The 55,435-nt window shown below is 63.8% G+C and carries 53 protein-coding genes (2 of these 53 cut by a window edge); 30 read left to right on the top strand and 23 right to left on the bottom strand.

Annotated features, from left to right (window positions below):
* A protein-coding gene (locus AC5QPF_RS10455; protein ID WP_494963143.1) for a patatin-like phospholipase family protein crosses the window boundary here: on the bottom strand, positions 1-647 show its 5' portion. 412 nt of this gene lie to the left of the window's left edge; only the first 647 of its 1,059 coding nucleotides appear in the window; the start codon lies at positions 645-647; its stop codon lies off the left edge, out of view.
* 153 nt (positions 648-800) lie between these two features.
* Here AC5QPF_RS10455 and AC5QPF_RS10460 point away from each other — a divergent pair, with 153 nt between their 5' ends.
* The 3 genes from AC5QPF_RS10460 to AC5QPF_RS10470 all read left to right on the top strand — a co-directional run bounded on the left by AC5QPF_RS10460 (position 801) and on the right by AC5QPF_RS10470 (position 2,766).
* Complete coding sequence (locus tag AC5QPF_RS10460; RefSeq protein ID WP_494963144.1) at positions 801-1,079, top strand: hypothetical protein; 279 nt, start codon at positions 801-803, stop codon at positions 1,077-1,079.
* 16 nt (positions 1,080-1,095) lie between these two features.
* Entirely contained in the window at positions 1,096-1,863 is a 768-nt protein-coding gene (locus tag AC5QPF_RS10465) for a CHAD domain-containing protein (RefSeq protein ID WP_494963145.1), read from the top strand.
* A gap of 105 nt (positions 1,864-1,968) precedes the next feature.
* Positions 1,969-2,766 carry an acyl-CoA thioesterase domain-containing protein gene (locus tag AC5QPF_RS10470; protein WP_494963146.1) on the top strand — a complete coding sequence of 266 codons (798 nt, stop codon included), beginning with the start codon at positions 1,969-1,971 and terminating at the stop codon, positions 2,764-2,766.
* 3 nt (positions 2,767-2,769) lie between these two features.
* Here AC5QPF_RS10470 and AC5QPF_RS10475 read toward each other — a convergent pair whose 3' ends face one another.
* The 3 genes from AC5QPF_RS10475 to AC5QPF_RS10485 all read right to left on the bottom strand — a co-directional run bounded on the left by AC5QPF_RS10475 (position 2,770) and on the right by AC5QPF_RS10485 (position 5,720).
* The gene (locus AC5QPF_RS10475) at positions 2,770-3,135 is read right to left on the bottom strand and encodes an Mpo1-like protein (RefSeq protein ID WP_494963147.1); all 366 of its coding nucleotides are present in this window, start codon (positions 3,133-3,135) and stop codon (positions 2,770-2,772) included.
* Positions 3,136-3,339: 204 nt separating this feature from the next.
* On the bottom strand, positions 3,340-4,818 hold the full coding sequence (locus tag AC5QPF_RS10480; RefSeq protein WP_494963148.1) for a methyl-accepting chemotaxis protein: 1,479 nt from the start codon (positions 4,816-4,818) through the stop codon (positions 3,340-3,342).
* 95 nt (positions 4,819-4,913) lie between these two features.
* Positions 4,914-5,720, bottom strand: coding sequence for a TatD family hydrolase (locus AC5QPF_RS10485; protein WP_494963149.1), 807 nt, complete (start codon positions 5,718-5,720; stop codon positions 4,914-4,916).
* A gap of 165 nt (positions 5,721-5,885) precedes the next feature.
* Here AC5QPF_RS10485 and AC5QPF_RS10490 point away from each other — a divergent pair, with 165 nt between their 5' ends.
* From AC5QPF_RS10490 to AC5QPF_RS10500, 3 genes are all read left to right on the top strand, one after another.
* Positions 5,886-7,310 carry a transglycosylase SLT domain-containing protein gene (locus AC5QPF_RS10490; protein ID WP_494963150.1) on the top strand — a complete coding sequence of 475 codons (1,425 nt, stop codon included), beginning with the start codon at positions 5,886-5,888 and terminating at the stop codon, positions 7,308-7,310.
* Positions 7,311-7,413: 103 nt separating this feature from the next.
* A complete protein-coding gene (locus tag AC5QPF_RS10495) occupies positions 7,414-7,848 on the top strand; it encodes a DoxX family membrane protein (RefSeq protein WP_494963151.1) in 435 nt (144 codons plus the stop codon).
* 217 nt (positions 7,849-8,065) lie between these two features.
* Positions 8,066-8,374, top strand: coding sequence for a hypothetical protein (locus AC5QPF_RS10500; protein WP_494963152.1), 309 nt, complete (start codon positions 8,066-8,068; stop codon positions 8,372-8,374).
* A 43-nt stretch (positions 8,375-8,417) separates the two neighbouring features.
* Here AC5QPF_RS10500 and greB read toward each other — a convergent pair whose 3' ends face one another.
* From greB to AC5QPF_RS10515, 3 genes are read right to left on the bottom strand one after another with little or no spacing between them, the layout of a single operon-like run.
* Positions 8,418-8,891 (bottom strand): transcription elongation factor GreB, encoded by a 474-nt coding sequence (gene greB / locus AC5QPF_RS10505; RefSeq protein WP_494963153.1) that lies wholly within the window; start codon positions 8,889-8,891, stop codon positions 8,418-8,420.
* A 50-nt stretch (positions 8,892-8,941) separates the two neighbouring features.
* A complete protein-coding gene (locus AC5QPF_RS10510; protein ID WP_494963154.1) occupies positions 8,942-11,449 on the bottom strand; it encodes an FtsX-like permease family protein in 2,508 nt (835 codons plus the stop codon).
* On the bottom strand, positions 11,450-12,133 hold the full coding sequence (locus tag AC5QPF_RS10515) for an ATP-binding cassette domain-containing protein (RefSeq protein ID WP_494963155.1): 684 nt from the start codon (positions 12,131-12,133) through the stop codon (positions 11,450-11,452).
* A gap of 10 nt (positions 12,134-12,143) precedes the next feature.
* On the opposite strand from AC5QPF_RS10515, the gene AC5QPF_RS10520 reads away from it, so the two are divergent.
* The 3 genes from AC5QPF_RS10520 (at position 12,144) to AC5QPF_RS10530 (ending at position 14,161) form a co-directional block, all read left to right on the top strand.
* Positions 12,144-12,749 carry a GDSL-type esterase/lipase family protein gene (locus AC5QPF_RS10520; RefSeq protein WP_494963156.1) on the top strand — a complete coding sequence of 202 codons (606 nt, stop codon included), beginning with the start codon at positions 12,144-12,146 and terminating at the stop codon, positions 12,747-12,749.
* A 56-nt stretch (positions 12,750-12,805) separates the two neighbouring features.
* Positions 12,806-13,087, top strand: a complete 282-nt coding sequence (locus AC5QPF_RS10525; RefSeq protein WP_330074699.1) for a hypothetical protein — start codon at positions 12,806-12,808, stop codon at positions 13,085-13,087.
* Positions 13,088-13,180: 93 nt separating this feature from the next.
* Positions 13,181-14,161, top strand: coding sequence for a L,D-transpeptidase family protein (locus AC5QPF_RS10530; RefSeq protein WP_494963157.1), 981 nt, complete (start codon positions 13,181-13,183; stop codon positions 14,159-14,161).
* 174 nt (positions 14,162-14,335) lie between these two features.
* Here AC5QPF_RS10530 and oprI read toward each other — a convergent pair whose 3' ends face one another.
* Positions 14,336-14,587, bottom strand: coding sequence for an outer membrane lipoprotei OprI (oprI, locus tag AC5QPF_RS10535; protein WP_037058464.1), 252 nt, complete (start codon positions 14,585-14,587; stop codon positions 14,336-14,338).
* A 509-nt stretch (positions 14,588-15,096) separates the two neighbouring features.
* On the opposite strand from oprI, the gene AC5QPF_RS10540 reads away from it, so the two are divergent.
* Entirely contained in the window at positions 15,097-15,378 is a 282-nt protein-coding gene (locus tag AC5QPF_RS10540) for a GNAT family N-acetyltransferase (protein WP_494963158.1), read from the top strand.
* Between the two features lie 90 nt (positions 15,379-15,468).
* Here the strand turns inward: AC5QPF_RS10540 and AC5QPF_RS10545 are convergent, their stop codons facing one another.
* Entirely contained in the window at positions 15,469-16,545 is a 1,077-nt protein-coding gene (locus AC5QPF_RS10545; RefSeq protein ID WP_494963159.1) for a 3-deoxy-7-phosphoheptulonate synthase, read from the bottom strand.
* A gap of 291 nt (positions 16,546-16,836) precedes the next feature.
* Here AC5QPF_RS10545 and AC5QPF_RS10550 point away from each other — a divergent pair, with 291 nt between their 5' ends.
* The 3 genes from AC5QPF_RS10550 (at position 16,837) to cysB (ending at position 19,423) form a co-directional block, all read left to right on the top strand.
* Positions 16,837-17,745, top strand: coding sequence for a 5'-nucleotidase (locus tag AC5QPF_RS10550; RefSeq protein WP_494963160.1), 909 nt, complete (start codon positions 16,837-16,839; stop codon positions 17,743-17,745).
* 83 nt (positions 17,746-17,828) lie between these two features.
* Complete coding sequence (locus tag AC5QPF_RS10555; protein WP_330074703.1) at positions 17,829-18,326, top strand: universal stress protein; 498 nt, start codon at positions 17,829-17,831, stop codon at positions 18,324-18,326.
* A 122-nt stretch (positions 18,327-18,448) separates the two neighbouring features.
* On the top strand, positions 18,449-19,423 hold the full coding sequence (gene cysB, locus AC5QPF_RS10560; protein WP_494963161.1) for an HTH-type transcriptional regulator CysB: 975 nt from the start codon (positions 18,449-18,451) through the stop codon (positions 19,421-19,423).
* A 56-nt stretch (positions 19,424-19,479) separates the two neighbouring features.
* Here the strand turns inward: cysB and AC5QPF_RS10565 are convergent, their stop codons facing one another.
* Complete coding sequence (locus AC5QPF_RS10565; protein WP_494963162.1) at positions 19,480-20,214, bottom strand: phosphoadenylyl-sulfate reductase; 735 nt, start codon at positions 20,212-20,214, stop codon at positions 19,480-19,482.
* Positions 20,215-20,350: 136 nt separating this feature from the next.
* Here AC5QPF_RS10565 and thrH point away from each other — a divergent pair, with 136 nt between their 5' ends.
* A complete protein-coding gene (gene thrH, locus AC5QPF_RS10570) occupies positions 20,351-20,968 on the top strand; it encodes a bifunctional phosphoserine phosphatase/homoserine phosphotransferase ThrH (protein WP_494963163.1) in 618 nt (205 codons plus the stop codon).
* 85 nt (positions 20,969-21,053) lie between these two features.
* On the opposite strand, the gene pabB is transcribed toward thrH, so the two are convergent.
* From pabB to rloA, 4 genes are all read right to left on the bottom strand, one after another.
* A complete protein-coding gene (gene pabB, locus AC5QPF_RS10575) occupies positions 21,054-22,400 on the bottom strand; it encodes an aminodeoxychorismate synthase component I (protein WP_494963164.1) in 1,347 nt (448 codons plus the stop codon).
* A 98-nt stretch (positions 22,401-22,498) separates the two neighbouring features.
* A complete protein-coding gene (locus tag AC5QPF_RS10580) occupies positions 22,499-23,482 on the bottom strand; it encodes an alpha-L-glutamate ligase-like protein (protein WP_494963165.1) in 984 nt (327 codons plus the stop codon).
* Positions 23,482-25,014, bottom strand: coding sequence for an osmotic stress tolerance membrane protein RloB (gene rloB, locus AC5QPF_RS10585; RefSeq protein ID WP_494963166.1), 1,533 nt, complete (start codon positions 25,012-25,014; stop codon positions 23,482-23,484). Before rloB ends, AC5QPF_RS10580 begins: the two co-directional genes overlap by 1 nt.
* Positions 25,015-25,019: 5 nt before the next feature.
* The gene (gene rloA / locus AC5QPF_RS10590; RefSeq protein ID WP_494963167.1) at positions 25,020-25,556 is read right to left on the bottom strand and encodes a retropepsin-like aspartic peptidase RloA; all 537 of its coding nucleotides are present in this window, start codon (positions 25,554-25,556) and stop codon (positions 25,020-25,022) included.
* A gap of 290 nt (positions 25,557-25,846) precedes the next feature.
* On the opposite strand from rloA, the gene AC5QPF_RS10595 reads away from it, so the two are divergent.
* The 5 genes from AC5QPF_RS10595 (at position 25,847) to prpF (ending at position 32,717) form a co-directional block, all read left to right on the top strand.
* A complete protein-coding gene (locus AC5QPF_RS10595) occupies positions 25,847-26,557 on the top strand; it encodes an FCD domain-containing protein (protein WP_494963168.1) in 711 nt (236 codons plus the stop codon).
* Positions 26,554-27,444 (top strand): methylisocitrate lyase, encoded by an 891-nt coding sequence (prpB, locus tag AC5QPF_RS10600; protein ID WP_330074710.1) that lies wholly within the window; start codon positions 26,554-26,556, stop codon positions 27,442-27,444. Before AC5QPF_RS10595 ends, prpB begins: the two co-directional genes overlap by 4 nt.
* A 58-nt stretch (positions 27,445-27,502) precedes the next feature.
* Complete coding sequence (gene prpC, locus AC5QPF_RS10605) at positions 27,503-28,630, top strand: bifunctional 2-methylcitrate synthase/citrate synthase (RefSeq protein WP_494963169.1); 1,128 nt, start codon at positions 27,503-27,505, stop codon at positions 28,628-28,630.
* 155 nt (positions 28,631-28,785) lie between these two features.
* Positions 28,786-31,371, top strand: coding sequence for a Fe/S-dependent 2-methylisocitrate dehydratase AcnD (gene acnD, locus AC5QPF_RS10610; protein WP_494963170.1), 2,586 nt, complete (start codon positions 28,786-28,788; stop codon positions 31,369-31,371).
* Between the two features lie 155 nt (positions 31,372-31,526).
* The gene (prpF, locus tag AC5QPF_RS10615; protein WP_494963171.1) at positions 31,527-32,717 is read left to right on the top strand and encodes a 2-methylaconitate cis-trans isomerase PrpF; all 1,191 of its coding nucleotides are present in this window, start codon (positions 31,527-31,529) and stop codon (positions 32,715-32,717) included.
* Between the two features lie 251 nt (positions 32,718-32,968).
* Here the strand turns inward: prpF and acnB are convergent, their stop codons facing one another.
* On the bottom strand, positions 32,969-35,569 hold the full coding sequence (gene acnB / locus AC5QPF_RS10620; RefSeq protein ID WP_494964154.1) for a bifunctional aconitate hydratase 2/2-methylisocitrate dehydratase: 2,601 nt from the start codon (positions 35,567-35,569) through the stop codon (positions 32,969-32,971).
* 405 nt (positions 35,570-35,974) lie between these two features.
* Between acnB and AC5QPF_RS10625 the strand changes: the two genes are divergently transcribed.
* Entirely contained in the window at positions 35,975-36,442 is a 468-nt protein-coding gene (locus AC5QPF_RS10625; protein ID WP_494963172.1) for a DUF1289 domain-containing protein, read from the top strand.
* A 55-nt stretch (positions 36,443-36,497) separates the two neighbouring features.
* Here AC5QPF_RS10625 and AC5QPF_RS10630 read toward each other — a convergent pair whose 3' ends face one another.
* A complete protein-coding gene (locus tag AC5QPF_RS10630; protein ID WP_494963173.1) occupies positions 36,498-37,361 on the bottom strand; it encodes a universal stress protein in 864 nt (287 codons plus the stop codon).
* 157 nt (positions 37,362-37,518) lie between these two features.
* Here AC5QPF_RS10630 and AC5QPF_RS10635 point away from each other — a divergent pair, with 157 nt between their 5' ends.
* The gene (locus AC5QPF_RS10635; RefSeq protein ID WP_494963174.1) at positions 37,519-38,124 is read left to right on the top strand and encodes a tRNA isopentenyl-2-thiomethyl-A-37 hydroxylase MiaE; all 606 of its coding nucleotides are present in this window, start codon (positions 37,519-37,521) and stop codon (positions 38,122-38,124) included.
* A gap of 33 nt (positions 38,125-38,157) precedes the next feature.
* Here AC5QPF_RS10635 and AC5QPF_RS10640 read toward each other — a convergent pair whose 3' ends face one another.
* The 3 genes from AC5QPF_RS10640 to AC5QPF_RS10650 form a co-directional block, all read right to left on the bottom strand.
* The gene (locus AC5QPF_RS10640) at positions 38,158-39,384 is read right to left on the bottom strand and encodes an MFS transporter (RefSeq protein ID WP_494963175.1); all 1,227 of its coding nucleotides are present in this window, start codon (positions 39,382-39,384) and stop codon (positions 38,158-38,160) included.
* 435 nt (positions 39,385-39,819) lie between these two features.
* Positions 39,820-40,122: a hypothetical protein gene (locus AC5QPF_RS10645; RefSeq protein ID WP_494963176.1), complete on the bottom strand. Its 303-nt coding sequence runs from the start codon at positions 40,120-40,122 to the stop codon at positions 39,820-39,822.
* A gap of 431 nt (positions 40,123-40,553) precedes the next feature.
* Entirely contained in the window at positions 40,554-41,216 is a 663-nt protein-coding gene (locus tag AC5QPF_RS10650) for an alpha/beta fold hydrolase (protein WP_494963177.1), read from the bottom strand.
* Positions 41,217-41,314: 98 nt separating this feature from the next.
* Here AC5QPF_RS10650 and AC5QPF_RS10655 point away from each other — a divergent pair, with 98 nt between their 5' ends.
* On the top strand, positions 41,315-41,620 hold the full coding sequence (locus AC5QPF_RS10655; protein ID WP_494963178.1) for a chorismate mutase: 306 nt from the start codon (positions 41,315-41,317) through the stop codon (positions 41,618-41,620).
* A 135-nt stretch (positions 41,621-41,755) separates the two neighbouring features.
* On the opposite strand, the gene AC5QPF_RS10660 is transcribed toward AC5QPF_RS10655, so the two are convergent.
* The 3 genes from AC5QPF_RS10660 to AC5QPF_RS10670 all read right to left on the bottom strand — a co-directional run bounded on the left by AC5QPF_RS10660 (position 41,756) and on the right by AC5QPF_RS10670 (position 45,864).
* Entirely contained in the window at positions 41,756-44,167 is a 2,412-nt protein-coding gene (locus AC5QPF_RS10660; protein WP_494963179.1) for a TonB-dependent siderophore receptor, read from the bottom strand.
* 223 nt (positions 44,168-44,390) lie between these two features.
* Positions 44,391-45,362, bottom strand: coding sequence for a FecR domain-containing protein (locus AC5QPF_RS10665; RefSeq protein WP_494963180.1), 972 nt, complete (start codon positions 45,360-45,362; stop codon positions 44,391-44,393).
* A complete protein-coding gene (locus tag AC5QPF_RS10670; protein WP_458980297.1) occupies positions 45,349-45,864 on the bottom strand; it encodes a sigma-70 family RNA polymerase sigma factor in 516 nt (171 codons plus the stop codon). Before AC5QPF_RS10670 ends, AC5QPF_RS10665 begins: the two co-directional genes overlap by 14 nt.
* Before the next feature lie 348 nt (positions 45,865-46,212).
* Here AC5QPF_RS10670 and AC5QPF_RS10675 point away from each other — a divergent pair, with 348 nt between their 5' ends.
* From AC5QPF_RS10675 to AC5QPF_RS10695, 5 genes are all read left to right on the top strand, one after another.
* Positions 46,213-46,500: a hypothetical protein gene (locus tag AC5QPF_RS10675; protein WP_494963181.1), complete on the top strand. Its 288-nt coding sequence runs from the start codon at positions 46,213-46,215 to the stop codon at positions 46,498-46,500.
* 239 nt (positions 46,501-46,739) lie between these two features.
* Positions 46,740-47,213 (top strand): MarR family transcriptional regulator, encoded by a 474-nt coding sequence (locus tag AC5QPF_RS10680; RefSeq protein ID WP_494963182.1) that lies wholly within the window; start codon positions 46,740-46,742, stop codon positions 47,211-47,213.
* On the top strand, positions 47,210-48,679 hold the full coding sequence (locus tag AC5QPF_RS10685; RefSeq protein WP_494963183.1) for an efflux transporter outer membrane subunit: 1,470 nt from the start codon (positions 47,210-47,212) through the stop codon (positions 48,677-48,679). Before AC5QPF_RS10680 ends, AC5QPF_RS10685 begins: the two co-directional genes overlap by 4 nt.
* Before the next feature lie 16 nt (positions 48,680-48,695).
* The gene (locus tag AC5QPF_RS10690) at positions 48,696-49,889 is read left to right on the top strand and encodes an HlyD family secretion protein (RefSeq protein WP_494963184.1); all 1,194 of its coding nucleotides are present in this window, start codon (positions 48,696-48,698) and stop codon (positions 49,887-49,889) included.
* Positions 49,886-51,415 (top strand): DHA2 family efflux MFS transporter permease subunit, encoded by a 1,530-nt coding sequence (locus AC5QPF_RS10695; protein WP_494963185.1) that lies wholly within the window; start codon positions 49,886-49,888, stop codon positions 51,413-51,415. Before AC5QPF_RS10690 ends, AC5QPF_RS10695 begins: the two co-directional genes overlap by 4 nt.
* Positions 51,416-51,469: 54 nt before the next feature.
* Here AC5QPF_RS10695 and AC5QPF_RS10700 read toward each other — a convergent pair whose 3' ends face one another.
* Entirely contained in the window at positions 51,470-51,739 is a 270-nt protein-coding gene (locus AC5QPF_RS10700; protein WP_494963186.1) for a hypothetical protein, read from the bottom strand.
* 1,026 nt (positions 51,740-52,765) lie between these two features.
* On the opposite strand from AC5QPF_RS10700, the gene benA reads away from it, so the two are divergent.
* From benA to benC, 3 genes are all read left to right on the top strand, one after another.
* Positions 52,766-54,124, top strand: a complete 1,359-nt coding sequence (gene benA, locus AC5QPF_RS10705) for a benzoate 1,2-dioxygenase large subunit (protein ID WP_494963187.1) — start codon at positions 52,766-52,768, stop codon at positions 54,122-54,124.
* Positions 54,121-54,606, top strand: coding sequence for a benzoate 1,2-dioxygenase small subunit (benB, locus tag AC5QPF_RS10710; RefSeq protein ID WP_494963188.1), 486 nt, complete (start codon positions 54,121-54,123; stop codon positions 54,604-54,606). The genes benA and benB overlap by 4 nt, the downstream gene beginning before the upstream one ends.
* Before the next feature lie 69 nt (positions 54,607-54,675).
* Positions 54,676-55,435 carry the 5' portion of a benzoate 1,2-dioxygenase electron transfer component BenC gene (gene benC / locus AC5QPF_RS10715; RefSeq protein ID WP_494963189.1) on the top strand. 251 nt of this gene lie beyond the right edge of the window, so the window shows 760 of its 1,011 coding nt (coding positions 1-760); the start codon lies at positions 54,676-54,678; the stop codon falls past the right edge of the window.

A 55,435-nucleotide genomic window follows, 5' to 3' on the forward strand; every position in this document is an offset into this window, starting at 1 on the left:
CGCCGGAACGGCAGATGCGAACCCAGCGAACTGATCAGGTTATCGAAGCGCAGCTTGAACGCCGCCGGCCGTTCGATCACCGGCAGCACGTATTGTTTCTGGTTGGTAGCGTTGAGGTTGACCGCGATGATCAGGTCGCAGTGACTGGACACCACCGGGATGATCGGCAGCGGATTGAGGATGCCGCCATCCACCAGGGTGCGGTTGCCCTGGACCACCGGGGTGAACAGGCTGGGGATCGCCGCCGAGGCGCGCATGGCCTGGTGCAGGCAGCCTTCCTGGAACCAGATTTCCTGTTGATTGGTCAGGTCGGTGGCCACTGCGGTATAGGGCATGCGCAACTGCTCGATATTGATCTCGCCGACGATCTTGCGGATCTGCCCGAAGACCTTTTCGCCGCGGATCGCGCCGAGGCGAAAGCTCACGTCTACCAGGCGCAGCACATCCAGGTAGTCCAGGCTCTCGATCCAGTTGCGATACTCGTCCAGCTTGCCGGCGGCGTAGATCCCGCCAATCACCGCACCCATGGAGCAGCCGGCGATGCAGGAAATCTCGTAGCCGCGCCGCTCGATTTCCTCGATCACGCCGATATGCGCATACCCCCGGGCACCGCCCGATCCCAACACCAGTGCCACGCGCTTTTTCATAAGGTCGACCCTTGTCCGATGCGTCGAGCATGCGCCTGTTCGCCGTCGCGCTTCAATCACCGTCGGGGCTGGGCTACGCTGATGATGGCACTTTTCCCGACGAGCGCCGTCGAAAGGGCCTACATGATTTTTTCTCTTTTCGAGGTAACACCGATGAAAGCCTGGATTGTTCTGCCCCTGATCGCTCTGGCCCTCACTGGCTGCGCGGGCAAGACGGCCTATCGCGACACCTGCGGTACCCAGCTCGACGCTGCCTGGAAGGAGCTCGACCTGGCCAAGGCCGAGGGGTTCGCCGGTACCGTGAGTTATTCCAAGGCCCTGTCGCTGCTGACCGGCGCCAAGACCCAGCAGCAGTTCGAAGCCTTCGAAGGCTGTGCCAAGAAAGCTGAAAAAGCCCGTTTCTATATCCGCGAATCCCGCGCAGGCCGTTGAGGAGTGAGATAGCGCCATGTCGAAGATGTTCGATCACGTAGTCGCCGAAGTACTGGGTCTTCAGGTGCGGTTGATGGCTTGCCAGGCGCGCCTGGCCGAGAACACTGACAGCGAGGCGCTGCACGACCTTCGCACCACGGTGCGCCGCTTGCGCAGTTTGTTGCGGCCGTTGCGCGGCCTGCCCGGAGTCGATCAACTGGAGGCGGCGGCCAAAGCCATCGGCGACCTGACCACGCCGCTGCGTGATCGTGAGGTACTTGCCGAGCAACTGTTCGAACGCAAGCTTGACCAGGCGGCGCAACGTCGTCTGGCCGGTGAAGGGGTGATCTTCGCCTCGGTGGCGTCGAGCACGCAGATGCAGAAGCTGCTGGCAGTGATCGATGCCTTTCCCGGCTTCTTGCGGGCTATCCAGCACCAGGAACTGGTACCGGACCTTGGCAGGCGCATCGAGAAGCGCCTGGACAAGCAATGGAAGCAGATCGTCGAGGCGGTGCATGACCCGGCCCATGACCGGCATCGCCTGCGCCTGCTGATCAAGCGAGCGCGCTATGGCGCCGAGGCTTATCCGCAACTGAGCCGGATCAAGGCGTCGATGCGCGATGAGCTGAAGCGGGCGCAGGATGATCTCGGGCATTGGCATGATCTGTTGCAGTGGCTGACCCAGGCCGAGAAACAGGCGGACCTGGCGACGCTGGTGACCGACTGGAAGCGGCAGTTGGTGGAGGCTGAGCAGAAGTCGGACAAGACCTTGGCGAAGCTGCTCAAGCACATCGATAAGCGATAGCCTTTGGGGGATGGCAAAGCGGTCCCGAACTTGGCACTTATGCGGCCTGCCGGCCTCGAGTTGTCCTCTTAAGATCGTAGGACTTTTCCGCAGGACGAGGTCCGCATGAATTTTTCCCAACTGCTCACCGCCGTTCGCCAGCGTCCGCAAGAGGTGGTGATTCCCGCTGAATGGGCGCAGGGCCGTGCCTGTTTCGGCGGCCTGATGGCGGCCCTGGTCTATGAGGCCATGCACGCCCGGGTGTCCCCGGCGCGTCCGGTGCGTTCCCTTGCGATCACTTTCGTCGGCCCCGCCGAGCCGAACGTGCCGATCAGTTTCGAAGTGGAGCTGCTGCGCGAGGGCAATTCGGTCAGCTCGCTGCTGGGCCGCGCGATCCAGAATGGCCAGACCGTGACCCTGGTCCAGGGCAGCTTTGGCGCCGGGCGCAACTCGGTGATCGACGTACCGGCACTGCCAGCAGTGGAGATGAAGAGCCTGGAGGAATCCAGCCCGGAGCTGCCGTTCATTCCCGGTGTCACCCCGGAATACACGCGCTTCCTGGCCATGCGCTGGGGTATCGGCAACCTGCCGTTCACCAACAAGCCGGGGCGAAAGATGGGCGGTTGGGTGCGCTTGCGCAATCCGGTGGAAGAGCCGGTGACCGAGGCACATCTGCTGGCCCTGACCGATGCCTGGCCGCCAGCGGTGCTGCCATATCTGAACAAGCCGGCAGCGGGCAGCACCCTGACCTGGACCATCGAGTTCGTCCAGCCGGTGGCCAGCCTCAGTACCCTGGACTGGTGCCAGTACTGCGCCGAGATCGAGCATGCCCGCGATGGTTACGGGCACACCGCAGCGGGCATGTGGAATGCCGCCGGCGAGTTGCTGGCGATCAGCCGGCAGACGGTGACGGTGTTCGCCTGAGCCTCAATGATGCCGGTGGCGTTCGCGCCAGGCGCGCCACCAGGCACCGCTGAACAGGAAGCGCGGGAAGGTGATGAACTGTTCGGTGAGCAGGCGCTTCACCGCATCGTGACGGTCGCTGAACGGCTCCGGCTGTTCGGCTTCCAGGCGATGGCCGTGCTTCTGCAGGACCAGCCCGGCGATCAAGCCGATCACGCCCACGGCGATCTCGCCCAGATCCAGCCCGAACAGCCCCGACAGCACCAGCAGCGCACCGACGATGAACAGCGGTACGGCGATCAGGTGCAGCACCAGGTTGGTCGGGTTGCGGTGGTTGTTGGGGTAGCCACGCCACTGCCAGGCGGGGAGGTTGGGCAGGCGTTTGTTCATGGGCGGACTCCTCGGACTTTTCGACAACGTATGTCTGAAGAGTAGTAGCGCGGTGTAGGTGGGGCCAATTGAGGGGATTGATCGGGGGGATAGGTGTTTCAGTGGCGGTTTCATCGCGGGCAACGCCCGCTCCCAATCAATGTCCGCGTACACCGCCGAACCCTGTGGGAGCAGGCGTTGCCCGCGATGAGGCCCTGAAGGACTCTAGAGCTTCAACTGCCCGATCACCTTGTTCAGTTCCCCGGCCAGGGTCGCCAGCTCACTGCTGGTAGTCGCCGAAGACACCGTCTGCTGCACCGTATCCTCGGTCACATCACGAATGCTCACTACCGCCCGGTTCATCTCCTCCGCCACCTGGCTCTGCTGCTCGGCAGCCACGGCGATCTGCGTATTGCTCTCGCGCATCTGCGCCACCGCGGCGGTGATCTCTGCCAAAGCCTCCCCGGCTTCCTGGGCCTGTTTCACGCAATCGTCGGCCTTGAATGAGCTTTCGGTCATGAACTCCACGGCATCCTTGGTACCGGCCTGCAGCGCGGACACCATCTCGGTGATTTCGTCGGTGGACGTCTGCACGCGTTTGGCCAGGTTGCGTACCTCGTCGGCGACCACGGCGAAACCGCGACCCAGGTCACCGGCGCGGGCGGCTTCGATGGCTGCGTTGAGGGCGAGCAGGTTGGTCTGTTCGGCAATGCTGTGGATCACATTGACCACGCCATTGATCTTCTGGCTGTCGTCGGCCAACTGGCGAATCATTTCGGCGGTCTGCTGCACGCCGCTGGACAGTCCGGCGATCGAGGTCTGCACCCGGCTGACCACGTCCTTGCCACTGCCGGCCAGGCTGTCGGCGGTCTGCGACAGGTCGCGGGTGGCGCCGGCATGCTGGGCGATGTGGTAGACGGTGGCGGACATCTCGTTGATCGCCGTCGCCGCCTGGTCGGTCTCGCTCTGCTGGCCGAGCATGCCCTGGCGTACGTCGCTCATGCTCGCGGCCAGGCGTGCGGCGCCGGAGTCCAGTTGTGCGGCGGTCACTGCAACCGTGTTGACCACCCGGTGGTAGGTGGTCTGCATGGCGTTGAAGGCGCTGGCCATCTGGCCCACTTCGTCACCGCAGGACAGTGGCACCCGCGCCGACAGGTCGCCGGTCTTCTCCACATGCAGGATCACATCCTTGAGGGTGTTGAGCTGGGCCAGCAGGAAGCGGATCAGCAACTGCGAAGCACACAGCATGGCCAGCATCAGGATCAGCACGCATACCGCGTAGTTGCCGAAGCGGTCGCTGTAGACCTGCATGAAGCTGGGCGACGGTGCCACCACGGCGATCCGCTGGCCATCGCGGCTGATCACCTGGGCACCGGCCAGCGGCGCCTCGCCGAAGAGTGCATAGGGTTCCAGGCTGACCCAGCCGCTGGCATTGGTCACGCTGGCCAGCGGCTGGCCCTGGTAGCTGGGTGTCTGGCCGGGGGCGAAGGCAAGGATATGCGCGGCTTGCGGCAGCGCCTGCCCGGCGGGCCAGGCGGCCAGCAGGCGGGCTTCGGCGACGGCGCGGTCACGGGCCTCGTCGACGCGCGCCTGCTGTTCGAGGAAGACCGCGTAGAGCACCAGGAACAGCGTGGTGACGAAGGCCACTGCGTTGACAGCCCAGAACTTGTACTTCAGGGAAATGTTGCTAAGCCAGGCACCCATGGTAGGTCTTCTCTGAATTAAGCGTTTAAGCGGAAAGTTTTTTGGCAAGGTGCCAGCATTCTGGTCGACAAATCAGCCGTAAATCTTGATATGTGTCAAGCCAGCTCCGGGAGGTTGAAGAAGCGTCGCGCACACAGGGTTGTATGTGCTGCCAGCTGTTCCTCGGACTCGCCGCGATGGCGGGCCACTTCACGCAATACTTCCGGCAAGTATGCCGGCTCATTGCGACCGTTCTTCGGTTTTGGCCGCAGGCTGCGCGGCAGCAGGTAGGGCGCATCGCTTTCCAGCATCAGTCGGCCTTCGGGGATATTGCCGACCAGGCCGTGCAGGTGGGTGCCGCGGCGCTCGTCGCAGATCCAGCCGGTGATGCCGATGTGCAGGTCGAGGTCGAGATAGCCGAACAGCGCCTCGCGTTCGCCGGTGAAGCAGTGCACCACGGCGGCGGTCAGGTGATCGCGGTAGTCCTTGAGGATATGCAGCAGGCGTTCGCTGGCGTCGCGTTCGTGGAGGAACACCGGCATCTGCAGTTCCACGGCCAGCGCCAATTGCTCTTCCAGGGCCTTTTCCTGTTGCGGGCGGGGCGAGAAGTCGCGGTTGAAATCCAGGCCGCATTCGCCCACGGCCTGCACTCGCGGTTGCTCCAGCAGGGCGCGCAGGTTGCGCGGGCTGTCGACGTTCCATTGGCTGGCGTCGTGGGGGTGCACGCCGGCGGTGGCGAACAGGCGCTGGCCGCTCTCGTCCAGGCGTTGGCACAGTTCAAGTGCTTCCTCGCTGCCTGCCAGGCTGGTGCCGGTCAGGAGCATCTGCCGCACCCCGGCGGCTTCGGCGCGGTCGAGCACGTCCTGGTGGATGCCGGCGAAACTGGCGTTGGTCAGATTGACGCCGATGTCGATGAGTTGCATGGTGCTACCTCGGAATTCGCGGCCAAATAGCCATTACTTGGCCGAAAAATAACAACAAACACAAGAACTTCAACGAGTTGTCGTGGTCATTTGCGGTCAATTGTCACGCGGCTGCTGCAGAGTATGACGCCACGCACGCCATCACGGCCTGTTACTGGAGACCGGATGACCCGAATCCTGCTGCTGATCCTGCTGTTTGCCGGGCTGCTCTTTATGGGGCCGGCCAACGCGCGCCTGGCCGGACCGCCGCAGGTGGTCAGCAGCGGCAAGGACCGCGACCTGGCGCAGATCCGCGCCAGCCGCGAGCTGCGGGTGCTGGTCAACCAGAGTCGCAACAGTTCCGGCGAAGTGAAGGGGCAGCCCTATGGTGTGGAGTATTACCGCCTGCGCGCCTTCGAGCACTACCTCAATGGCCGCGCCCGCGACGGACAGGAAATCCGCCTGAAGCTGATTCCCAAGGCCAAGGAGCAGTTGATCGCCGCCCTGCAGCGCGGCGAGGGCGACCTGGTGGCACCGGGGGAACTGCTCGATCCGCCCTCGACCCGTGGCGTCAGCGCCAGCGATCCGGTGCTGGAACGGGTGCCGCTGGTGCTGGTGGGCCGTCGTGGCGAACGCACCTTCAGCCGTGTCGAGCAACTGTCCGGGCATACCCTGGCCTTGCCGGCCGGTAGCGCCGCCGCCGACACCCTGCACGAGATCAACCAGAAGCTGGCGTTGCGCAAGCATGCGCCGATCAAGATCGAATGGATCGACCCGAGCCTGGCGGTCGAGGACGTATTGGAGATGGTCCAGGGCGGCATCCTGCCGTTGACCGTGGTCGAACAGCCGATCGCCGAGCGCTGGCACAAGGTCATGCCCAAGCTCAACATCCAGCGCAAGGTCACCCTGAGCGAGCCGGAGTCGACCCATTGGTACATGCGGCGCGAGGCGGTGATGCTGCACGCCAGCGTCGACCGTTTCCTCCAGAATTACCGCGCGCCTGAGGACCAGGACGTGGCGTTCGAGCGCATCTATCGGCGCCTGTACAAAGTTCACTATCCGCTGGCCAGGGCTAACCGGCAGCGCCTGGACAAGCTGCGTCCGGTGCTGCAGCGGCATGCCGAGGCGCAGAAGCTCGACTGGCTCAACCTGGCCGCGCTGGCCTTCAAGGAGTCCTCGCTGAACCCGGCTGCCCGGGGAGCGGGTGGTGCCCATGGGCTGATGCAGATCACCCCGAGCGCGGCGCAGCGGGTCGGGGTCGGCAATATCAACAACGTCGACGGCAATGTCGAGGCCAGCGCCCGCTACCTGGCGCTGATCCGGCGCAAGTTCTTTTCCAGCAACAAGCTCAACGAGCGCGAGCGCATGGCCTTCGTGCTGGCGGCCTACAACCTCGGCCCGGAGCGGGTCCAGGCGATGCGCGGGGAGGCGCGGCGGCGCGGGCTGAATCCGAACCAGTGGTTCTTCCAGGTCGAGCGCGTGGCCCTGGAGCAGGTGGGAATGGGGCCGGTCAGCTATGTTAATAGCGTCAACAAGTACTTCCTGGCCTTCGACCGGGAGCGGGAGACGTTGGAGTCCTCCCGAAGCGACAAGGTGAAGGGTCGTAAATAATCCAGTTATTCGATCTTTATGATGGATTAATTGCGATTTTCATATTGAATAATATGATTATTATGGCGCCAACAAACACATCACACCTTGTAAGGAACACAGCATGAACGCCATCCACTCCGTAATGACCACCCGCGCCGGCTGGGGTATCACCGTCCTGCGCCTCATCGTCGGCATCATCTTCATGGCCCACGGCGCGCAGAAGCTCTTCGGCATGTTCGGCGGCTACGGTCTGGCCGGCACCGCGCAGTACATGGAAAGCATCGGCCTGGCTCCCGGCATGCTGATGGCGACCTTGTCAGGTGGCGCGGAATTCTTCGGCGGCCTGGCCCTGTTCATCGGCTTGCTGGCACGGCCGGCGGCGCTGGCGCTTATCGGGCTGCTGGTGGTGGCGATCTTCTCGGTGCACATCGGCAACGGCCTGTTCATGCAGAACAACGGCTACGAGTTCGCCCTGGCCCTGCTGGGTGGTGCGGTGGCGGTGCTGATCGAGGGGGCTGGCCGGGCTTCGCTGGATGGGGCAATTTCGAAAAGTTGAAGACAATCAAAGGGCCTGCAATGCAGGCCCTTTGTCATTGGTCGTGTTGACAGTCTGTGAGGGGCTTCTCTAGGATGCCCACCTGCGCCGATTTAAACAGCTACTTGCGGGGCGCGGGAGAGCCCTTCGAGGTGATCCGAATACCGCTAAAACGCTGGTTCGGTGATGCCTCCCACCGCAGCCCAGCGGGATCTGCGAGGCGGAGAATATGAACTCCATGAGTTGCCCACGTTCCAGTGTCTGTCTGACCCCCCTGCCTTCCAGCCAGTCGGCGCGCACCCCGCGCGTGCTGCTGAGCGGCCCGCACCAACCGACCCTCGTCCGCTTCCTCGATGGCTGGCCTCGCCGCAAGGGCCGCGCCACGGCTTTGTTGATCCAGTTCGTCGACCTTGGGACTTCGCTGGCGGAGTTCGCCGACGACCGTTTCGACCTGGCGGTGGTGCAGGCGCCCGGCAAGGAGCAAGCGGCCGAGGTGATCGGGCAGTTGACCCGGATTGCGCGGCAGGGGCTCATTACCCGCGCTTGAGCTTGACGGCCTGTCGCTGGCTTGCCAGCGATAGGCCGTCTGATCAGTGCGGATAACTGATGCTGTTCACATACCAGGTTGCTTCCCCGGTCGGCGTCTGCACCACCACCTCGTCATCCTTCTCTTTCTTCAACAGCGCCCGCGCCATGGGCGAATCCACCGAGATGTAGTCGTTGCGTCCATAGATCTCGTCATAGCCGACGATGCGAAACTTCATCGTCTCGCCATCCTCGTTCTCGATCTCAACCCAGGCGCCGAAGAACACCCGGCCTTCCTGCTCCGCCCCGTAGTCCACCACCTTGACGTCTTCCAAGCGCTTGCGCAGGTAGCGCACGCGGCGGTCGATTTCGCGCAGCAGCTTTTTGTTGTACTGGTAGTCGGCGTTCTCGCTGCGATCGCCCAGTGAGGCGGCCCAGGCGACTTTCTGGGTGATCTCCGGCCGGTACACGCGCCAGAGATGATCCAGTTCCGCCTTCAGTGCCTCGTGACCCTCGCGGGTGATGATGTTGGTAGCCAATGCCTTCTCCTGGGCGGACCTTGCGTCAGGGGCAAGAGAGTACCGCGTGCTCAGCCTTCGCGCAGCACCGCCAACGGGCTGGCATTCAACGCGCGGCGGGTGCCGAGCACGCCGGCACCGCCCACCAGCACCGCTCCGGCCACCGGCAGCATCAGCAGCCACGGGTGCGGCGCCCAGTCCAGGTCGAAGGCATAGCGGTACAGCACCCAGGTAATCAGCTCGCACCCGATGGCGGCGAGCACCCCGCTGGCCGCGCCGAGCAGGCCGAACTCGATGCGCCGCGCCTTGACCAGCAACACCCGTCCGGCGCCGAGGGCGCGGAGCAGGGCGCCTTGGCGGATGCGTTCGTCGAGGGTCGCCTGCAACCCGGCGAACAGCACCGCCAGGCCCGCGGCGAGGACGAACAGCAACACGTACTGCACCGCGAGGGTGACCTGGGCGAGGATGCTACGCAATTGCTCGAGCAGGGCATCGACCTGGAGGATGGTCGCCGCCGGGAAGGCCCGCGACAGCGCGATGATCGGCTGATCGTTGCCCGGCGCCAGGTAGAAGCTGGTCAGGTAGGTGGCCGGCAGGCCCTGCAGGGTGCCGGGCTGGAAGATCATGTAGAAGTTCGGCTGGAAGCTGTCCCAGTTGACCGTGCGCAGGCTGCTGACCACGGCTTCGCGCTGTTCGCCGCCGATGACGAAGGTCAGGCGGTCGCCGAGCTTGAGCTTGAGGCTTTCCGCCAGCTTCGCTTCCACCGAGACGCCAGGAATGTCATTGCTCGGCGGTGGCACTTGCCACCACTGGCCGGCGCTGAGGGCGTTGCCTTCCGGCAGTTCGGCGGCCCAGGTCAGGCTCAGGTCGCGCTGCACGGCGCGGTCGCCGGCGGAGTCCTTGGTGACCATTTGCTGCACCGCCTCGCCGTTGATCTGGGTGAGGCGTCCTGGCACCACCGGGTACAGCGGCGCGGCATGGGTGGAGAACGCATCGAGTTGCTTGGAGAAGTTCGCTTTATCGTCCGGGAGGATGTTCAGCGCGAAGTAGTTCGGTGCATCGGCCGGCAACTGGTTGTGCCAGGTATCCAGCAGCTCGATGCGCAGCAGGGTGATCAGGCCCATGGCCAGTAGGATCAGGCCGAAGGCCAGGGATTGTCCGGCGGCGGCCAGCGGATGACGGAGCAACTGGCCCAGGCCGAGGCGCCAGGGCAGGGGAGCGCCGGCCAGCATCCGCCGCAGGCTGCGCAGGCCGATCAGCAACAGGCCGCCGAGCAACAGCGCGGCGATCAGGCCGCCACCGAGCAGGGCGAAAGTCAGCAGCAGGTCAAGGCTCAGGCGCCACATGATCAGGCCCAGGGCGAGGATCGCCGCGCCGTATACCAGCCAACTGCTCGGAGGTACCGGCAGCAGGTCGCGGCGCAATACCCTCAATGGCGGTACCCGGCCCAGTGCAGCCAGTGGCGGCAGGGCGAAGCCGGCCAGAGCCACCAGGCCGGTGGCGATTCCGGCCAGCGCCGGAGCTACGCCACCATCTGGAATTTCGGCTGGCAGCAGACCGTCGAGCAGGGCGAACAGTCCCAACTGTGCCAGCCAGCCGAGCAGGGCGCCGGCCAGGGCGGCGAGGCTGCCGAGAATCGCCAGTTGCAAACAGAAGAGGGTCAGCGCCTGGCGCCTCGACAGGCCCAGGCAGCGCAGCAGCGCGCTGGCATCGAAGCGGCGCACCGCGAAGCGGCTGGCAGACAGTGCCACCGCCACACCGGCCAGCAGCACCGCCACCAGGCTGGCCATGTTCAGATAGCGCTCGGCCTTGCCCAAGGCGCCGCCGATCTGCTGGTTGCCGTCGCGGGCATCGCGGATGCGCTGGTTGGGAGCGAGGCTTTTATCGAGGAACTGGCGGTAGTCGGCGAGGACCAGGGCGTCACCGCGCCACAGCTCGCGGTAGGTCACCCGGCTGCCGGGCTGGACCACGCCGGTGGCGTCGAGGTCGGCGAGGTTGATCATCACCCGCGGGGTGAGGCTGTAGAAGTTGCCGGCGCGGTCCGGCTCGTAGGTCAGCACCCGGCTCAGGCGCAGGGTCTTCATGCCGACGTCGACGCTGTCGCCGATCTTCAGGTTGAGAGCCGCCAGCAAGCGCGATTCGACCCAGGCTTCACCCGGCGCAGGTCCGCCACCGACGGTTTCGGCACCATAGGGCTCGCCGGCACTGCGCAGTTCGCCGCGCAGCGGATAAGCCGCGTCGGCGGCCTTGACGCTGGAGAGCTGGATGCCATTGTCGGTAGCGATCACGCTGGAGAACTCCACCACCTGGGCATGGGCCAGGCCCAGGTCTTTGCCGCGTTGCACCTGCTCGGCGCTGGCCGGCGAGCTGCCCTGCAACACCAGGTCGGCGCCGAGGAACTCAGTGGCACGCAGGAGCATGGCGCCGTTGAGGCGGGCGCCGAAGTAACCGATCGCAGTACTCGCCGCCACGGCCACCAGCAGGCCGAAGAACAGCACGCGCAATTCGCCGGCGCGGGCATCGCGCAGCAACTGGCGTATGGCGAGGGTGAGCAGGCGAAGCAGGGACAGGTGTGCCATCTAGGGCTCCATCGGGCTGACCATATGACCCGCGTCCAGGCGGATCTGCCGGCGGCAGCGGCGCGCCAGGCGTTCGTCGTGGGTCACCAGGACCAGGGTGGTGCCGCGTTCCTTGTTCAGTTCGAACAACAGGTCACTGATGCGCTCGCCGGTGTGGCTGTCGAGGTTGCCGGTGGGCTCGTCGGCGAACAGCACGTCGGGCTCGGCGGCAAAGGCGCGGGCGATGGCCACGCGCTGCTGCTCGCCACCGGAAAGCTGGCGTGGCGAATGGCTCAGGCGCTGGCCCAGACCGACCCGCTCCAGCAGGGTGCGCGCGTGTTCGCGGGCGTCGCGGCGGCCATCCAGCTCCAGTGGCAGCATGACGTTTTCCAGGGCGTTGAGGCTGTCGAGCAACTGGAACGACTGGAACACGAAGCCGACATGCTCCGCGCGGACCTTGGCTCGTTGGTCTTCGTCCAGCGGGCCGAGGTCGTGGCCGGCCAGGGTCACCGCACCGGCGCTGGGCTGGTCGAGACCGGCGAGCAGGCCAAGGAGGGTGGACTTGCCGGAACCCGAGGCGCCGATGATTGCCAGACTGTCGCCTTCCTGCAGTTCCAGGGACAGTTCGTGGAGGATGGTCAGGTTGCCTTCCGCGCTGGGAACCACTTTGCTAAGGTTCCGCGCAATGAGAATGCTGGGGCCCATGGAGAATCCGATGCGAGTGTGGTTATTGAGTGCTGGCCTGGCCTTGCTGTGCATGGCGCAGAACGCAGCGGCGGGTACGGTGTTGATCGTCGGCGATAGTATCAGCGCCGCTTTTGGCCTGGATACCCGCCAGGGTTGGGTTGCCTTGCTGGAAAAGCGGCTCAGGGACGAGGGTTTCGATGACAAGGTGGTCAATGCCTCGGTCAGCGGCGACACCAGTGCCGGTGGCCAGGCGCGGCTGCCGGCGCTGCTTTCCGCGCACAAGCCTAGCCTGGTGGTGCTTGAACTGGGCGGCAATGATGGCCTGCGGGGGCAGCTTCCTGCGCAATTGCAACAAAATCTTGCCTCGATGATCGACAAGTCCCGTGCGGCCGGGGCCAAGGTGCTGCTGCTGGGCATGCAACTGCCGCCGAACTACGGCGCGCGCTATACGAAAGCGTTCGCTCAGGTCTATTCCGATCTTGCCAGGGATAAAAACGTTCCCTTGGTGCCGTTCTTCCTCGAAGGCATCGGTGGTCATCCCGAGCTGATGCAAGCCGATGGTATCCATCCGGCGCAAGGGGCTCAGGGGCAGTTGCTGGAAAATGCCTGGCCGGCAATCAAACCGCTGCTTTGACGCTTTTATAGTGACCGGCTTTCGGCTAATGTTGCGCCCCCGATTTGGAGCCCCCGATGCCGCGTCCCGCCTGGTCCCTGTATGCCTATCAATTGATCGAGCCCGATGAGCAGCTCGACCTGTTCGCCTGTCAGGAGATCCGCGTCCATCTGGTAGCCCGTCAGCTCGAACTGGGTGGTTCGGCCGACCGTACGCTTTGCGGCACCCTGCTGCCGGCGCAGCCGCGCTGGTCCGGGGTGCCGAGCAACGTCTACCGTGACCGCCGCCTGTGCCCGCTGTGCCGGGCTATCCTGGAAGCCCAGCGTAAAGGTACAAGGCCGGTCTGGCCTGAGCTTTAAGTATCAAGGCCGCCTGGCAGCCCTGTATGCCGAATTTTCCTACAGCGGTGTACAATCGCTGTCTTCACCCCGAATTTGCGAAGGATTTCCCGGATGTTGCCGCGCTTGCCCGCCGTCACCCGTTGCCTGTCCCTGGCCGCCGCCCTGATCGCGGCCGGTCCCGTTGCTGCGCTGGAGTTTCCCCTGCCGCCGCCAGGCGAAGACATCATTGGCCAGGTCCAGGTGATCAAGGCCAAGTACGAGGACACCTTCGCCGACATCGGCACCGCCGGTGACCTGGGCTACCTGGAAATGGTCGCCGCCAACCCGGGCGTAGACCCGTGGCTGCCGGGCGCCGGCACCGAGATCATCCTGCCGACCCGGTTCATCCTGCCGCCGGGCCCGCGTGAAGGCATCGTCATCAACCTCGCCGAGTACCGCATGTACTACTACCCGAAAGGCGAGAACGTGGTGCACACCTACCCGCTGGGTATCGGCCGTGAAGGCTGGGGTTCGCCGATCGCAGCGACCAAGGTCACGGCCAAGACGCCGAACCCGACCTGGACCCCGCCGGCCTCGATCAAGGCCGAGCACGCTGCCGACGGCGATCCGCTGCCGAACGTGGTACCGGCCGGTCCGGACAACCCGCTGGGCCCGTTCAAGTTCACCTTGGGCGTGCCGGGCTACCTGATCCACGGTTCAAACAAGAAGTTCGGCATCGGCATGCGCACCAGCCACGGCTGCTTCCGCATGTTCAACAACAACGTGCTGGAGCTGGCGAAGATGGCGCCGGTCGGCACGCCAGTGCGGATCATCAACGAGCCTTACAAGTTCGGTGTCAGTGGTGGCAAGATCTACCTGGAAGCGCACACGCCTCTGGACGACAAGGGCGATCCTTCGGTGGTGGACAAGCACACCGCGGTGATCAACGCGCTGCTCAAGCGTGAAGACCTGGCCAACAACGTGCAGATGAACTGGGACATGGTGCGCGATGTGGTTGCGGCCGAAGATGGCATGCCGGTAGAGATCGCCGTGCCCATGGCGCCTGGTGGCAATGTGCCAATCATTTCCAGCAATCCTTATCAGCAACAGTAAGCGTCAGGCTTCAAAGAAAGAGCAGTCCTCAGGGGCTGCTTTTTTATTGCCGGCGGGAATCAGCGCTACGGTGCTCTTGTGGTGCGCCAGCGAATCTATCCGTTTGCATCTAGCGCCCAATAAAAAAGCCGACCCACAAGTGGGTCGGCTTCAAATAACAATCCCGAGGGATTATTACTTGCGGCTGGCTTTTTCCAGCATGCGCAGAGCGCGCTCGTTGGCTTCGTCAGCGGTCTGCTGAGCTTTCTGAGCGGCAGCCAGAGCGTCGTCGGCTTTGCGATACGCTTCGTCGGCACGAGCTTGTGCACGAGCTGCTGCGTCTTCGGTAGCAGTCAGACGAGCTTCGGTTTCTTTGGATACGCTGCTGCAACCGGTAGCCAGAACTGCGGCCAGAGCCAGAGCAGAGAATTTCAGAACGTTGTTCATCGTGTTCCCCTTCAAGGACTTTCTATTAAATAGCCATCTCTCAACAAAGAGAAACTGGCCGGCGTACATAGTACCCATTACTTGTAGTAAGTAAACTGACGGAGCGCAAGAATTGGAAAAAAAATGCCTCGTCACCCCGCTTGACAGGGGATGTGTACGAAAACCGTGCGTTTCGCGCCTCTGCTAGTGTAACGCGTTCTTGTAAAAGTACTTTTTGTTGAACTAAAGGTGACTTTTAGTGTCAAGTTGCGTCACAACAAACGGATCATCCGGTTGCTGTTCGTGACGTTGCCCAAGGCAACGTGTGCAGGCCCCGGGCGGGAAATTTTCCGACCGGTACCTTGAGCATCCGGGCAAGGGGCGCCTACTATTTGTAACGTGCTCAGTTGCCCAGAGAACGAGCAGGCTTTTCTCGCTGTCCAAAGGGGCACGGGGTGGCGTAGAGGTTCCTTCGCCGGACAAACATCGGTTAAGGTAGGGTTTTGTTACAAAACCCGCGAGGAGTAGTGATGAGCGAGGCGTTGTCCATCCACCATGACCAGGCTGGTCATCAATTCGAGACCAACGTGGACGGTCATCGTGCTTACCTGACGTACATGGACCTGGGTAAGCAGACCCTGGATATCTATCGCACCTTCGTGCCGAACGCCCTGCGCGGTCGCGGCATTGCTGCGGCACTCACCGAACGGGCGCTGGCCTACGCCGAAGAGCGCGGCTACACCGTCATTCCTTCCTGCTCCTATGTCGAACGCTACATGGAGCGGCACCAGAAGCACTCTTCCAGCGTCTGAACCTCGGGAGCCCGCGCCGCCGATCACCGCGAGCATCTTCCAGACACGAAAACGCCGGGCCTATGCCCGGCGTTTTCGTTGGTTCCGCTATCAGCCGCGGTTGCGCTGAGGCAGCACGTCCTTGAGCTTGTTGCGCATGCTGCGCAGGGTGTTGGCGGTAGCGTCCCAGTCTATGCAGGCGTCGGTGATGGACACACCGTACTGCAACTGGTCGAGATCCTTGGGAATCGACTGCGCCCCCCAGTTCAGGTGGCTTTCCACCATGAGGCCGATGATCGACTGGTTGCCTTCGAGGATCTGGTTGGCGACGTTCTCCATCACCAGCGGCTGCAGGGCCGGGTCCTTGTTGGAGTTGGCGTGGCTGCAGTCGACCATGATGTTCGGTTTGATCTTGGCCTTGTTCAGTGCCTGCTCGCACAGGGCGACGCTGACCGAGTCATAGTTCGGCTTGCCGTTGCCGCCGCGCAGGACCACGTGACCGTAGGCGTTGCCCTTGGTGGTGACGATGGACACGCCGCCTTCCTGGTTGATGCCGAGGAAGCGATGCGGGCTGGAGACCGATTGCAGGGCGTTGATGGCCACGGTCAGGCCGCCGTCGGTGCCGTTCTTGAAACCGACCGCCGAGGACAGGCCGGAAGCCATTTCGCGGTGGGTCTGGGATTCGGTGGTGCGGGCGCCGATGGCCGACCAGCTGATCAGGTCCTGCAGGTACTGCGGGGAGATCGGGTCGAGGGCTTCGGTGGCGGTGGGCAGGCCCATTTCTGCCAGGTCCAGAAGCAGTTGGCGACCGATGTGCAGGCCGTCCTGGATCTTGAACGAGTCATCCAGGTACGGGTCGTTGATCAGGCCTTTCCAGCCGACGGTGGTCCGCGGTTTCTCGAAGTAGACGCGCATCACCAGGTACAGGGTGTCGGAGACTTCCGCGGCGAGCACCTTGAGGCGCTCGGCGTATTCATGGGCGGCCTTGATGTCATGGATGGAGCAGGGGCCGACCACGACGAACAGGCGATGATCCTTGCCGTCGAGGATATTGCGCACCACTTCACGGCCCGCGGTCACGGTCTGAAGCGCGGTGGCGCTGAGTGGAATCTCCTTCTTGAGCTGATCTGGCGTGATCAGGGTCTCGTTGGAGGCAACGTTTAGGTCGTCGATCGGTAAATCAGCCATCGTGTTACTCGTCAGGTCACGGATGCCGGCCGCCAGCGATCCCCGTGCGGCGGAGCAGCATGATTGAGCTCAGCGGGGAGCGGAACCTTAGCGCGTAAAGCCTTTGTTCGACAATGGGTAAACGCCTGAATGCGCGGCGGTTCGGGCCTTTGGGAGCGGGTTTTGCGACTAAAGTGGCTACGGGCATAATCAGGCGATGGTTTTTTGCAGCGGGGGTCTGCGCCTGCGCGCTGCAGGAGCGTGGCTTGCCCGCGAAGGGCTGCAAGGCAGCCCCAATTGATGGAGAAACAGATGAACAAAGGCCTGGGCGACAAACTGGTAGTGGCAATTTCCTCGCGAGCGCTGTTCGACCTGAGCGAGAGCCATCGGCTGTTCCTCGCCGAGGGCGTCGACGCTTATCGCCAGTACCAGATCGAGCATGAAGACGAACACCTGGCCCCCGGCGATGCGTTCCTGCTGGTGGAAAAGCTGCTGGGCCTGAACGAGGTGCTCGGCCAGCCGCGGGTCGAGGTGGTGCTGGTCTCGCGTAACAGCGCCGACACCGGCCTGCGCGTGTTCAACTCCATCGAGCACTACGGCCTGGGCATCTCCCGCGCGGCCTTCGTCGGCGGGCGCAGCCCCTATCCATACCTGGCGGCATTCGGCTGCCACCTGTTCCTCTCCACTGACGCGGGCGACGTGCGCAGCGCCCTCGACGCCGGTTTCGCCGCCGCCACCATTCTTTCCGGCGGCGCCCGCCGTGAAGCCACCGACGAACTGCGCATCGCCTTCGATGGCGATGCGGTGCTGTTTTCCGATGAGTCCGAGCGGGTCTACCAGTTGGGTGGCCTGGAAGCCTTCCAGGCCAACGAGCGCCAGTCCGCACGTCTGGCCCTGCGCGGCGGGCCGTTCAAGCCGTTCCTCGCTGCGCTGAACCTGCTGCAGCGGGAGTTCCCCAGCGAGGCCTGTCCGATCCGTACCGCGCTGGTCACTGCCCGTTCGGCACCTGCCCATGAGCGGGTGATCCGCACCCTGCGCGAGTGGGACATTCGCCTCGACGAATCGCTGTTCCTTGGCGGTCTGGACAAGTCGGCATTCCTCGAAGCCTTCGCCGCCGACGTGTTCTTCGACGATCAGACCGGGCACTGCGAACGCGCCGGCAAGGTAGTCGCCACCGGCCACGTACCGCATGGCATCAGCAACCAGCCGGATCCGGTCTGAGCCCCGCCGGACGGGGCCTGCGCGTCGGTTTGGCGCTGCTAAGCTGAAGCTTGCCCTGCCGTTTCGGCAGTCGAGGAGGTCAAATGATCCGTTCGATGTTGTACGCCACGGACCTCGGTGTGTACGCGCCTTATGTCATGCAACACGCGCTGGCCCTGGCGCGTACTTTCAATGCCGAGCTCTACGTGATCCATGCCGTGGAGCCTATGGGGCAATTCGCTGAATCGCTGCTGCAGAGTTACCTCGACGAACAGACGCTGGACCAGTTGCACAGCCAGGGCGTGAACACCGTCATGGCCAATATCGAACAACGGGTCCTGGAGAATTTCCGCGACGAACTGGGCGACCAGGAAGACCTGGCGCTGATCCGCGCAGTGCGGGTACGACAGGGAGACCCGGCTGAAGTGATCCTGGAGCAGGCGCAGCGCCTGAATGTCGACCTGCTCATCGTCGGCAGCCACAGCCATGGCGCCGGGGTGGAGATCCCGATTGGCCGCACCGCCGTGCGCATCCTGCAGCTGTCGCCGGTGCCGGTGTACATGGTGCCGCTCGCCCAGCATCTTGGTCGTCGCAAACTATGAGGGCTTTTTCCGTACCGCATGTAAGAAAACTGGTGAAATTGTTCTAGATTTATTCTCCTGACCACTAATATAGTTATAACTCGTCGCTGTTGCCGGTGACGCCCAGCCTCTGAGGGATACCTATGAAGCTTCAACAATTGCGCTACATCTGGGAAGTGGCGCACCACGACCTCAACGTTTCCGCGACAGCGCAGAGCCTGTACACCTCCCAACCGGGGATCAGCAAGCAGATTCGCCTGTTGGAAGACGAGCTGGGCGTGGAAGTGTTTGCCCGCAGCGGCAAGCACCTGACCCGCGTCACCCCGGCCGGTGAGCGGATCATCAACACCGCCGGGGAAATCCTGCGCAAGGTCGAGAGCATCAAGCAGATCGCCCAGGAATTCTCCAACGAGAAGAAGGGCACCCTGTCGATCGCTACCACCCACACCCAGGCGCGCTATGCGCTGCCGCCGGTGATCAGCTCGTTCATCAAGCAGTACCCGGAAGTGGCCCTGCACATGCACCAGGGCTCGCCGATGCAGATCGCCGAGATGGCCGCCGACGGCACCGTTGACTTCGCCATCGCCACCGAGGCGCTGGAGCTGTTCGGTGACCTGGTGATGATGCCGTGCTACCGCTGGAACCGTTGCGTGGTTGTGCCTCAGGGCCACCCGCTGACCAAGCTGCCGAAGCTGACCCTGGAAGTGCTGGCCGAGTACCCGATCGTCACCTACGTGTTCGGTTTCACCGGTCGTTCCAAGCTGGACGAAGCCTTCAGCCACCGTGGCCTGACCCCGAAGGTGGTGTTCACCGCCGCCGATGCCGACGTCATCAAGACTTACGTACGCCTCGGTTTGGGTGTCGGCATCGTCGCCAAGATGGCGGTCGATCCGAAACTGGACAACGACCTGGTGGTTCTCGATGCCAGCGAGCTGTTCGAGTCCAGCATCACCAAGATCGGCTTCCGCCGCGGCACCTTCCTGCGTGGGTTCATGTGCGATTTCATCGAGAAGTTCGCTCCGCACCTGACCCGTGAAGTGATGGCCAAGGCGATCCAGTGCCACAACAAGCAGGAACTGGAAGAGCTGTTCGAGGGCGTCGAGCTGCCGGTGCACTGACCCGCAGCTTCGCAGACATGAAAAAACCGGCCTCGGCCGGTTTTTTCATGTCTCGATCAGGCCTTGCTGATCAGGTTGCCGGCATGCAGCCCGCATTCCTTCTGGGTCGACTCTTCCCACCACCAGCGGCCTTCACGCTCGTGCTGGTTCGGCAGTACCGGACGGGTGCAGGGCTCGCAGCCGATGCTGATGAAGCCGCGCTCATGCAGGCTGTTGTACGGCAGCTCGAGCATACGGATGTAGCCCCAGACTTCCTCGCTGGTCATCTGCGCGAGCGGGTTGAACTTGTACAGGGGGCGCTCCGGGGTGGAGAAGGCGCTGTCGATTTCCAGCGCGGCCACCTGGCTGCGGGTGCCCGGGCTCTGGTCGCGGCGCTGGCCGGTGGCCCAGGCGCTGACGGTGGCCAGCTTGCGCCGCAGCGGCTCGATCTTGCGGATGCCGCAGCATTCGCCGTGGCCGTCCTTGTAGAAGCTGAACAGGCCCTTTTCCTTGACGAACGGGTCGAGCTTGTCGCGGTCCGGCGAGAGGATCTCGATCGGCAGGTTGAACTCCTCGCGCACGCGATCGATGAAGCGGTAGGTCTCCGGATGCAGGCGGCCGGTGTCGAGGCTGAAGACCTTGACGTTGCGGTTGATCTTGCGGGCCATGTGCACCAGCACCACGTCTTCGGCGCCGCTGAAGGAAATCCACAGGTCGTCGCCGAAGTGCTCGAAGGCGAGCTTGAGGATGTCCTGCGGGGACTTGTTGGCATAGGTCGCGGCCAGGGCGGCGACGTCGAAAGGTTGGCTCATCAGGCGGCTTCCGTCTATTGAATGGCGCTTGGCGCTCGTAGTGGGGCAGATGTTACCAAAAAATGCCGGGTAGACGGGTCGCATCGCTGCGCTTAGAGTGCGGGCTCCATTTTTGGCGTTGTTCGAGGAGTGTGCTGTGGAAATTGCCTGTCTCGACCTGGAAGGCGTGCTGGTCCCGGAAATCTGGATCGCCTTCGCGGAAAAAACCGGAATCGAATCGTTGCGGGCCACTACCCGTGATATTCCGGACTACGACGTGCTGATGAAGCAGCGTCTGCGGATCCTCGATGAGCACGGTCTGAAGCTGTCCGACATCCAGGCGGTGATCGCCACCCTCAAGCCGCTGGACGGCGCCGTGGACTTCGTCAACTGGCTGCGCGAGCGCTTCCAGGTGGTGATCCTGTCCGACACCTTCTACGAGTTCTCCCAGCCGCTGATGCGCCAGTTGGGCTTCCCGACCCTGCTCTGCCACCGTCTGATCACTGACGAATCCGGTCGGGTCACCGACTACCAGTTGCGCCAGAAGGACCCCAAGCGTCAGTCGGTGCTGGCGTTCAAGAGCCTGTACTACCGGGTGATCGCGGCGGGTGATTCGTACAACGACACCACCATGTTGGGCGAGGCGGATGCAGGGATCCTGTTCCATGCGCCGGAGAATGTGATCCGTGAGTTCCCGCAGTTCCCGGCGGTGCATGATTTCGAGGCGTTGAAGCAGGAGTTCATCAAGGCTTCGAACCGGACGTTGAGTCTCTAGGCCTCATCGCGGGCAACGCCCGCTCCCACAGGGATTGCATGCGCCGCGAATCTTGTGGGAGCGGGCGTTGCCCGCGATGGGCCCATCACAGACCCTGAAGGGTTTCCAGCAACACCTTCACCTTGGTGATCGACTCCTGGTACTCCGCTTCCCAGTCCGAGTCCGCCACCACCGCGCCACCTCCCCAGCAGCACACCTGCCCATCTTTCACCAGCAGGCTGCGGATGGCGATCGAGCTGTCCATCTCCCCGCGCACATCCACATACAGCAACGACCCGCAATACAGCGCACGCCGGCTGGGCTCCAGCTCGTCGATGATCTGCATCGCGCGGATCTTCGGCGCACCGGTGATCGAGCCGCCGGGGAAGCTGCCGGCGATCAGGTCCAGTGCGTCCTTGTCCGCCGCCAGGTGCCCGGTGATGCTGCTGACCATGTGGTGCACGTTGGGGTAGCTCTCCAGGCTGAACAGTTCCGGCACCCGTACCGAGCCGATCTCGCAGGTGCGCCCGAGGTCGTTGCGCAGCAGGTCGACGATCATCAGGTTTTCGGCACGGTCCTTGGCGCTGGCCAGCAATTCCTCGCCGTTGGCGCGGTCCTGCGCCGGGTCGGCGTCGCGTGGCCGGGTACCCTTGATCGGCCGGGTCTCCACCTGGCTGTCGCTGACCCGGATGAAACGCTCCGGCGACAGGCTGAGCAGGGCGCTGCCATCAGCCAGTACCTGGAAGCCGGAGAAGGGCGTCGGGCAGGCCTTGCGCAGGGCCTGGTAGGCACTCCACGGGTCGCCATGGCACGGCGCACGGAAGCGCTGGGTCAGGTTGATCTGGTAGCAGTCGCCGGCGTGGATGTAGTCCTGCACCCGCTCGAAAGCCTGACGGTAGTCGTCGGGAGTGAGATCGCCGCGCATCGGGGCGTCGAGGTGGAAGCCGGCGCCGGGGTCGGTCTCGCCGGGCTGGCTGAACAGATCGACCAGGCGCAGGCGCTCGCCGGCGGGCAGGGCAGGGTGGAAGAGCAACTGACTGGTCATCAGTTGGTTGTCCGTTATCAGCGCCCAGGCATACAGCCCGAGGGTGGCATCCGGCAGGCCGAGGTCGTCGCGGGCAATGTCCGGCAGCTGTTCCAGACGCCGACCGAAGTCGTAGCTCAGGTAGCCGATCACACCGCCGGCGAACGGCAGTTCCAGTCCCGCGGGCAGTTGCGCCTCGCCCAGTTCGGCCAGCCCGTCGCGCAGCCGCTGCAGGAACGCCGTGCCGCTTTCACCGTCCTGCGCCACCAGGCTGTGCAGCGGCCAGGCACCGAGGATGTCGAAGCGGCCGCGCTCGGCACCGGGCCGGGCGCTGTCGAGCAGCACCGCGCCGGGGGCATGGCGCACGCGGGCGAAATAAGCGGCCGGGTCGGCCTGGTAGGGCAGGGGGACAACGGTGCAGGTCGGCATTCGTCTGGACGGGTCACAAGGCGGGGCAAGCATTGTAGACCCCCGAAACGATTGCTCCTAGAGGCAAGACAGCGCCCCGTCGCCGGGGCGCCAGTCTTCTATTGTTGCGAGGGAACGTGACCGAACAGCTGCTGGGCGAAGCGCACGCGCTCCTCCGGCGTTTCCTGCTTGCCGTCCTTCGCCAGTTCCTCGAGGTGCGCCTCGATGGCGTGGGTTCGCTGGGTCAGGCCGCAGTCGTTGGCGATCTGGATGTTCAGGCCGGGGCGGGCGTTGAGTTCGAGGATCAGCGGGCCCTTGTCCTGGTCCAGCACCATGTCGACACCGATGTAGCCCAGGCCGCACAGCTCGTAGCAGCCGGCGGCGAGCTTCATGAAGCCGTCCCAGTTCGGCAGTTGCACGCCGTCCACCGCATTGGTGGTGTCCGGGTGCTTGCTGATGATGTTGTTCAGCCAGGTGCCGCGCAGGGTCACGCCGGTGGCCAGGTCGACACCGACGCCGATAGCGCCCTGGTGCAGGTTGGCCTTGCCGCCTGACTGGCGGGTCGGCAGGCGCAGCATGGCCATCACCGGATAGCCCATCAGCACGATGATGCGGATGTCCGGCACGCCTTCGTAGCTGATGCTCTTGAAGATCTGGTCCGGGGTCACCCGGTACTCGATCAGCGCGCGGTCGCGGTGCCCGCCGAGGGAGTACAGGCCGGTGAGGATGCTGGAGATCTGGTGCTCGATCTCCTCGTGGCTGATGATCTTGCCCGAGACTGTGCGGTAGCGGTCCTCGAAACGGTCGGCGATGACCATGATGCCGTCACCACCGGCGCCCTGGGCCGGCTTGATGACGAAGTCGCTACGGCCGCCGATGATCTCGTCGAGCTTCTCGATCTCCTTCTCGGTCGAGATGATCCCGTACATCTCCGGCACATGGATGCCGGCCTGGATGGCCCGTTCCTTGGTGATGATCTTGTCGTCGACGATCGGGTACAAATGGCGCTTGTTGTACTTCAGGACATAGTCCGCGTTGCGCCGGTTGATCCCCATGATGCCCCGGGCTTCCAGGGCCTTCCAGGTTTTCCAGAGTCCGAACATCAGGCGTCAGCCTTCACGAAAGCCTTGAAACGAACCAGCTCCGTCAGGCGGTAGCCGCGGTAGCGACCCATCGCCAGCATGAAGCCCACCAGGATCAGCAGCACCGCCGGGAAGGTGAAGACGAAGTACACCAGCTCCGGCACGCTCATCAGCAGGTGCGCCAGCGAGGCGGCGAACAGGGTGCCGATGGCGACTTTCATGGCGTGGCCGCCGCCGCGCTCTTCCCAGGTGATGGACAGGCGTTCGATGGTCATGGTCAGGATCACCATCGGGAACAGCGCCACCGACAGGCCGCGTTCCAGGCCGAGCTTGTGGCTGAACAGGCTGATGGCGGCGATCAGCACCACGACGAAGGTCAGCACCACCGACAGGCGCGGCAGCATCTGCAGCTTGAGGTGTTCCAGGTACGAGCGCAGCGACAGGCCCAGGGCCGTGATCACCGTGAACAGGACAATGCCGAAGCCCAGCTGGGTTTCGCGGAAAGCCAGGGCGATCAGTACCGGGGTGAAGGTGCCGAGGGTCTGTAGGCCGATCAGGTTGCGCAGGACCAGGATCACCAGCACGCCGATCGGGATCATCACCATGATCATGAAGGTCTGCTGGGTCTGCAGCGGCAGGCCGTAGAGGGAGTATTCGAGGAAGTCGGCGTCGGTGTTCTCGTCGGTCAGCTTGGCCAGGCGGATGGCGTTCATCTCGCTGTTGTTCAGGCTGAAGGTGACGTTGACCTTCTTGCCGCCATCGACGGTGACCAGGTTGTCGTCACCGGTCCACCACAGCAGGCGGTCGCTGGGCATGCCCTGCTCGCCGGTTTCAGGGTTGAAGTACAGCCAGTCATTGCCGTTGAAGCTGCGCAGCCAGAGCTCCGGGGTCTGCGGCTGGTCGGCCACCAGGCGGATGGTCTGCACCCGCTCCAGCGGCACGTGGGCGATGGACAGCAGCAGGTCGATGATCTTGGCCTTCTTCTGCACCGAGGTATCGCCTGCCAGGAGCAGCTTGACGTTGTCGTCGTTGAGATTGTTGACACGCTTGATGGTTTCGCTGACGAAGGTCTCGACGTCCGCCGAGTGCTGGCGAATCGGCGCCAGCAGGGCTTCCGCGGCGATCTTCTCGGGGCCTTCCACCGGCAGGCTGTCGCGGAAGGTCGGGCCCTTGATCTTGGGCTTTTCGCTGCTGTAGCGCTTGGTCAGCACCAGGCGGTAGTAGAGGGTCTGGTTGCCGCTGGCGCGACGCGCCGACCAGGTCACCTTGCGGTTGCCATCGACGCGGTTGACGCTGACCCCGTAGTTGTTGGAGATGAAGCTCTCGTTGAGGCTGACGTAGTCATGGCTCAGCGGCGGCACGTACATCTGCACTTTCACCGGGTCTTTCGGACTGGCGACGAACTCGACCTTGGCGTCGATGTTCCACAGGTCGTCGGTCTCGTCCTCGGTCACCGGGATGCCGAGGAAGAAGATCTGATAGGCCGTGATGAGCACGCCCAATAGCACCAGGACGGTGATCAGGACTTTCAGGTGAAGGGTAAGAGAGCGCATCGGGGTTACTCTGCGGTGTTAGCGTCAATGGCGCAGGCGGGTTTGCCGGCAGCGTATTTAAGGCTTGGATCGACCAGCGCGTCGAAGTGCTTGAGTGCCTCGGAGCCGATCAGCAGCGGGTACTGGAAGGCGCTGCGGTCGGTGAGGTTGACTTCGATTTCGCGCAGGGCATTGCCCATGCATATGTTCAGGGCGATCACCGGGCGGGCGGTGTAGGCCTTGCCTTCGTCCGGGTCATAGTCGCCGGCGCGGCGCTTGATCTTGCTGACCCGGGCCAGCGGGCGTTCGATCGGGTGGGAGTGGGCGGCGTCGATCGCCAGGTAGAAGCGCACCCACGACTCGCCGTTGCGCTTGAAGCGCTTGATGTCGCGGGCGCTGAGGGAGGCGGTCTTGGCCCCGGTGTCGAGCTTGGCGGCGACCTCCAGGTCGATGTCGCCGAGCCGGGCGTATTCGTTGAGGCCGTAGACAGTCTTGCCTGTCGCCTGGGCCATGACCGGCAACAAACAAAGGCTGAGCAACAGCAGGAGTGGCGAAAGTCTCATAGATCCTGGCGCAATGCTGTGGAGGGTACGGGCAAGGCCACCGGCAATTTCTGCGCTAGCTCCTCGTTCGTCTGACACAAATAAATGACAGACACACTATCCATGCCACAAAAAATGAGGCGGCGGCATTCTATCACGGTGATGGTTCAGCGCTAGCCGCGCCACTCTGACAACGTTCGCGGTGTTGAAGTTCGCTCTTAGACGATTGTCGACAATATTGATTTTGTCTTTGACTCCATCAATCGATTTGGCTAGTTTTGTCGCATTGATTTTCAAAGGTGTCGACAATCATGCTGGATACAGCCCAAGCCCCGGGAATCGTTCAAGACGAGTCGGAAACCCTTTCCGAAAACGTCTTCCGGCGTATCCAGGCGGCCATCGTCAAGGGCGAGATCGCCCCTGGCAGCAAGATCTCCGAGCCCGAGCTGGCGCGCACCTATGGTATTAGCCGCGGCCCGCTGCGCGAGGCCATCCACCGCCTGGAAGGCCAGCGCCTGCTGGTGCGGGTGCCGCATGTCGGGGCGCGGGTGGTGTCCCTCAGCCATGCCGAGCTGATCGAGCTCTATGAGATCCGTGAGTCCCTCGAAGGCATGGCCTGCCGTCTGGCTGCGGAGCGCATGAGCGTAGCCGAGATCGAGGAGCTGCGCCGGGTGCTGGATACGCACGAGCGCGATGCCGCGTTCCAGGCGGGGGTCGGCTACTACCAGCAGGAAGGCGATTACGACTTCCACTACCGGATCATCCAGGGCAGCGGCAACAAGACCTTGGTCAAGATGCTCTGCGGCGAGCTGTACCAACTGGTACGCATGTACCGCATCCAGTTCTCGGCCACGCCCAACCGGCCGCGCCAGGCCTTCGCCGAACACCACCGGATTCTCGATGCCATCGCCGACCGTGACGGCGAGCTGGCGGAACTCCTGATGCGCCGTCACATCGGCGCTTCCAAACGCAATATCGAGCGTCACTACCTGGACGCCACTAACCCACGAGGTGAGTCATGAGTCAGAAAAGCAGTCCCGGCCAGCGCTTTCGCGACGCGGTAGCCGCCGAGCACCCGCTGCAGGTGGTCGGTACCATCAATGCCAACCACGCCCTGCTGGCCAAGCGCGCCGGGTTCAAGGCCATCTACCTCTCCGGTGGCGGTGTTGCCGCCGGCTCGCTGGGCCTGCCTGACCTGGGCATCACCGGCCTGGACGACGTGCTCACCGACGTGCGCCGCATCACCGACGTCTGCGACCTGCCGCTGCTGGTGGATGTCGACACCGGCTTCGGGGCTTCGGCGTTCAACGTCGCCCGTACCGTGAAGTCGATGATCAAGTTCGGAGCCGCCGCCATCCATATCGAGGACCAGGTCGGCGCCAAGCGCTGCGGCCACCGTCCGAACAAGGAAATCGTCTCGCAGCAGGAAATGGTCGACCGCATCAAGGCCGCCGTCGATGCCCGTACCGATGACAGCTTCGTGATCATGGCGCGCACCGACGCCCTGGCCGTGGAAGGCCTGGAAGCCGCCCTGGACCGCGCTGCCGCGTGCATCGAGGCCGGCGCCGACATGATCTTCCCGGAAGCCATCACCGAACTGTCGATGTACAAGACCTTCGCCGAGCGCGTGCGCGCGCCGATCCTGGCCAACATCACCGAATTCGGCGCCACGCCGCTGTACACCACCGAGGAACTGGCGTCGGCCGACGTGTCCCTGGCCCTGTACCCGCTGTCGGCCTTCCGCGCCATGAACAAGGCCGCCGAGAACGTCTACGCCGCCCTGCGCCGCGACGGCACGCAGAAGAACGTGATCGACACCATGCAGACCCGCATGGAGCTGTACGACGCCATCAACTACCACGCGTTCGAGCAGAGCCTCGACGCCCTGTTCGCGCAGAAGAAGGCCTGACCACAGGTCACTGATTAGCCAATAGCTTCCATAACAAATTCAAGAAAGGAGATAACCCATGGCCGAAGCAAAAGTACTCAGCGGCGCCGGCCTGCGTGGCCAGGTGGCCGGGCAGACCGCACTGTCGACCGTCGGCCAGGCCGGTGCCGGCCTGACCTACCGCGGCTATGACGTACGCGACCTCGCTGCTAACGCGCTGTTCGAGGAAGTCGCCTACCTGCTGCTCTACGGCGAGCTGCCGAACAAGGCCCAGTTGGCCGAATACCAGGCCCGCCTGAAGACCCTGCGCGACCTGCCGCAAGCCCTCAAGGAAGTCCTTGAGCGCATCCCTGCCAATGCCCACCCGATGGACGTGATGCGCACCGGCTGCTCGGTGCTCGGCACCCTGGAGCAGGAGCTGAACTTCGACCAGCAGCGCGACAAGACCGACCGCCTGCTTGCCCTGTTCCCGGCGGTGATGTGCTACTGGTACCGCTTCAGCCACCACGGCGTGCGCATCGACTGCACCAGCGACGAAGACACCATCGGCGGCCACTTCCTGCACCTGCTGCACGGCAAGAAACCGAGCGAATTGCACGTCAAGGTGATGAACGTTTCGCTGATTCTCTACGCCGAGCACGAATTCAACGCCTCGACCTTCACCGCGCGGGTCTGTGCCTCGACCCTGTCCGACCTGTACTCCTGCGTCACCGCGGCCATCGGCTCGCTGCGCGGTCCGCTGCACGGTGGCGCCAACGAGGCGGCGATGGAACTGATCGAGCGCTTCCAGAGCCCGCAGGAAGCGGTCACCGAGCTGCTGAAGATGCTGGAGCGCAAGGACAAGATCATGGGCTTTGGCCATGCGATCTACAAAGAGTCCGACCCGCGCAACGAGGTGATCAAGGGCTGGTCGAAGAAGCTGGCCGACGAAGTGGGTGACAAGGTTCTGTACCCGGTCTCCGAGGCTATCGACAAGACCATGTGGGAGCAAAAGAAGCTGTTCCCGAACGCTGACTTCTACCATGCCTCGGCGTACCACTTCATGGGCATCCCGACCAAGCTGTTTACCCCGATCTTCGTCTGCTCGCGCCTGACCGGCTGGGCGGCGCACGTGTTCGAGCAGCGTGCCAACAACCGCATCATCCGTCCGAGCGCCGAGTACACCGGCGTCGAGCAGCGCGCGTACGTGCCGATTGAGCAGCGCTGAAACAGATATAAAAAAGGCGCCGCCTCCCCCTGTGGGAGCGGGTTCACCCGCGATTGCGGTAGTGGATTCACCAATGCAATCGCGGGTGAACCCGCTCCCAAAGGGGGAGGTGGCGCTCATGAGAAAACCGAATCCGTGACCGAGCCGACCTGACCATGAACACCGAATTCCGCAAGTCCCTGCCAGGCACCGGCCTGGACTATTTCGATGCCCGCGCGGCGGTCGATGCGATCGAGCCGGGCGCCTACGACCGCCTGCCGTACACCTCCCGCGTCCTCGCGGAAAACCTGGTGCGCCGCTGCGATCCGGCAACCCTCAACGCTTCCTTGGGCCAATTGATCGAGCGCAAGCGCGACCTCGACTTCCCCTGGTTCCCGGCCCGCGTGGTCTGCCACGACATTCTCGGCCAGACCGCCCTGGTCGACCTCGCCGGCCTGCGTGACGCCATCGCCGACAAGGGCGGCGACCCGGCCCAGGTCAACCCGGTGGTACCGGTGCAACTGATCGTCGACCACTCCCTGGCCGTGGAATGCGGCGGCTACGACCCGCAGGCGTTCGAGAAGAACCGCGCCATCGAGGACCGCCGCAACGAAGACCGTTTCCATTTCATCAACTGGACCAAGAAGGCGTTCAAGAACGTCGACGTGATCCAGCCAGGCAACGGCATCATGCACCAGATCAACCTGGAGAAGATGTCCCCGGTGATCCATGCCGAACGCGGCGTGGCCTATCCCGACACCTGCGTCGGCACCGACAGCCACACCCCCCACGTCGATGCCCTGGGCGTGATCGCCATCGGCGTCGGCGGCCTTGAGGCCGAAAACGTGATGCTCGGCCGTGCCTCGTGGATGCGCCTGCCGGAAATCGTCGGCGTCGAGTTGTCCGGCAAGCCGCAGCCGGGCATCACTGCCACCGACGTAGTGCTGGCCCTGACCGAGTTCCTGCGCAAGCAGAAGGTGGTCGGCGCCTACCTGGAGTTCCACGGCGAGGGCGCCCGCGCGCTGACCCTCGGCGACCGTGCCACCATCTCCAACATGGCCCCGGAATACGGCGCCACCGCGGCGATGTTCGCCATCGACCAGCAGACCATCGACTACCTCAAGCTGACCGGTCGTGAAGAGCAGCAGGTCCAGTTGGTGGAAACCTACGCCAAGGCCGCAGGCCTGTGGGCCGACAGCCTGGTCAAGGCGGAGTACGAGCGCGTGCTGCATTTCGACCTGTCCAGCGTCGTGCGCAACATGGCCGGCCCGTCCAACCCGCATGCCCGTGTCGCCACCAGCGACCTGGCGGCCAAGGGCATCGCCGGCGCCTGGGAAGAAGTCCCGGGGCAGATGCCGGACGGCGCGGTGATCATCGCTGCCATCACCAGTTGTACCAACACCAGCAACCCGCGCAACGTCATTGCCGCCGGCCTGCTGGCGCGCAATGCCAACAAGCTCGGCCTGGCGCGCAAGCCGTGGGTCAAGTCGTCCCTGGCGCCCGGTTCGAAGACCGTCGCCCTGTACCTCGACGAAGCCGGCCTGACCGACGAACTGGAGCAACTGGGCTTCGGCGTCGTGGCGTTCGCCTGCACCACCTGCAACGGCATGTCCGGTGCGCTGGATCCGAAGATCCAGCAGGAAATCATCGACCGCGACCTGTACGCCACCGCCGTGCTTTCCGGTAACCGCAACTTCGACGGGCGCATCCACCCTTACGCCAAGCAGGCTTTCCTCGCCTCGCCGCCGCTGGTGGTGGCCTATGCCATCGCCGGCACCATCCGCTTCGATATCGAGAAGGATGTGCTGGGCGTGGTCGACGGCAAGGAAATCCGTCTCATGGATATCTGGCCGAGCGACGAGGAAATCGACGCTGTGGTCCGCGCATCGGTGAAGCCGGAGCAGTTCCGTCAGGTGTACATCCCGATGTTCACCATCGAGGAAGACAAGGGGCCGAAAGTCGCGCCGCTGTACGACTGGCGCCCGATGAGCACCTATATCCGCCGTCCGCCGTACTGGGAAGGCGCCCTGGCCGGCGAGCGGACGCTCAAGGGTATGCGGCCGCTGGCGGTGCTGCCGGACAACATCACCACCGACCACCTGTCGCCGTCCAACGCCATCATGATGGACAGTGCCGCTGGCGAATACCTGGCGAAGATGGGCCTGCCGGAAGAGGACTTCAACTCCTACGCCACCCACCGCGGTGACCACCTCACTGCTCAGCGCGCCACCTTTGCCAACCCGAAACTGTTCAACGAAATGGTCCAGGAGAACGGCAAGGTCAAGCAGGGTTCGCTGGCGCGGATCGAGCCGGAAGGCAAGGTCACCCGCATGTGGGAAGCCATCGAGACCTATATGGAGCGCAAGCAGCCGCTGATCATCGTCGCCGGTGCCGACTACGGCCAGGGCTCGTCCCGTGACTGGGCGGCCAAGGGCGTGCGCCTGGCGGGTGTCGAGGCCATCGTCGCCGAGGGCTTCGAGCGCATCCACCGCACCAACCTGGTGGGCATGGGTGTATTGCCGCTGGAGTTCAAGCCGGGGACCGACCGCAAGACCCTGGAGCTGGACGGCAGCGAATTGTACGACGTGGTCGGCCAGCGCACGCCGCGGGCGACCCTGACCCTGGTGGTCACTCGCAAGAACGGCGAGCGCGTCGAGGTGCCGGTGACCTGCCGCCTGGATACCGCGGAAGAGGTGTCGATCTACGAGGCGGGCGGGGTGTTGCAGCGGTTTGCCCAGGATTTCCTGGAAGGGACTGCCTGATAAAGAGCGGCAAGGCCCGGACAGCGAGGCTGGCTGTCCGGGCCTCATCGCAGGCTTCGCCAGCTCCCACAGGGTCCGCGGCGACACGGACCCTGTGGGAGCAGGCGAAGCCTGCGATGGGGTTTCCACACATCGAATGACAGGAACAGACTCAAATGCCCCACGTACCGCAAATCAAGATTCCCGCCACCTACATCCGTGGCGGCACCAGCAAGGGTGTGTTCTTCAATCTCCAGGACCTGCCCGAAGCCGCGCAACTCCCCGGCGCCGCTCGCGATGCCCTGCTACTGCGGGTAATCGGCAGTCCCGACCCCTACGGCAAGCAGATCGACGGCATGGGCGGGGCCACCTCCAGCACCAGCAAGACGGTGATCCTCTCGCGCAGCATCAAGCCCGGGCATGACGTCGATTACCTGTTCGGCCAGGTCTCCATCGACAAGGCCTTCGTCGACTGGAGCGGCAACTGCGGCAACCTGTCGGCGGCGGTGGGTTCCTTCGCCATCAGCGCCGGGCTGGTGGACGCCAGCCGCATCCCGCAGAACGGCATGGCCACCGTGCGCATCTGGCAGGCCAATATCGGCAAGACCATCATCGCCCATGTGCCGATCACCAACGGCGAAGTCCAGGAAACCGGTGATTTCGAGCTGGATGGCGTGACCTTTCCGGCGGCCGAGGTGCAGCTGGAATTCCTCGATCCGGCGGCGGATGAAGACGGTGACGGCGGCTCGATGTTCCCCACTGGCAACCTGGTGGATCAGCTCGAAGTTCCGGGCGTTGGCACTCTGGAAGTGACCATGATCAATGCAGGCATCCCCACCATCTTCGTCAAGGCGCAGACAATCGGCTACACCGGTACCGAACTGCAGGACGCGATCAATGGCGATGCCGAGGCGCTGGCGCGGTTCGAGACCATCCGTGCCCACGGTGCGGTGCGCATGGGGCTGATCAAGCATGTCGACGAGGCGGCGGGGCGTCAGCACACGCCGAAGGTGGCCTTTGTTGCGCCACCGGCGGATTACCTGTCGTCCAGTGGCAAGCAGGTCAAGGCTGGAGATATCGACCTGCTGGTACGGGCGCTGTCCATGGGCAAGCTGCACCACGCGATGATGGGCACGGCGGCGGTGGCCATCGGCACGGCGGCGGCGATTCCGGGCACGCTGGTGAACCTGGCGGCCGGTGGCGGCGAGCGTGAGGCGGTGCGCTTCGGCCATCCGTCCGGCACCTTGCGCGTGGGGGCGCAGGCGCAGCAGGTGAGCGGTGAGTGGACCGTGACCAAGGCCATCATGAGCCGCAGTGCGCGGGTGTTGATGGAAGGGTGGGTGAGGGTGCCGGGGGATTCGTTCTAAGGCATTTTCGCTGCATTCAAAAGCGGTGCTCGTCGCAAGGCGGGCGCCGCTTTCTTGTTTCTGGATCAGAGGATTTGTTGTTCTTGCGGGCCTCATCGCTGGCAACGCCAGCTCCCACAGGGATCGCGTGCACCGCCGAACTCTGTGGGAGCTGGCGTTGCCAGCGATGAGGCCCGAGAGAGCACTGCATTTCCATCAGGCATAAAAAAAGCCCCGCTATCTCAGCGGGGCTCTTTCAACGCAGTTACAGCTTAAACCTGAACAGCCGGGATCTTGGCGTTCGCAGCCGCTTCACGGAACTCGGCGATCTGGTCGAAGCTCAGGTAGCGGTAAACGTCGGCAGCCATGCTGTCGATGTTCTTCGCGTACTCCATGTACTCCTCGACGGTCGGCAGCTTGCCGATGATCGAAGCGACCGCGGCCAGCTCGGCCGATGCCAGGTACACGTTGGTGGCGTCGCCCAGGCGGTTCGGGAAGTTACGGGTCGAAGTGGAGACCACGGTCGAACCGGTCTGCACACGTGCCTGGTTACCCATGCACAGCGAGCAGCCTGGCATTTCCATGCGCGCGCCAGCCTTGCCGTAGATGCCGTAGTAGCCTTCCTCGGTCAGCTGGTGGGCGTCCATCTTGGTTGGCGGAGCCAGCCACAGACGGGTTGGAATGCCACCCTTGACCTTGTCCAGCAGCTTGCCGGCAGCGCGGAAGTGGCCGATGTTGGTCATGCACGAACCGATGAACACTTCGTCGATCTTCTCGCCCTGTACCGAAGACAGCAGGCGGGCATCGTCCGGGTCGTTCGGCGCGCAGAGTACAGGCTCCTTGACGTCGGCCAGGTCGATTTCGATGATCTCGGCGTATTCGGCATCGGCGTCGGCCGACAGCAGTACCGGGTTGGCCAGCCAGGCTTCCATGGCCTGGGCGCGACGCTCCAGGGTGCGTGGATCGCCGTAGCCTTCACCGATCATCCAGCGCAGCAGAGTGATGTTGGACTGCAGGTACTCGGCGATGGCCTTTTCCGGCAGCTTGATGGTGCAGCCAGCAGCAGAACGCTCGGCCGAGGCGTCGGACAGTTCGAACGCTTGCTCGACGGTCAGGTCGTTCAGGCCTTCGATCTCCAGGATGCGGCCGGAGAAGGCGTTGATCTTGCCTTTCTTCTCGACGGTCAGCAGGCCTTTCTGGATCGCGTAGTAAGGAATCGCGTGAACCAGGTCGCGCAGGGTGATGCCAGGCTGCAGCTTGCCCTTGAAGCGAACCAGGATCGACTCCGGCATGTCCAGCGGCATGACGCCGGTGGCAGCGGCGAAGGCTACCAGGCCGGAACCGGCCGGGAACGAGATGCCGATCGGGAAGCGGGTGTGCGAGTCGCCGCCGGTGCCGACGGTGTCAGGCATCAGCATGCGGTTCAGCCAGCTGTGGATGATGCCGTCGCCAGGACGCAGGGACACGCCGCCACGGGTGCGGATGAAGTCCGGCAGGGTGTGGTGGGTGGTGACGTCGATCGGCTTCGGATAGGCCGCGGTGTGGCAGAACGACTGCATGACCAGGTCGGCGGAGAAGCCCAGGCACGCCAGGTCTTTCAGCTCGTCGCGGGTCATCGGGCCAGTGGTGTCCTGGGAACCGACGGTGGTCATCTTCGGCTCGCAGTAGGTGCCCGGACGAACGCCGGTCACGCCGCAGGCCTTGCCGACCATCTTCTGCGCCAGGGTGTAGCCCTTGCCGGTGTCGGCAGGCTGCTCTGGCTTCTTGAACAGGTCGGAAGAACCCAGGCCCAGTTCGGCACGGGCTTTTTCGGTCAGGCCACGGCCGACGATCAGCGGGATACGGCCGCCAGCGCGGACTTCGTCCAGCAGGACTTCGGTCTTCAGCTCGAAGGTGGTGACCAGCTCGTCGCTTTCGTGACGGCGCACTTCACCCTTGAACGGGTACACGTCGATGACGTCGCCCATGGCCAGGTTGGTGCAGTCGAATTCGATCGGCAGTGCACCGGCGTCTTCCATGGTGTTGTAGAAGATCGGGGCGATCTTGGTGCCGAAGCAGAAACCACCGGCGCGCTTGTTCGGCACGTACGGGATGTCGTCGCCGAAGAACCACAGCACGGAGTTGGTTGCGGATTTGCGCGAGGAACCGGTACCGACCACGTCACCGACGTAGGCGACCGGGAAGCCCTTGGCCTTGACCGCTTCGATCTGGGCCAGCGGGCCGACCGAACCTGGCTGCGAAGGCTCGATGCCGTCGCGGGCCATCTTCAGCATGGCCAGGGCGTGCAGCGGGATGTCAGGGCGCGACCAGGCGTCCGGGGCAGGGGACAGGTCGTCGGTGTTGGTTTCGCCAGGCACCTTGAACACGGTCAGGGTGTACTTGTCGGCGATGGCCGGACGCGAGGTGAACCACTCGCCGGCAGCCCAGGATTCCAGCACGGCCTTGGCGTGGACGTTGCCCGACTTGGCTTTCTCGGCCACGTCGTGGAACGCATCGAACATCAGCAGGGTGCCTTTCAGCTGCTCAGCTGCGACGGCGCCCAGTTCGGCGTCATCCAGCAGCTCGACCAGGGTGGCGATGTTGTAGCCGCCCTGCATGGTGCCCAGCAGTTCGATGGCACGCTTGCGGTCGATCAGCGGGGATTTGGCTTCGTTTTTGGCGATGGCGGAGAGGAAGGCGGCCTTGACGTAGGCGGCTTCGTCGACTCCCGGCGGAACGCGGTCGGTGATCAGTTCAACGAGGAAGGCTTCTTCGCCGGCCGGCGGGTTTTTCAGCAGCTCGACCAGGCCTGCAGTTTGTTCGGCGTTAAGCGGCTGGGGAACGATACCCAGGGCTGCGCGCTCTTCGATATGTTTGCGGTAGGCTTCAAGCACAGTCATTACCCTCATCAGTGGTCCCAAATGGGTGTCCGGGACGCTCATCCAGAAAATCCGCACTCATGCGCAAATACGGCTTTTTGAGCCGCGTAGCCAGAGTTGCAGGAAATCCTTACAGAAGCTGCTTTCAAAGTTTTACGCCTGTAGAACGGAGGCTGATGAGGGCTGGTGCGGGACATTCAGGGCTGAATCTCCCGAACCAACGCCGTTCTACCGGATGAACTGTGCTCGTGACGCTTTGAAAACAGCTTCTAACGGACATTGGTGCCTTAAAAAGGCGGTGTGATTCTACGGCAATTTACGGATAAAGGTAAGGCGACGGTGAAGACTTTAACGAGTGACCCCCGTTAGACAAAGGGCTAACATGGCCCCTTGTTTCATTGCCATGCTGTCGATCTGCCCATGTCCAATCAGTCCATCAAGACGCCTTGCGTCGGCCTCTGTTCCACGGTTTACGGGGATACGGTGTGCCGCGGCTGCAAGCGTTTCCACCACGAAGTGATCCACTGGAACGGCTACAACGACGACGAGAAGCGCGCCGTCTGGCTGCGCCTGGAGCAGCTTCTGGTGCAGGTGATGACGGCCAAGCTGGAGGTGTTCGACGTGCAGCGCCTGCGCCAGCAACTGGAGCAGCGCAAGATCCGCTACGTGGCCCATCAGTCGGAATATTGCTGGGCGTACCAGTTGATCGCCCGCGGGGCGCGGGTGATTCGCGAGCTGGAGGCCTATGGGCTGGCGTTGTTGCCGGAGTTTCGTGATTGGGAGCTGCCGGAACTGCGCGACGCCATCGATACCGAGTTCTTTTTGCTCTCGGAAGCCCATTACCAGCGCTATATCGCGCCGGGGTTCCTCAAGGATGCCCTGGGCTGACGCGGACCTTGTGGGAGCGGGTGAACCCACAAGGTCCGCGTCGCGCTTGAGTTTTTCAGCCCTGGGCCAGCTCATTCAGATGAGAGGCCACCGCCGCCGTCTTCAGCACCAGCACATCACTCTCCAGCGAATCCAGCACCACCTCCGCGGTATTGCCGATCAACGCCCCGGTAATCCCGGTTCGCGCCACCGTGCCGATCACCGTCACCACTGCATCCAGCTTGCTCGCGGTGTATGGAATCAGCACATCCGCCGGCCCTTCGGCCACGTGCAGGCGCTCGTCGGCGATGTCGAACTCGGCCTGGAACGCCGCGCATTCCTCGCGATAGCGCGCTTCGATGGTTTCCTTCAACTGGTACACCGGATCCGCGGCCGACAGCATCGGCGACGGATGGGCGCTGATCACGTGCAGATCGCCCTTGGCCAGCCCGGCGATGGCGTAGCCGTGGTCGATGATGTCGCCGTGGAGGACGCGGTGGTCCTGGTCGTTGTTGCCCACGTCCACCGCCGCGAGGATCACTCCGCCGGTCCATGGCCGCTCGGTCTTGACCATCAGCACCGCCGCCGGGCACAGGCGCAGCAGCTTCCAGTCGCTCGGGGTGAGCAGGGCCTTCTTCAGCGGGTTGTCCGGGCGGTGCTCCTTGATTACCAACTCGCAGCCCTCGGCTTGCTGCACGTCGATGATCGATTCGTGCAGGGTGTCGTGCCAGGCCTGCTCGAAGGTCACGTTGTCGAAGCCATCGTCGTGCAACTGGCTGCACAGCAGGCTGAGCAGGGCGCTGTGGTCGTGCTTGCGGTCGCACATCAGCAGGTGCAGGCGCGCGCCGGTGGCGCCGGCGATGAGTTTGGCCCGGGTCAGGGCGCGACTATGGGCGTGCTCGGGATCGAGGACCACCAGAATGCTGCGGACGGCTTGCATGAGCATGAACTCCCTTGGGGAAATGACGAGCAATGCCTGACTATAGTCGGCGGTCCGGACGATGCGGCTTGATGCATATCAAAGCATAGTCACTGGTGATCGCCGCTCGCGCCGGTATAATCGCCGGCCCTGTCGTCCACCTGCCGTTCGTGAATCAATGGAACTCATCCCCGAAATCGACGCTTTCCTCGGTTGCCGCACCCCCGATGCCTGGGTGCAAGCGGCGCTGGCCGACCAGGAAACCATGCTGATCGATCACAAGAACTGCGAATTCAAGGCCGCGAGCACTGCCCTGAGCCTGATCGCCAAGTACAACGCGCATATCGACCTGATCAACATGATGTCGCGCCTGGCCCGCGAGGAATTGGTCCATCACGAGCAGGTGCTGCGCTTGATGAAGCGCCGCAAGATCCCGCTGCGTCCGGTATCCGCTGGTCGCTACGCCTCGGGTCTGCGTCGCGTGGCCCGGGCCCATGAGCCGGCCAAGCTGGTGGACACCCTGGTGATCGGTGCCTTTATCGAGGCGCGCAGTTGCGAGCGTTTCGCCGCGCTGGTGCCGCACCTGGACGAGGAACTGGGCAAGTTCTACCACGGCCTGCTCAAGAGCGAGGCACGGCACTATCAGGGTTACCTGAAGCTGGCCCTGCAGTACGGTGATGCCGAGGATATCCAGCGCACCGTGGACAAGGTGCGCGAGGTAGAGGTGGAGTTGATTCTTTCGCCGGACGTGGAATTCCGTTTCCACAGTGGCGTTCCGGCCTGATTCAGTGCGGCGCGAAGGTTCCTTCGCGCCTTCTTAGCAAGCGTGTGCAGCCAGGCGGTTGCTGACCTTGCGTCCCAACACCAGTACCGTGACGAAGCCGCAGCCCACCAGAGCCGTGGCCAGGGTCATCAGCACTGCGCTGCCCATCTGGTCGACGATGCGCCCGCCGAAGAACGAGCCCAGGGCGATGATCACCTGGAACATCGCGACGAACAGCGGCATGCCCCGTTCCACGTCCTTCGGTGCGACCACGAACATCCAGATGCTGGCGCAGGCCGGGAACGCGCCGAAGGCGAAGCCCCACAGGCCGATCAGCATCGCCGCGCCGGTCAGGTTCGTCGCGAAGTGCGGGAACAGGAAGGTACTGATGCCGATCAGCAGCGCCACCAGTAGCAGGGTGTGGCGCACGCTGCGGTTGGCGGCGAAGCCGGCGAAGATGTTCCCCGCGACCCCGGCGATGCCGTAGAGCAGCAGCAATGAGCCGATGGTCGGGCCGTCGAAGCCGGCGCGCTCTTTAAAGAACGGCGCGACATAGGTGTAGGCAGCGAAGTGCGCCAGGCCGATCAGCAGCACCGCGATCAGACCGATGCGGGCTTGCGGGTTGATGAACAGGGCCGGCAGGTCGCTGACGCGGATAGCTTTTTCCGGGTTCAGGCGCGGCAGCAGGAACACCTGGGCCAGCAGCACCGGCACGCCGACCAGGGCGGTGGCGAGGAAGGTCATGCGCCAGCCCATCAGGCCGCTCAGCCAGGTGCCGACGGGTACGCCGAGTACGGTGGCGAGGGTGACGCCGACCATGATGATCGAGGTGGCTTGAGCGACCCCCACGCCCTTGGGCGCCAGGCGTCCGCTCAGGGCAATGGCGGTTGCCCAGAATCCACCAATACTGATGCCCAGCAGCACGCGGCCGAACAGCAGCAGGCTGAAGTCACCGGCGAAGGCCACGACGGCGTTGGCGATGATCATGATCAGGGTCAGGCCGACCAGCAGGTAACGGCGGTCCAGGGCGCCGATGCCCACGGAGAGCAGCGGCGCGGCGAGGGCGGCCATGATCCCGGGCAGGGTGACCATCAGGCCGGCCTGGCCGGCGCTGATGCCGAGGTCGGCGGCGACGTCGTTGAGCACGCCGACCGGGAGAAATTCACTGGTGACCAGGGCAAAGGCGCCGATGGCGACGGAAAGGATGGCGAGCCACTGCTGGGTGAGGCTGCGTTGGTTTTCTTCGGGTAGGCCGCTGAAGGCCTGGCTGGCGCTTGGCATGTTGTCGGATTCCAAGGATGGGCGCCTGGAAAGGCGGGGGAGGGGTAAAGGCAGGCGATTATAAGAGGCGGTTTTGCGCAGCCGACAGGCGGGCGGTTCGATAGTAATCATCAGTGGGATTGATAAGTCGCGCTGTCATCAAGAACAGGGCTCGAACGGTCGACCAGGACCTTGTGGGGGCGGGTTCACCGGGACGCCGGACCGCCGCGATAGCGATAGTGAATCCACTACCGTCATCGTCCCACAAGGGCCCCAGACTCCCGGTGCTAGTCTTCCTCCACCTCGACCCATTCACAGTTGGTCAGCGCGGTGCCGCCGACACACATGTAGTAGGCGTCGGGAACGATGCCACCTTGGTGAACGGTGCCGACCGGTCCAGAGCGACGGGAAGGGGACAGACCTATTTTTCACGACGTGCCCATCCCCTCTGTTCGTCTAACTGACCTCTACCTCCCTTGCTCCCTTACGCAGTAACGACTCAACCAACGCCAGGCAGATTTCCAGCGAATGCTGAGTCGCCCAAGCCAACCCCTGCGTCGGCTTGCTCGCAGACTCACAGACCTGAAAGTTGGTTTCATAAGCCGAAGTCAGCGATGCCGAGAGATGCACCAGCGCATCTTCCAGGCTGACGCCCTCACAGACACTGAATACCGGAGGATGAGTGCCATTGCACGATCCGAAGTGGGTGTGTGCGGTAGTGGGTGGTGAAACAGGTGGATCAGGAACGATCTTTTTCATGTTCTCGGATTCCTTGATTGATGAATCCGTCACCCGTCGCTACCAAACGATTGGGTGGCGGCTGTGCGCAGGTTGGTAGACCGGGAATCAAGGAACCCGGCGCACCCGAAGGCGCCCCACGCACAGCCCCCATGAAGCGAAACGGCGAGTGCTGGAAAGCACCCGTCATCCGAGGGGAAACCGTGCGTCTTGATTCCACGGGCTACCAAACCCGGTCGCCAAACCACAGCGACCGGCGAAGGTTAGGTGCCGATTTTCAAGAGCGCAACGGCTGATAAGGCGGAAAAGTATGCTTGGGAAATTGCCTACATGAAAGTCGGATGGTGGTGAAGTTTTGTCGGGGTTATTTGCAATTGCGATGGGCTTCTGGTGCGGTGGTTGTCAGGAATTTCGCGGTCACAGTTGAGACACTGGGGTCGCTTCGCGGCCCTTCACGAGCAAGCTCGATCCACGTCCAGGAAGCAGCTCCATGCATCCCTGGTTCTCCCTTCAAGGTGTTCATCAATCAACCCCGCCACCACCTCGGCGTGGCTCCATCCAAGATCATGCCCAGCCTGCGGAAACACCTCCAACCGCGAATCCGGAATCAATTCCGCCAGCTTCTCGCCTACCCGAACCGGACTGATCGGATCGGCGCCACCCCAAAGCAGTAATACAGGCATGCGCAGTTCATGCAGGCGAGCACTGAGGTCAGTGCGATCCTCCAGGAACCACCGCGGCAGGTTCGGATTCTCTGCCTCGAACTCCGCACGCCAGTCCTCTGCACCGAACGCAGAGAGATCCAGCCCCCCCGAGGTCACGGACAAGACCAGATGGCTGATCAAGTCCGGCCGCTCCAGTGCCATATGTACCGCGACAACGCCGCCCATGGACTGCGCCACCAGGGCGGCGGGTTTGTCGATCTTGCCGAGAGCGAGCGCTGCCAGGTGCTCCAGGCAGGTGATCCGCGGCTCTGGCGGCGTCGCGCCGAAACCTGGCCAGCCCATATGCTGCTTGTCGATTGGTGTTTGCAATGCGTCGGCGACCGGCTGCCAGAACCGGGTGTTGCCGGAAGCGCCGGGCAGGAAAAGCACTTTTTCGGGGGAGGGGGACACGGCTTGCTCCATGCGTTGTCAGTCGGGTTGATGGCTGCGCAGAATACGCGAGGCGACGGTATGTCCCATATACGCATCTCGATAAGGAAGCCAGGCAAATGGAAGTACGTTGTAACTCGCTGGACGAAGTCCGCCAGCACATCGATGAAATCGACCGCTCCCTCGTTGCACTGCTGGCCAGGCGCGGGCAGTTCGTGGCGCAAGCGGCGGGTTTCAAGAAGACCACCGATGATGTCCGTGCGCCGGCGCGGGTCGAGCAGGTTATTGGCAAGGTTCGTGAGATGGCGGAACAGTCAGGCGCTTCGCCTGCGGTGGTGGAACAGGTCTACCGGGCTATGATTGCGGCGTTCATTGCCCAGGAACTGGATGCTCATGCGAAGTTGGGTGCCGATACTTCAGCCTGAGCTCCGGGGTTGGCAGGTTCACCGCGGATTCAGGTGGCGACGGTGTGGGAGCGGTCCGGCGTCCCGGTGAACCCCGTACAAGGAGCTGGCTTGCCTGCGCGGTCCTTCGCAGGCAAGGCAGCATCTACATCCGGCTTACCAGTTGTAACTCACCTTCGCCGTGATCTCCCGACCCGGATTGTAGTAGTTAGCCGTCCCCGACCCCACCACATGCTGCTCGTCGAACAGGTTGCTGACGTTCAGCGCCAGGTCCGTACCCTTGGCAATCCTGTAGTTGAAGGCCGCATCGAACAGCGTGGTGCCGTCGGTCTTGCGGGTGTTGGCGGCGTCCAGGAAATAGGCGCCGACATACCGCGCACCCAGGCCCACGCTCACGTCCGTGCCCGGCACGTCGTAGTAGCTCCACAGCGAAGCGGTGTGCCGCGGTGCGATGGTGAACTCGTTGCCCTTGAGCGAACTGCCGTCGTACAGCGAACCACGCACCACATCGGACTTCATGTACGAGTAGGCACCGATCAGGCTGAGTTCCTGGGTGATCTGCTCCTTGGCTTCCAGATCGAGACCCTTGGCGTGCGACTCGCCCACCGTCTGCTGCTCGATGATGCCGCTCGGCAGCACCACGGCGATGGTCACGTTTTCCTGGGTCAGGTCATACACGGCCGCCGAGAAGATCGCGTCCATGTTCATCGGCGAGTACTTCACGCCCACTTCGTACTGCCGGCCGGTCTGCGGGGTCACGCCCACCTGCGGCGGCGACACCGATTCCACCATGCTGACGTAAGTGGACACCTCGTCGTTGACGATGTAGGTCAGCGCGCCCCGGTAGGAGGTTTCCGAGAAGTTGTCCTTGTCGTCGAACTGCACCGGGCTGGAGTACAGGTTGTAGCCCTTGCTGGACAACTTCATGGAGTCGTTGCGCACGCCACCGGTGAGGATGAAGCGCTCGTAGAACGACAGGTTCTGCTGGAGGAACACGGCCTTGGTGGTGGCCTCGTTCTTTTTCGCGGTGTAGGGCGTCAGCGTGCGCGAGACGCCGCTGAACACAGGGTTGGCAATGTCGATCGAGGACGTCGGGGCGTAGACGGAACTGTCCTTGGTCGATGAGTCGAGGTACTCCACGCCCACCAGGCTGCTGCTGTCGATGTTCTCGAAGCGGGCGTCGTATTGCAGCATCAGGTTGCCGTTGAACTGGTTGGCCTCGCTGTCCGTGCCCAGCAGGTAGCGGGGGATCACGGTGCCGACGCGGGAAGCGTTGTCGCTCAGGTAGGCGTAGCCATAGTCATCGGTGAGCTTGCTGTAGCGCAGGTTGCCGCGCAGCACGAAGCCGTTGTCGAAGTCGTGGGTGACGTTGCCGCTGAGGCTGGTGCGCTCGACATCGTGGTAGTTGAAGCCGGGCTCGCCAAAGAACTTGCTGCGGTCGTATTCCTTGTCCATCGGGTAGCCGCCGCTGTTGGGCGAGCTGTTGCTCTTCAGGTAGTCGAGGATCACCGTGCCGGAGGTGTAGTCCGTCGGCGCCCAGGTCAGGCCGCCCATGATGAAGCGGTCGTCGTCCTGGGAGTGCTTGTACTCGCGGTCGCTGTCCTGGATCTTCGCCGTGAGGCGGCCAGCCACGGTCTTGTCGTCGTTCAGGGCATCGGTGACGTCGATGCCGGTCTCGACATGGTTGAACGAGCCGTAGGTCACATAGCCCTGGCCCGACTGCTCGAAGCGCGGTTGCTTGGTCACGAAGTTCACCGATCCACCCGGGTCGGCCGGGCCGAACAGGGTGGAGTTGGCGCCGCGCAGGATCTCGATGCGCTCGTAGGCGAACGGGTCTTCGCGCACGCCGCGCATCGAGCTGAGGGTCAGGCCGTCGCGGTAGGTAGTGGCCTGGAAGCCGCGGATCTGGAAATAGTCGTTGCGGTCGTCGGAACCGTAGAAGTCGCTGACCACGCCCGGGGTGTACAGCAGGGCTTCTTCCGTGGTGCTGACGCTGCGCTGTTGCATTTCCTTGTTGGTCACCACCGACACGGAGGCTGGGGTGTTGAGGATGCTGGTGGCGACCTTGCCGCCGACCCACAGTTCCTTGGCCACCACCGAGTTGCTGTCGTCGTCGGCATTGACCTTGACCTTGGCGTTGACGATCACCGGGGCCAGGCGGTAGTCCTCGACGGCGGTGGAGTCGAGTTCCAGCGGGCCGGCGACTTTCTGTTGGGGGATCAGCAGGTAGGCATTCGGGCCTTGTTGCTCGACCTGCAAGCCGCTGCCCTGCAGCAGCGACGACAATGCCGTCGAGCTATCGAAAGTGCCGTTGACGCCCGGTGTGGTGTGGTTGGCGACGCTCGCGGCATCAAAGGACAGGCTGATGCCGGCCTCGCGGGCAAAGCGGTCCAGCGCGGTGGCCAGCGGGCCGGCGGCGATGTTCCACTGCTGGACCTGGTTGCGCGGCTCGGCGCTGGACGCTTGCGCCAGCACCGGTGCGGCGTGACTGCTGACGACCAAGCCAAAGAGTGCAGCGTGCAAGGCACGGCTCAAGGGATGGCGCTGTGGGACCTGGGACGAACTCATGTTCTCGCTCCGTGGAAGGGTATCGGCGACTGGCCTGTATTTCGGCCTTCCTTACAGGTCGAACGGGAATGCGAAACCACCTCATTCATTTTTATGAGGTTGACCGCGCGGCCCTCATCGCGGGCAACGCCCGCTCCCACAAGGTTTTGTGCAAACCGCACGAACGGGGCTCGGCGCGAAACCTGTGGGAGCGGGCGTTGCCCGCGATGAGGCCAGTACAGGCTCAGCCGGCAGCCGTCAGCGTCACCCAGTAACGGGTCCGGTAATCGACGCGAAGGCGCAGCGATTGTGCGACCAACGCCAGCACCTGGTCGTTGTCGGCCAGCTGGAAGGTGCCGGAGACCCGGCGATCCGCTACCTCTCTGGCACAACGCAACACGCCGTGGCGATAGCGCGCCAGTTCCACGACAAAGTCACCAAGGCGCATGTCGCGGGCGCTGATCACCCCATCCCCCCAGCTCCACACATCCAGGCCGTTGTCCCTGAACGGCTGGATGCCATCCGCCGTGAACAGCAACTGGTTCCCGGCCTGCAGGCTGCTGTCGCCACCGGCCAGGGGCTGGCCAAGCCTGGGAAACACATCGACCGTACCGCCCTGCACCGCGAGCAGTGTGCCGTCGTCACGCTCGCGCACCAGCAGGCGGCTGCCCTTGGCGCGTAGGAGGCCGTCGCGGGTCCGCACCCAGAAGGGACGCTCGTCCGCGCCGATATTCACGATGATCTCGCCGCGCTGCAGGATGACCAGGCGGCGCTGTGCATCGAAATCACTGTCGACGGCACTGTCGCTGTTGAGTTGGACCAGGCTGTTGTCACCGAGCCGGACCTGGCGTTGCTCGCCGGTATCGCTGTGCTGCTGGGCAAACAGAGCGGGCAAGGGCGTCTGGTCCCGGGCCAGCCACGCTGCCGTCCCCACGGCGGCCAGCATGCCCAGGCGCTTCAGGCTTTCCCGTCGGTGCATGCCGCGCTGGGCGCCATTGAGGGTGCTGCGGGCCAGTTGCGGCGGGATCCCGGTGAAGTCGTCCCCGAGGCTTTCCACCCGTTGCCACGCCAAGGCATGCTCCGGGCGCTGTTGCAGCCAGTGCTCGAACCTGCGCCGGGTCTCTTCGTCGGCATGATTGAAGCGCAGGCTCACCAGCCAGTGGATCGCCTGGTCGACGACGGCCGGATCCAGGGCTTTGGACTCACGACTCGGCATAGCGCAAGCGATAGCAATGTTGCAGGGCAGTGGCCAGGTCGCGCTCCACCGTGGCGCGGGAAACCCCCAGCCGCTGGGCGATCTGCGGGCAGCTCAGGCCGTCGATCTGGGCCAGCAGGAAGGCCTGGCGGGTGCGTGGCTTGAGCCGGTCGAGCATGCGGTCGATGCGTTCCAGCGCATCGAGGATCAGCCGGCGGCTTTCTTCCGAGGGGACTTCTTGCTCAGGGAGAAGCTGGACGCTTTCCAGATAGGCCCGTTCGAGTTCGCGACGGCGGTACTGATCGATCATCAGGCCGCGTGCGATGCTGCTCAGGTAGGCCCGGGGCTCGCGCAGAGGACTGGACTGGCGTGACTTGAGCAGGCGCACGAAGGTGTCCTGCGCCAGGTCCGCGGCATGCTCGTGACAGCCGACGCGCCGGCTCAGCCAGCCGTGCAGCCACGAGTGGTGGGTGCGATAGAGCAGCCCCAGGTCGGCGGTACCGAGTGTCTCGTCGCTGCGCATCGTCATCCCGGAAATAACGTGATTGATAATAATTTGCAATTCTACTCGCGTGTCCGGGGCTCAGGCAAATGTGTGGTCTGGCGTTGTGGGAGCGAGCACGCTCGCTCCCACAACGATTACCGCTCGCAGGTCGCCCCGAACAGCAGCACCGATGGTGACGGCGTGGACCGAGGCGGTGATCTGGATGGGGATGCGCTCCTAAAAAAGCGCCCGCTCGACGCCGGGTGGTTCTACGACTGGAAGTCGGCGCCGCCTTACGATGAGACGCTGCTCGGCGCTTGCAGGCTGTTGGTTGCGGAATAGGGGGGCGACAGAGCAACGGAGGGGCGTGATGCCAGGCGAGAACCGATGAAGGCCCATTTGTACGTAGCCTCGAACGGCCATTTGGTAATTGATTTGCCTGACTCTTCGGGGGCCGACTGGGAGGCTCTGGAGAACAAGATCATTGATAGATGGGGCTTCCAGCGTATTGGCACCACAATGGTCGGCCTGGATGAAAAGATTTACCCGAGCCTCAAGCGTTCGGACCTGACCCTTGCGGCAGGTTGGGATATCTGGTCGGGGCACTACCTGTTATCCGAATGCGTATCGGGTGATGAGTTCTTGAGGGCTCTGTTTTACGAGCTTGAGGACTGACCGGCTTATTGTCTTTCGACGGCACTACCGGCCCCCACAAAGTACCGATGCGAATACACCATCGAGACCCACCGCCACACCTGGCGGGAGCGGGCGTCCGGACAACCTCTTCCTCAAAGTTGACAAATTCACTCAACCTTCCATCGGCAAAATACAAAGCAACCTAACAAATGCCTGGACAATCATTGCCTAAGCAGACATATTTGCTTACATCACTGCCTAAGCAGGGTTCTCCCCCGATGCCCCACTTCACCCCCGAAAACTTCCAGACCTGCACCATCGGCCTGCTCCTGGGCCGAGCCGCGCTGGTCAAGGACCGCATCCTCGACCATCACCTCGAACCCTTCGGCGTCACCGCCGCGCAGTTCAAGGTGCTGATCATCGTCGCCCAGTTCGATGTCGATACCCCGGCCGAGCTGTCCCGCTACCTGAGCCTGGACAGCGGCTCGATGACACGCATGCTCGACCGCCTCGAACAGAAAGACCTGATCGAGCGCAGCCGCTGCCCCGAAGACCGTCGCCAGGTGCGCATCGCCCTGACCAGCGAAGGCCACAAGCTCGCTGATCGTCTGCCGGAAATCGGCGCCCAGGCCATGAACGAACTGGTCGGCGTGCTCGACCCGAGCGAGCTGGAAACCCTCACCAGCCTGTTGACCAAGGTCCTGATCAACGCCGGCGACAGCGTCACCGCCCTGCGGGTAGGTGCGAAATGAACAAAGCCACCCTGAGCCTGCTGTTCATTGCCCTGAGCCTGGCCGGTTGCGCCAGCTACGAAGGCCTGTCGACCAGCGGCAAGCGCCTGTCCGCCAGCGAACTGCAAGCCGGCAAGACCCTTGAAGGGGTCACTCTGTCTCCCGCCGCCTGGCCGCAACAGGACTGGTGGCGCAGCCTCGGCGATCCGCAACTGGACGGCCTGATCGGCGAAGCCCTGCGCGACAGCCCGGACATGCAGATCGCCAGCGCCCGCGCTCACCAGGCCAGCGCCGCCGCCTCCGCTGCCGATGCCGCACGCATGCCGACCCTGGATGCCAGCGCCGGCGTCAGCCGCGCGCGCCTGGCCCGTGACCAGGACCCGAGCGGGCAGGGCGGGACCTATTCGACGGTGCGCAAGATCGGCCTCGACTTCAACTACACCTTCGACCTCTGGGGCGGCCAGCGTGCTGCCTGGGAAGCCGCACTGGGCCAGGCCCGCGCCGCCGAGGTGGATCGCCAGGCCGCCAGCCTGACCCTGGCCGCCGACGTCGCCCGCGCCTACAGCCAGCTGGGCCAGGCCTATATCGTCAACGACCTGACCCAGGAAGACCTCAAGCGCACCCTGCAGATGCTCGACCTGGGCAAGCGCCGCCTGGCCGCCGGGATCGACAGCGACTACCAGTTGCAACAGACCGAAAGCCTCGCCGCCAGCTCGCAAGAGCAGGCGATCGATGCCGCGAAACAGCTGCGTAGCGCGCAGATCGCCCTTGCCGTATTGCTCGGCAAGGGCCCCGATCGCGCCCGGCAGATCGCCCGTCCCGCCGTGCTCAAGCCCGGCGCCGTGGCGCTGCCGTCGGTACTGCCGGCCGAACTGCTGGGTCGGCGTCCCGACCTGGTGGCCGCGCGCTGGCGGGTCGAGGCGGCAAGCAAGTCGATCGACGCCAGCAAGACGCGCTTCTACCCCAACCTCAACCTGAGTGCCGCCGCCGGCACCGAGGCCTTGCTGGGCGATGCGATCTTCGGTGCGCCGAGCCGCTTCTTCAGCATCGCCCCGACCGTGTCGCTGCCGATCTTCGACGGCGGCCGCTTGCGCGCCGACCTCGATGCCCGCGACGCCGACTACGACCTCGCCGTGGCCCAGTACAACAAAAGCCTGGTCAACGCCCTCGGTGAAGTCAGCGACAGCATCGACCAGCTCCATGCCCTCAGCGAGCAGGTCGCCGCCAAGCAGCGCGCCGCCGACGTCGCCCAGCAGTCCTACGACACGGTGATGCAGCGCTACGGCTCCGGCATCGGCAACTTCCTCGACGTGCTGAGCATCGAGCAGCAACTGCTGCAGGCCCAGCGCCAGCTGGCCGAGCTCAACGCCGAGCGCATCGACCGCTCGATCCTGCTGATGCAGGCCCTCGGCGGTGGCTTCCAGGCCAGCGCGACACCCGAACAACAGCAGGCCGCGACAGCGTCGTCGGTCTCCCGTCATCCATAACGCCAAGGTATTCGTCATGGCCAATACAACGGACACTGCCGCCAACGAGCAGGACGTCAACAACCAGCGCAAACGCAAGACCTGGCTGCTCGGCCTGCTGCTCATCGTGCTCGCCCTCGGCGCCGGCACCTGGGCCTGGCACGAACTCTACGGGCGCTGGAGCGAAAGCACCGACGACGCCTACGTCAACGGCAACGTGGTGGAAATCACCCCGCTGATCACCGGCACCGTGATCAGCATCGGCGCCGACGACGGCGATCTGGTCCACGCCGGCCAGGAACTGATCCGCTTCGATCCGAGCGACGCCGAGGTCGCCCTGCAAGCCTCCGAGGCCAAGCTGGCCCGGGCGGTGCGCCAGGTGCGCGGCCTGTACAGTAACGTCGACGGGCAGAAGGCCCAGGTCGAGGCACGCAAGGCCGAGCTGCAGAAGGCCCAGGAAAACTTCAACCGGCGCAAGACCCTCGCCGCCGGCGGGGCGATCTCCCAGGAAGAACTGTCCCACGCCCGTGACGACCTGGCCTCGGCGCAGAGCGCCCTGGCCAATGCCAAGCAACAGCTCAACACCACCGCCGCGCTGGTCGACGACACGGTGATCTCGTCCCACCCGGACGTGCGCGCCGCCGCGGCCGAACTGCGCCAGGCCTACCTGGACAATGCCCGTACCACCCTGGTGGCGCCGGTTACCGGCTATGTCGCCAAGCGCACCGTGCAACTGGGCCAGCGCCTGCAGCCGGGCACCGCGACCATGGCGGTGATCCCCCTCGACCAACTGTGGATCGACGCCAACTTCAAGGAAACCCAACTGCGCAACATGCGCATCGGCCAGCCGGTGGACATCACCACCGACCTGTACGGTAGCGACGTGAAGTACAGCGGCACCATCGACAGCCTCGGCGCCGGTACCGGCTCGGCCTTCGCCCTGCTGCCGGCGCAGAACGCCACTGGCAACTGGATCAAGATCGTCCAGCGCGTGCCGGTGCGCGTGCATATCAACCCCGAGCAACTGGCCCAGCACCCGCTGCGCATCGGCCTGTCGACCCTGGTCGACGTCGACCTGCACGACCAGAGCGGCCCGGTCCTGGCCCAGCAGCCACCGCAGCAGGCGTCCTTCGCCACCCAGGTGTATGACCGTCAACTGGCCGAGGCCGACACCCTGATCGCCCGGTTGATCCACGACAACAGCGCCAGCGACAAGACTGCACAGCGATGAGCAACCAGGCCTCGTTCACCCCGCCGAGCCTGCTGCTGACCACCATCGGCCTGTCCCTGGCGACCTTCATGCAGGTGCTCGACACCACCATCGCCAACGTGGCGTTGCCGACCATTTCCGGCAACCTCGGGGTCAGCTCGGAGCAGGGCACCTGGGTGATCACTTCGTTCGCGGTGAGCAACGCCATTGCCTTGCCGCTGACCGGTTGGCTGAGCCGGCGCTTCGGCGAGGTCAAGCTGTTCATCTGGGCGACCTTGCTGTTCGTGCTGGCCTCGTTCCTCTGCGGCATCTCGCAGTCGATGCCGGAACTGGTGGGCTTCCGCGTGCTCCAGGGCGTGGTCGCCGGGCCGCTTTACCCGATGACCCAGACCCTGCTGATCGCGGTCTATCCGCCGGCGAAGCGAGGGATGGCGCTAGCGCTATTGGCGATGGTCACGGTGGTGGCGCCCATCGCCGGGCCGATCCTCGGCGGCTGGATCACCGACAGCTACAGCTGGCCGTGGATCTTCTTCATCAACGTGCCGATCGGCCTGTTCGCCGCCGCCGTGGTCCGCCAGCAGATGCGCACGCGGCCGGTGCAGACTGTGCGCCAGCCGATGGACTACATCGGCCTGCTGAGCCTGATCATCGGCGTCGGCGCCTTGCAGATCGTGCTCGACAAGGGCAACGACCTGGACTGGTTCGAGTCGAGCTTCATCGTCGTCGGCAGCCTGATCTCGGTGGTGTTCATCGCCGTGTTCATCATCTGGGAACTGACCGACAAGCACCCGGTGGTCAACCTGCGGCTGTTCGTCCATCGCAACTTCCGCATCGGCACCATCGTCCTGGTGGGCGGCTACGCCGGGTTCTTCGGCATCAACCTGATCCTGCCGCAGTGGCTGCAGACGCAGATGGGCTACACCGCGACCTGGGCCGGCCTGGCGGTGGCGCCGATCGGCCTGCTGCCGGTGCTGATGTCGCCCTTCGTCGGCAAGTACGCGCACCGCTTCGACCTGCGCCTGCTGGCCGGCCTGGCGTTCCTGGCGATCGGCCTGAGCTGCTTCATGCGTGCGCAGTTCACCCATGAGGTGGACTTCCAGCACGTGGCCATGGTCCAGTTGTTCATGGGCGTCGGCGTGGCGCTGTTCTTCATGCCGACCCTGAGCATCCTGCTCTCGGACCTGCCACCCCATCAGATCGCCGACGGCTCTGGCCTGGCGACCTTCCTGCGGACTCTGGGTGGCAGCTTCGCGGCGTCGCTGACCACCTGGATCTGGATCCGCCGTGCCGACCAGCACCATGCTTACTTAAGCGAAAGCATCAGCACCTACGAGCCGGCGACCCGCGAGGCGTTGCAGCAGATGGGCGGGGCAGGGGGCGTGGCGTACCGGCAACTGGAGCAGATGCTCAACAGTCAGGCGTACATGATGTCGACGGTGGATTACTTCACCCTGATGGGCTGGGTATTCGCCGGGTTGATCCTGCTGGTGTGGCTGGCGAAACCGCCGTTTGCGGCGAAGGCGGGGCCGGCGTCGGGCGGGCATTGAGGCGGGAAAGAGTGAAAACCCGAGGCGCGCCTGGCGCGCCCCGGGTCAGGGCATTCAGAGTTGCTGGATGCCGGTGATGTGCGGTGCGCCCTTGGTCGGTGCGTAGATCGACACGATCACTTTGTAGATCACTTCGGTGCCCGGTACCTGGGCATTGCTCAGGTAACGGTAGTTGGTGCCGTTGACGACCTGGGTCGACACTTCCAGCGGGGTGTAGTGCACGCCTACGAAGCCCTTGAGGGCTTCTTCGAAGACTTTCTTGTCCTGGGCGGTCAGTGGGTGATACGGAGTCCAGCCACCAACCAGTTGCGCTTGAGCACTCATGCATCTCACTCCTTGATAAGTTCCTACTCGTCTGGCTTTTCGGATATCGCCCCGTCTATTTCAATGGTTTCCGGCATCCATGTTCGCGGTGTCCATCGTGTGAACCAGGTCACAGAGAGGCCATAAAATAGCACTGGCAATTCTGCTGTCTGTCGGTTATAGCCCTTTGCTTTTGTAGGTGAATGGCGATTTGGTATGACTGGTTGGGAGGTGGCTGGTGCTGGTGCTGGTGCCCGGTATTGTGTGTTGATCCATTTGCGATGGCGACGCTGAGTCACCTTTTCGCCCCCTGGCGACCCCCTTTTGAAAAGCGCAAAAGGGGGCAAAACGCTCTTGCTCCTGCATCCGGCCCTCCGCTTCGCTCCGGGTTCCTTCCTTCCGCACTGACTCCGGGGGCCGCGCCATACGGGCTCCTGCCCTATGGCGCTTTCCGGGCCATCCATGGCCCTCCACCCCCTCCATCAGCGCTCCACTCAGCCTCCTGATGTCGCGGGCAGATCAAGAGCCAGATCAAAAGCAAAGCAAGAGCAAAGCAAAAGCAAAAGCAAAAACCAGAGCGCAGCCACCACCACTCCTGAGAACACCCTCGCCCGGCAAGAGCGCAGCGAATTGTGCTCTTGATCTTGATCTACCTGCGACATCAGGAGGCCGAGTGGAGCGCTGATGTAGGGGGTGGAGGGCCATGGATGGCCCGGAAAGCGCCATAGGGCAGGAGCCCGTATGGCGCGGCCCCCGGAATCAGTGCGGAGGGAGGGAACCCGTAGCGAAGCGAAGGGCCGGATGCAGGAGCGAAAGCGTTTTGCCCACTTTTGCGCTTTTCAAAAGTGGGTCGCCGTAAGGGCGAAAAGGTGACTCCGCGTCGCCTTGGCAAACGGATATGCACGCAAGCGCCAGCACCAGCACCAGCCCAAAGACAGCCCCCCTGCATGCACAAATGGGATAGCACTCTGCACGATCCGGATATTCCCCCGCCTCCCCCAACCCTAACCTGACGTGGCCTGAACAATAACAACGGAGGCCCTGGCCATGTCCCTGGGATTCGACTACCTCAATGCCATGCTCGAGGACGACCGCGAATCGGGCGTCTACCGCTGCAAGCGGGAGATGTTCACCGACCCGCGCCTGTTCGACCTGGAGATGAAGCACATCTTCGAGGGCAACTGGATCTACCTGGCCCATGAAAGCCAGATCCCCGAGAAGAACGACTTCCTCAGCCTGACCATGGGCCGCCAGCCGGTGTTCATCGCGCGCAACAAGGACGGCGAGCTGAACGCCTTCCTCAATGCCTGCAGCCATCGCGGCGCCATGCTCTGCCGGCACAAGCGCGGCAACCGCTCCAGCTACACCTGCCCGTTCCATGGCTGGACCTTCAACAACAGCGGCAAGCTGCTCAAGGTCAAGGACCCGGCCAACGCCGGCTACCCGGACAGCTTCAACTGCGACGGCTCCCACGACCTGACGAAAGTGGCGCGCTTCGAGTCCTATCGCGGTTTCCTGTTCGGCAGCCTCAACGCCGACGTGAAGCCATTGGTGGAGCACCTGGGCGAGTCGGCGAAGATCATCGACATGATCGTCGACCAGTCGCCGGAAGGCCTGGAAGTGCTGCGCGGCTCCAGTTCCTACATCTACGAAGGCAACTGGAAACTCACCGCGGAAAACGGTGCCGACGGCTATCACGTCAGCTCCGTGCACTGGAACTACGCCGCCACCCAGAACCAGCGCAAGCAGCGCGAGGCCGGTGAAGAAATCAAGACCATGAGCGCCGGTGCCTGGGCCAAGCAGGGCGGCGGTTTCTATTCCTTCGACCATGGCCACCTGCTGCTGTGGACGCGCTGGGCCAACCCGGAAGACCGTCCGGCCTACGAGCGCCGCGAGCAACTGGCCGCCGATTTCGGCCAGGCCCGCGCCGACTGGATGATCGAGAACTCGCGCAACCTGTGCCTGTACCCCAACGTCTACCTGATGGACCAGTTCAGCTCGCAGATCCGCATCGCCCGGCCGATCTCGGTGAACAAGACCGAAATCACCATCTACTGCATCGCGCCCAAGGGCGAGAGTGCCGAGGCCCGTGCCCGGCGCATCCGCCAGTACGAAGATTTCTTCAATGTCAGCGGCATGGCCACCCCCGACGACCTGGAGGAATTCCGTTCCTGCCAGACCGGCTACGGCGCCGGCAGCGGCTGGAATGACATGTCCCGCGGTGCCGCGCACTGGGTCGAGGGCGCTGACGAGGCAGCTCGCGAGATCGAACTCAAGCCGCTGCTGTCCGGCGTCCGTACCGAGGACGAAGGCCTGTTCGTGCTGCAGCACAAGTACTGGCAGGACACCCTGCTCAAGGCCCTGGAACAGGATCAGCGACTGATCCCCGTGGAGGCCGTGCAATGAGCCTGCATGACACGGTGCGCGACTTCCTCTACCGCGAAGCGCGCTACCTCGACGATGCCCAGTGGGACCAGTGGCTGGAGCTGTACGCCGCCAACGCGACCTTCTGGATGCCGTCGTGGGACGACAACGACCAACTCACCGAAGACCCGCAAAGCGAGATCTCGCTGATCTGGTACGGCAACCGCGGCGGCCTGGAAGACCGGATCTTCCGCATCAAGACCGAGCGCTCCAGCGCGACGGTGCCGGACACCCGCACCTCGCACAACATCAGCAATATCGAGATCGTCGAGCAGAGCGCGGAGCAGTGCCAGGTGCGCTTCAACTGGCACACCCTGAGCTTCCGCTACAAGACCACCGACTGCTACTTCGGCAGCAGCTTCTACACCCTCGACCTGCGCGGCGAGACGCCGCTGATCCTGGCGAAGAAGGTGGTGCTGAAGAACGACTACGTTCGCCAGGTCATCGACATCTATCACATCTGAGGTCACGGCGAAGGCCGTCCGGTGTGCCATTGCGGCGCGCCGTGGCGGGGTTCGCCCGCGAGGTGCCACATGAGCTTCCAGATCGCACTGAATTTCGAGGACGGGGTCACCCGTTTCATCCACGCTGAAGGCCACGAGACTGTGGCCGACGCCGCCTATCGCCAGGGCATCAACATCCCTCTGGACTGCCGCGACGGCGCCTGTGGCACCTGCAAGTGCCAGGCCGAATCGGGGCGCTACGACCTCGGTGACAACTTCATCGAGGACGCGCTGAGCGAGGACGAGATCGCCCGCGGCTACGTGCTTACCTGCCAGATGCGTGCCGAGAGCGATTGCGTGGTGCGCATCCCGGCCTCGTCGCAGCTGTGCAAGACCGAGCAGGCCAGTTTCGAGGCGGCCATCAGCGAGGTGCGGCAGTTGTCCGCCAGCACCATAGCGCTTTCCATCAAAGGCGAGTCCCTGAGCCGCCTGGCTTTCCTGCCGGGGCAGTACGTCAACCTCAAGGTGCCGGGCAGCGAGCAGAGCCGGGCTTACTCCTTCAGTTCGCTGCAGCGTGATGGCGAGGTCAGCTTCCTGATCCGCAACGTGCCGGGTGGGTTGATGAGCAGCTTCCTCACCGGGCTGGCCAAGGCCGGTGACCAGATGACCCTTGCCGGGCCGTTGGGCAGCTTCTACCTGCGCCCGATTCAGCGGCCGTTGCTGCTGCTGGCGGGTGGCACCGGGCTGGCGCCGTTCACCGCGATGCTGGAGAAGATCGCCGAACAGGGCAGCGCGCATCCGGTGCATTTGATCTATGGCGTGACCAACGACTTCGACCTGGTCGAGCTGG

This window comes from Pseudomonas sp. Con_6, assembly GCF_059379395.1.

What these genes read in the sequence shown, in the direction of transcription:
- AC5QPF_RS10460 (WP_494963144.1), top strand. Translation starts at nt 801, where the DNA reads ATGAAAGCCTGGATTGTTCTGCCCCTGATCGCTCTGGCCCTCACTGGC.
- AC5QPF_RS10465 (WP_494963145.1), top strand. Translation starts at nt 1,096, where the DNA reads ATGTCGAAGATGTTCGATCACGTAGTCGCCGAAGTACTGGGTCTTCAG.
- AC5QPF_RS10470 (WP_494963146.1), top strand. Translation starts at nt 1,969, where the DNA reads ATGAATTTTTCCCAACTGCTCACCGCCGTTCGCCAGCGTCCGCAAGAG.
- AC5QPF_RS10475 (WP_494963147.1), bottom strand. Translation starts at nt 3,135, where the DNA reads ATGAACAAACGCCTGCCCAACCTCCCCGCCTGGCAGTGGCGTGGCTAC.
- AC5QPF_RS10480 (WP_494963148.1), bottom strand. Translation starts at nt 4,818, where the DNA reads ATGGGTGCCTGGCTTAGCAACATTTCCCTGAAGTACAAGTTCTGGGCT.
- AC5QPF_RS10485 (WP_494963149.1), bottom strand. Translation starts at nt 5,720, where the DNA reads ATGCAACTCATCGACATCGGCGTCAATCTGACCAACGCCAGTTTCGCC.
- AC5QPF_RS10490 (WP_494963150.1), top strand. Translation starts at nt 5,886, where the DNA reads ATGACCCGAATCCTGCTGCTGATCCTGCTGTTTGCCGGGCTGCTCTTT.
- AC5QPF_RS10495 (WP_494963151.1), top strand. Translation starts at nt 7,414, where the DNA reads ATGAACGCCATCCACTCCGTAATGACCACCCGCGCCGGCTGGGGTATC.
- AC5QPF_RS10500 (WP_494963152.1), top strand. Translation starts at nt 8,066, where the DNA reads ATGAGTTGCCCACGTTCCAGTGTCTGTCTGACCCCCCTGCCTTCCAGC.
- AC5QPF_RS10510 (WP_494963154.1), bottom strand. Translation starts at nt 11,449, where the DNA reads ATGGCACACCTGTCCCTGCTTCGCCTGCTCACCCTCGCCATACGCCAG.
- AC5QPF_RS10515 (WP_494963155.1), bottom strand. Translation starts at nt 12,133, where the DNA reads ATGGGCCCCAGCATTCTCATTGCGCGGAACCTTAGCAAAGTGGTTCCC.
- AC5QPF_RS10520 (WP_494963156.1), top strand. Translation starts at nt 12,144, where the DNA reads ATGCGAGTGTGGTTATTGAGTGCTGGCCTGGCCTTGCTGTGCATGGCG.
- AC5QPF_RS10525 (WP_330074699.1), top strand. Translation starts at nt 12,806, where the DNA reads ATGCCGCGTCCCGCCTGGTCCCTGTATGCCTATCAATTGATCGAGCCC.
- AC5QPF_RS10530 (WP_494963157.1), top strand. Translation starts at nt 13,181, where the DNA reads ATGTTGCCGCGCTTGCCCGCCGTCACCCGTTGCCTGTCCCTGGCCGCC.
- oprI (WP_037058464.1), bottom strand. Translation starts at nt 14,587, where the DNA reads ATGAACAACGTTCTGAAATTCTCTGCTCTGGCTCTGGCCGCAGTTCTG.
- AC5QPF_RS10540 (WP_494963158.1), top strand. Translation starts at nt 15,097, where the DNA reads ATGAGCGAGGCGTTGTCCATCCACCATGACCAGGCTGGTCATCAATTC.
- AC5QPF_RS10545 (WP_494963159.1), bottom strand. Translation starts at nt 16,545, where the DNA reads ATGGCTGATTTACCGATCGACGACCTAAACGTTGCCTCCAACGAGACC.
- AC5QPF_RS10550 (WP_494963160.1), top strand. Translation starts at nt 16,837, where the DNA reads ATGAACAAAGGCCTGGGCGACAAACTGGTAGTGGCAATTTCCTCGCGA.
- AC5QPF_RS10555 (WP_330074703.1), top strand. Translation starts at nt 17,829, where the DNA reads ATGATCCGTTCGATGTTGTACGCCACGGACCTCGGTGTGTACGCGCCT.
- cysB (WP_494963161.1), top strand. Translation starts at nt 18,449, where the DNA reads ATGAAGCTTCAACAATTGCGCTACATCTGGGAAGTGGCGCACCACGAC.
- AC5QPF_RS10565 (WP_494963162.1), bottom strand. Translation starts at nt 20,214, where the DNA reads ATGAGCCAACCTTTCGACGTCGCCGCCCTGGCCGCGACCTATGCCAAC.
- pabB (WP_494963164.1), bottom strand. Translation starts at nt 22,400, where the DNA reads ATGCCGACCTGCACCGTTGTCCCCCTGCCCTACCAGGCCGACCCGGCC.
- AC5QPF_RS10580 (WP_494963165.1), bottom strand. Translation starts at nt 23,482, where the DNA reads ATGTTCGGACTCTGGAAAACCTGGAAGGCCCTGGAAGCCCGGGGCATC.
- rloB (WP_494963166.1), bottom strand. Translation starts at nt 25,014, where the DNA reads ATGCGCTCTCTTACCCTTCACCTGAAAGTCCTGATCACCGTCCTGGTG.
- rloA (WP_494963167.1), bottom strand. Translation starts at nt 25,556, where the DNA reads ATGAGACTTTCGCCACTCCTGCTGTTGCTCAGCCTTTGTTTGTTGCCG.
- AC5QPF_RS10595 (WP_494963168.1), top strand. Translation starts at nt 25,847, where the DNA reads ATGCTGGATACAGCCCAAGCCCCGGGAATCGTTCAAGACGAGTCGGAA.
- prpB (WP_330074710.1), top strand. Translation starts at nt 26,554, where the DNA reads ATGAGTCAGAAAAGCAGTCCCGGCCAGCGCTTTCGCGACGCGGTAGCC.
- prpC (WP_494963169.1), top strand. Translation starts at nt 27,503, where the DNA reads ATGGCCGAAGCAAAAGTACTCAGCGGCGCCGGCCTGCGTGGCCAGGTG.
- acnD (WP_494963170.1), top strand. Translation starts at nt 28,786, where the DNA reads ATGAACACCGAATTCCGCAAGTCCCTGCCAGGCACCGGCCTGGACTAT.
- prpF (WP_494963171.1), top strand. Translation starts at nt 31,527, where the DNA reads ATGCCCCACGTACCGCAAATCAAGATTCCCGCCACCTACATCCGTGGC.
- AC5QPF_RS10625 (WP_494963172.1), top strand. Translation starts at nt 35,975, where the DNA reads ATGTCCAATCAGTCCATCAAGACGCCTTGCGTCGGCCTCTGTTCCACG.
- AC5QPF_RS10630 (WP_494963173.1), bottom strand. Translation starts at nt 37,361, where the DNA reads ATGCAAGCCGTCCGCAGCATTCTGGTGGTCCTCGATCCCGAGCACGCC.
- AC5QPF_RS10635 (WP_494963174.1), top strand. Translation starts at nt 37,519, where the DNA reads ATGGAACTCATCCCCGAAATCGACGCTTTCCTCGGTTGCCGCACCCCC.
- AC5QPF_RS10640 (WP_494963175.1), bottom strand. Translation starts at nt 39,384, where the DNA reads ATGCCAAGCGCCAGCCAGGCCTTCAGCGGCCTACCCGAAGAAAACCAA.
- AC5QPF_RS10645 (WP_494963176.1), bottom strand. Translation starts at nt 40,122, where the DNA reads ATGAAAAAGATCGTTCCTGATCCACCTGTTTCACCACCCACTACCGCA.
- AC5QPF_RS10655 (WP_494963178.1), top strand. Translation starts at nt 41,315, where the DNA reads ATGGAAGTACGTTGTAACTCGCTGGACGAAGTCCGCCAGCACATCGAT.
- AC5QPF_RS10660 (WP_494963179.1), bottom strand. Translation starts at nt 44,167, where the DNA reads ATGAGTTCGTCCCAGGTCCCACAGCGCCATCCCTTGAGCCGTGCCTTG.
- AC5QPF_RS10665 (WP_494963180.1), bottom strand. Translation starts at nt 45,362, where the DNA reads ATGCCGAGTCGTGAGTCCAAAGCCCTGGATCCGGCCGTCGTCGACCAG.
- AC5QPF_RS10670 (WP_458980297.1), bottom strand. Translation starts at nt 45,864, where the DNA reads ATGCGCAGCGACGAGACACTCGGTACCGCCGACCTGGGGCTGCTCTAT.
- AC5QPF_RS10675 (WP_494963181.1), top strand. Translation starts at nt 46,213, where the DNA reads ATGAAGGCCCATTTGTACGTAGCCTCGAACGGCCATTTGGTAATTGAT.
- AC5QPF_RS10680 (WP_494963182.1), top strand. Translation starts at nt 46,740, where the DNA reads ATGCCCCACTTCACCCCCGAAAACTTCCAGACCTGCACCATCGGCCTG.
- AC5QPF_RS10685 (WP_494963183.1), top strand. Translation starts at nt 47,210, where the DNA reads ATGAACAAAGCCACCCTGAGCCTGCTGTTCATTGCCCTGAGCCTGGCC.
- AC5QPF_RS10690 (WP_494963184.1), top strand. Translation starts at nt 48,696, where the DNA reads ATGGCCAATACAACGGACACTGCCGCCAACGAGCAGGACGTCAACAAC.
- AC5QPF_RS10695 (WP_494963185.1), top strand. Translation starts at nt 49,886, where the DNA reads ATGAGCAACCAGGCCTCGTTCACCCCGCCGAGCCTGCTGCTGACCACC.
- AC5QPF_RS10700 (WP_494963186.1), bottom strand. Translation starts at nt 51,739, where the DNA reads ATGAGTGCTCAAGCGCAACTGGTTGGTGGCTGGACTCCGTATCACCCA.
- benA (WP_494963187.1), top strand. Translation starts at nt 52,766, where the DNA reads ATGTCCCTGGGATTCGACTACCTCAATGCCATGCTCGAGGACGACCGC.
- benB (WP_494963188.1), top strand. Translation starts at nt 54,121, where the DNA reads ATGAGCCTGCATGACACGGTGCGCGACTTCCTCTACCGCGAAGCGCGC.